We start from the raw sequence: 57,671 nt of genomic DNA, 5'->3' as shown, positions 1-57,671 counted from the left end.
GCAGCTTTTCCTGCGCCCGCTGCGCGAAGCGGTGCAGGCATTACCAGGGTTCCAGTTTGGTAATATTGCCGAAGAAAACCTTTCCCGCAGTCTCGATGAAGTGCAGTTGACGCTGGATGATCACGGTCGCGGCGAAGTGACGACCAACAGCCAATGGCAGGAGACACATTCTCCGTTACAGGTGATCCTGCAAGCCAGCCTGCTGGAATCAGGTGGCCGTCCGGTAACGCGTCGGGCTGAACAAGCCATCTGGCCTGCGGACACACTGCCGGGTATTCGTCCGCAGTTTGCGGCAAAAGCCGTTTATGATTACCGCACCGATACCACCGTGAATCAGCCTATTGTCGATGAAGACAGCAACGCTGCTTTCGATATTGTGTATGCCGATGCGCAAGGCGATAAAAAAGCGGTGTCCGGCTTGCAGGTGCGTTTGATCCGTGAACGTCGTGATTATTACTGGAACTGGTCTGAAGGCGAGGGCTGGCAATCACAGTTCGATCAAAAGGATCTTGTTGAGGGTGAGCAGACCCTGGATCTTAAAGCGGATGAGACCGGTAAAGTCAGCTTTCCGGTTGAGTGGGGTGCCTATCGTCTGGAAGTCAAAGCCCCGAATGATGCGGTGAGCAGCGTACGCTTCTGGGCGGGTTATAGCTGGCAGGATAACAGCGACGGCAGTGGGGCAGTGCGTCCCGATCGCGTGACCCTGAAACTTGATAAACCCAGCTATCGTCCTGGCGATACCATGAAGCTACACGTTGCCGCTCCCGCTGCTGGCAAAGGTTATGCAATGGTGGAATCCAGCGAAGGCCCGCTGTGGTGGCAAGAAATAGACGTACCGGCGGATGGTCTCGATATCTCCATCCCGGTCGATAAAGCCTGGAATCGCCACGATTTGTATCTCAGTGCGCTGGTGGTTCGTCCTGGCGACAAGTCCCGTTCGGCAACGCCAAAACGGGCGGTCGGCTTACTACATTTACCGTTAGGCGATGAAAACCGTCGTCTGGCGCTGGCCCTGGAAAGCCCGGCGAAAATACGGCCAAATCAGCCGTTGACCGTCAAGATTAAAGCCAGCGTTAAAAATGGCGAGGTGCCAAAGCAGGTTAATGTGCTGGTCTCAGCCGTCGACAGCGGGGTGTTGAACATTACCGACTACGCCACGCCGGATCCGTGGCAGGCGTTTTTCGGGCAAAAACGCTATGGTGCAGATATTTATGATATTTACGGCCAGGTGATCGAAGGGCAAGGGCGCCTGGCGGCGCTGCGCTTTGGTGGTGATGGCGATGAATTAAAACGCGGCGGTAAGCCACCGGTCAATCACGTCAATATTGTGGCGCAACAGGCGCTGCCGGTTACGCTTAACGAGCAGGGCGAAGGTACGGTGACGTTACCGATTGGTGATTTCAACGGCGAGCTGCGGGTAATGGCGCAAGCCTGGACGGCGGATGATTTTGGCAGCAGCGAAAGCAAAGTGATTGTCGCCGCGCCGATGATTGCTGAACTGAACATGCCGCGCTTTCTGGCAGGGGGCGATACCTCGCGTCTGACGCTGGATGTGATCAACCTGACTGACAAACCACAAACGCTGAATATTAAGCTCGCGGCCAGCGGTCTGCTGGAACTCATGGGGCAAGATCCCGCCCCGGTGAATCTGGCGCCAGGCGTACGGACTACGCTGTTTATTCCGGTGCGCGCGCAGGAGGGTTTTGGCGATGGCGAAATTCAGGCAGAAATTAGCGGTCTGACTTTACCGGGTGAAACGCTGCCTGTGCAGCATAAACAGTGGAAGATTGGCGTGCGACCGGCATTCCCGGCGCAAACCGTGAATAACGGCGTCGCACTTCAGCCGGGGGCAACCTGGCAGCTTCCGGTCGAAGAACTGACCAATTTCTCCCCAGCGACGATGCAGGGGCAATTGCTGTTTAGCGGTAAGCCGCCGCTGAATCTGGCGCGCTACATCCGCGAACTGAAAGCCTACCCTTACGGTTGCCTCGAGCAAACGGCGAGCGGGTTGTTCCCTTCTTTATATACCAACGCCGCACAGCTGAAGGCGTTAGGTATCGCGGGTGATAGCGATGAAAAACGCCGTGCGGCAGTAGACATTGGTATTTCTCGTTTACTGCAAATGCAGCGTGATAACGGCGGTTTTGCGCTGTGGGATAAAAACGGATCGGAAGAGTACTGGCTGACCGCGTATGTGATGGATTTCCTCGTGCGAGCGAATGAACAGGGCTACAGCGTCCCGGCGGAGGTGATTAACCGGGGTAACGAGCGGCTGCTGCGCTATTTGCAGGATCCGGGCATGATGTCGATTCGCTATACCGACGACGCATCAGCAAGCCGATTTGCCGTACAGGCCTACGCCGCGCTGGTGCTGGCTCGTCAGCAGAAAGCCCCGCTCGGCGCGCTGCGTGAGATCTGGGATCACCGTGCACAGGCCGCTTCCGGTTTACCGCTGTTGCAACTGGGGATCGCGCTGAAAAACATGGGCGATGCCAACCGCAGTGAACAGGCGTTGACCCTGGCGCTGAATACACCACGTCGCGACGCGCAGCAGTGGATGGCGGATTACGGCAGCCAGCTGCGCGACAACGCGCTGATGCTGGCCTTGCTGGAAGAGAACAAACTCAAACCTGACGTGCAGAATACCTTGCTGAGCACCTTGTCAGAACAGGCCTTTGGGCAGCGCTGGCTCTCTACTCAGGAAAATAATGCGCTGTTCCTTGCCGCGCGTACGTTACAGGACTTGCCAGGCACATGGCAGGCGCAAACGTCACTCTCTGAACAACCGTTAGCCGGGGAGAAATCACAGACGCGGAATCTGGATGCCGATGCGTTGTCTACGCTGAGCGTCACCAATACCGGTAATTTGCCACTGTGGCTGCGTCTGGATGTGAGCGGTTACCCGCAAACCTCACCGACGCCTGCCAGCAACGTTTTGCATATTGAGCGTCAAATCCTGGGGCTAGACGGAAACAGCAAATCGCTGGATTCTCTGCGCAGCGGCGAGCTGGTGCTGGTCTGGCTGGAGGTGAAAGCCAGCCAGAATGTACCGGATGCGCTGGTGGTCGATTTACTGCCAGCCGGCCTGGAGCTGGAAAACCAGAATCTGGCCAACGGCAGCGCCAGCCTGCAGGATAGCGGTAGCGAAGTAGCGAATCTGCTCAATCAGATGCAACAAGCGGATATCCAGCACGTTGAATTCCGTGACGATCGCTTTGTTGCCGCGGTGGCGGTCAATGAAGGACAACCGGTTACGCTGGTGTATCTGGCGCGGGCGGTAACGCCGGGGACCTACCAGGTTCCTGTCCCGCAGGTGGAATCAATGTATGTTCCGCAGTGGCGCGCGACCGGTGCGACAGAGGGACTTTTGATTGTCAGACCGTAAATGATGCGCGGGTTGGGTAAACGCGGCTGCTGGCTCTGGGTGGCAGCCGTTGCGCTATTGTTTCTGGCGGCGGTTTGGGCGGCAGATAAAATCTGGCCGCTGCCGCTGCACGAAGTCGATCCGGCACGGGTCGTGGTGGCGCATGATGGTACGCCGCTGTGGCGCTTCGCCGATGCGGACGGTATCTGGCGTTATCCGGTGGCTATTGATGAGGTATCGCCTCGCTACCTTGAGGCGTTAATTAACTACGAAGACCGCTGGTTCTGGAAACATCCCGGCGTCAATCCGTTTTCCGTGCTGCGCGCAGCGTGGCAGGACCTCTCCTCTGGGCGTGTGGTTTCGGGCGGCAGTACGCTCACCATGCAGGTAGCACGATTACTCGATCCCCATCCGCGAACCTTCGGCGGCAAGTTCCGCCAGCTCTGGCGCGCATTGCAGCTGGAATGGCACCTCTCCAAGCGCGACATCCTGACGCTGTATCTTAACCGTGCGCCATTTGGCGGTACGCTGCAGGGCGTGGGGGCGGCAAGCTGGGCCTATCTTGGCAAATCGCCCGCGCAATTGAGTTATTCCGATGCTGCGCTGCTGGCGGTGCTGCCCCAGGCGCCGAGTCGTCTGCGCCCGGATCGTTGGCCGGATCGCGCGCAAGCGGCGCGCAATAAAGTGCTCGAACGTATGGCGACGCAGGGCATTTGGCCTGCCAGACAGGTACAGGAGTCGCGCGAAGAACCGGTCTGGTTGGCGCCCAGACAAATGCCGCAGTTAGCGCCGTTATTCTCGCGCATGATGCTGGGAAAAAGCCGAAGCGATAAAATCGTGACCACCCTTGACGCCGGGTTGCAGCGCCAACTGGAAGAGCTGGCGCAAAACTGGAAGGGGCGCTTACCTGCGCGCAGTTCGCTGGCGATGATTGTGGTCGATCACACCGATATGAGCGTGCGTGGCTGGGTGGGGTCGGTAGATATGAATGACGACTCCCGCTTTGGTCATGTGGATATGGTGAATGCGATCCGTTCGCCGGGCTCGGTACTAAAGCCGTTTGTATATGGTCTGGCGCTGGATGACGGACTCATTCATCCTGCTTCGCTGTTGCAGGATGTACCTCGGCGAACCGGGGACTATCGACCAGGGAATTTTGACAGCGGTTTTCATGGACCGGTGAGTATGAGCGAAGCGCTGGTAAGGTCGTTGAATTTACCCGCCGTACAGGTACTCGAAGCCTATGGCCCGAAGCGTTTTGCCGCATCGTTACGTAACGTTGGCTTACCGCTGTATCTGCCCGCAGGGGCAGCGCCGAATCTGTCGCTGATTTTAGGCGGCGCGGGGGCAAGGCTGGAAGATATAGCCGCAGCCTACAGCGCCTTTGCTCGCCAGGGAAAAGCGGGAAAACTGCGTCTGCAGCCGGGCGACCCACTGCTTGAACGTCCGTTGATGTCGGCGGGCGCGGCGTGGATTATTCGCCGTATTATGGCCGATGAAGCGCAACCGCTACCGGATAACGCTTTGAGCAGAGTGGTCCCGCTGGCGTGGAAAACGGGCACCAGCTATGGCTATCGCGATGCGTGGGCGATTGGTGTTAACGCCCGTTATGTGATCGGTATCTGGACTGGCAGACCAGACGGAACGCCAGTTGTGGGCCAGTTTGGATTTGCCAGTGCCGTGCCGCTGCTTAATCAGGTCAATAATCTTCTGCTCTCTCGCGGGACAAATCAGCCGGAAGATCCGCGTCCGGTATCCGTTAGCCGTGGCGTGGTGTGCTGGCCTGGTGGGCAATCTCTTGCGCCCGGTGACAGCAACTGTCGACGTCGTCTGGCAACCTGGATACTGGACGGCAGCCAGCCGCCAACGTTGCTATTGCCCGAGCAGGAGGGGGTGAGCGGCATTCGTTTCCCCGTCTGGCTGGACGAAGAAGGCAAACGTGTGGCGGCAGATTGCCCGCAGGCGCGCGAACAAACATTAATCGTCTGGCCTTTACCGCTGGAGCCATGGCTGCCGGAGTCAGAACGCCGTAGGGCGAGATTACCACCGGTTTCTGCCACGTGTCCGCCGCTGGGGCAGGACGATTCGCTGCCGTTGCAGTTGACAGGGGTGCGTGATGGCGCGATTGTGAGGCGTTTACCCGGTTCTGCACAAGCCTCATTGCCGGTACGAACCACCGGCGGGTCAGGTGAGCGCTGGTGGTTTCTCAATGGCGAAAGGCTGGATGAACGCGGACAACATCTTACGCTACGGCTGGCGACGAAAGGGGATTATCAACTGCTGGTGATGGATGACGCCGGGCAGGTGGCGACGGTGAGATTTTCGATGCAGTAGATCAGTTGGTGACTGTTTGTTGCTAAAATTCATCTTATTTTAAAGAAATGTTACCTTCATCAATAGTCAATTGCCGGGATGCTCTTTATAATCCGCGCCAGGTAAACCACAACAAAACATCTTTTTCAGAGGTAATCATGGCTATTGAACGTACTTTTTCCATCATCAAACCAAACGCGGTGGCAAAAAACGTTATTGGCAGCATCTTTGCGCGCTTTGAAGCAGCAGGGTTCAAAATTGTCGGTACTAAAATGCTGCACCTGACCGTTGAGCAGGCGCGCGGCTTCTATGCTGAGCATGACGGCAAGCCATTCTTTGACGGTCTGGTTGAATTCATGACTTCCGGTCCGATCGTTGTTTCTGTTCTGGAAAGCGAAAATGCCGTACAGCGTCACCGCGACCTGCTCGGCGCAACCAACCCGGCAAATGCGCTGGCGGGTACTCTGCGTGCAGACTACGCTGACAGCTTCACCGAGAACGGTACTCACGGTTCTGATTCCGTTGAATCTGCAGCGCGCGAAATCGCCTATTTCTTTGGTGAAGGCGAGGTTTGCCCGCGCACTCGCTGATAAGCTCGTCCTGTAGGCCGGATAAGCGTTTGCGCATCCGGCTCTGCTTTGCCTGATGGCGCCGCTGATGCGTCTTATCAGGCCTACGATCTTCCTTTACATATTATTTTCGCTAATGCTTCGTGCAAACGTGGCATCCCTGCGCCAGACTTTGTACAATGCAACGCCCCGGAAGAGCAGATCGCTTGCCGGGGCGTTTCTTTTTAACCCTCCACGGGCCACAACGTGTAACAACGAGGCCGGAAAAAATTATGTCTGAATTAGTTAACACCTCTGAAGTCGTCATTCCTGCGGTTCCAAATAAAAATGGAAAAATTAACCTGCTGGATCTGAACCGTCAGCAAATGCGCGAATTCTTCAAAGAGATGGGCGAAAAACCGTTTCGTGCCGATCAGGTCATGAAGTGGATGTACCACTATTGCAGCGATAACTTTGATGACATGACTGACATCAATAAGGTGCTGCGTAACAAGCTGAAAGAAGTGGCTGAAATTCGCGCCCCGGAAGTGGTGGAAGAGCAGCGTTCTTCTGACGGTACGATCAAATGGGCCATTGCAGTTGGCGATCAGCGCGTTGAAACGGTGTATATCCCGGAAGACGATCGCGCGACCCTGTGTGTTTCTTCACAGGTCGGTTGTGCATTAGAGTGTAAATTCTGCTCTACGGCGCAACAGGGCTTCAACCGTAACCTGCGGGTATCGGAGATCATTGGTCAGGTCTGGCGCGCGGCGAAAATCGTCGGGGCGGTGAAGGCTACGGGCGTGCGTCCTATTACCAACGTGGTAATGATGGGGATGGGCGAGCCGCTGCTCAACCTGACTAACGTGGTGCCGGCGATGGAAATCATGCTGGATGACTTCGGTTTCGGGCTGTCCAAGCGCCGCGTCACGCTCTCCACGTCAGGCGTGGTCCCTGCGCTGGATAAGCTGGGCGATATGATTGACGTCGCGCTGGCAATTTCTCTGCATGCGCCGAACGATGAAATTCGTGACGAAATTGTACCTATCAATAAAAAGTACAATATCGAAACATTCCTTGGCGCGGTTCGTCGTTATCTGGAGAAATCCAACGCTAACCAGGGACGTGTGACCATTGAGTATGTGATGTTAGATCACATCAATGATGGCACTGAACACGCGCATCAGTTGGCCGAGCTGCTGAAAGATACGCCGTGTAAAATTAACCTGATCCCGTGGAACCCGTTCCCGGGCGCGCCGTATGGTCGTAGCTCTAACAGCCGTATCGATCGTTTCTCCAAAGTGTTAATGAGCTATGGTTTTACTACCATCGTGCGTAAAACACGTGGCGATGACATCGATGCTGCCTGCGGTCAGCTGGCGGGCGACGTTATCGACCGTACCAAGCGTACTCTGCGTAAGCGTATGCAGGGCGACGCTATCGACATTAAGACCGTTTGATGTTGAGTGCACTACGGTACAATTCATGTACCGTAGTGTAATGTAAGCCATATGAGGTTTTTTGTTGTCGTCGTCAGGTCAATAATAACGGTGCGTTTTTGTCGACTTTAAGGCAGTATGTAACGGCGCAACAAGCGTTTAGCCCTCAGGCTTACGCTGTTTTGTCATTGATAGTCTGACCGTTTTATACTGTCTGACGAAGGTTAACTGACCAGATGTTTCGCGGTGTGGGTGAGCATTGTGGCTCGCCGGCATCAGAACCCAAATTTACGCAGCTGTAGCGAATGAATACTGAAGCCACGCACGACAAAAATGAAGCACTATCCACCGGCGTTCGTCTGCGCAATGCCCGTGAACAACTCGGATTCAGCCAGCAGGCAGTCGCGGAGCGACTTTGCCTGAAGGTCTCCACGGTACGCGATATTGAAGAAGATAAGGCGCCAGCCGATCTCGCTTCAACATTCCTGCGCGGGTACATCCGTTCTTATGCGCGTCTGGTGCATATTCCTGAAGAAGAACTGTTGCCAGGGCTGGAAAAACAGGCTCCGATTCGTCCAGCCAAAGTCGCGCCGATGCAGAGCTTCTCGCTCGGTAAGCGTCGTAAGAAACGCGACGGCTGGTTAATGACCTTTACCTGGCTGGTACTGTTTGTCGTTGTCGGGCTGACAGGCGCCTGGTGGTGGCAAAACCATAAAGCGCAGCAGGAAGAGATCACCACCATGGCCGATCAATCCTCCGCTGAGCTGAATGCCGGTAAAGAGGGGGCGCAGAACGTACCGTTAGATACCAGCGCCGCAGCGGGCCAGGAGACGACTCCGGCACCGGACGATGGTGCAGTGGCGGACGCAGCGCCTACGGCAGATGCGGCAGCGACCCCGGCACCTGCCGCTGATGCGCAGCAGAATGCCGTTGTGGCGCCTTCTCAGGCTAACGTCGATACCGCAACCGCAGCGCCAACTACCGCAGCACCGCTGCCGACCGATCAGGCTGGCGTGACTACGCCAGCTGCCGATCCTAACGCGCTGGTGATGAACTTTACCGCCGATTGCTGGCTGGAAGTCACCGATGCGACCGGTAAAAAACTGTTCAGCGGGATGCAGCGTAAAGACGGCAATCTGAACCTGACCGGTCAGGCGCCGTACAAACTGAAAATTGGCGCTCCGGCGGCAGTGCAGATTCAGTTCCAGGGTAAACCTGTCGATCTGAGTCGTTTTATCAGAACTAACCAGGTTGCGCGTCTGACCGTTAATGCCGAACAATCACCGGCTCAGTAACAGACGGCAATGCGGGAGATTTTTTAATGCATAACCAGGCTCCAATTCAACGTAGAAAATCGACACGCATTTACGTTGGGAACGTGCCGATCGGCGATGGCGCGCCCATCGCTGTACAGTCGATGACCAATACGCGTACCACGGATGTGGAAGCGACGGTTAATCAGATCAAAGCGCTGGAACGCGTAGGCGCAGATATTGTTCGTGTCTCTGTACCGACAATGGATGCTGCAGAAGCGTTCAAGCTTATCAAACAGCAGGTTAACGTCCCGCTGGTTGCCGATATTCATTTCGACTATCGTATCGCGCTGAAGGTGGCGGAATACGGCGTTGATTGTCTGCGTATTAACCCTGGCAATATCGGTAATGAAGAGCGTATTCGCATGGTAGTGGACTGCGCTCGTGATAAAAATATTCCTATCCGCATCGGCGTCAACGCCGGATCGCTGGAAAAAGATCTGCAGGAAAAATACGGTGAACCTACGCCGCAGGCGCTGCTGGAATCCGCTATGCGCCACGTAGATCACCTCGATCGTCTGAACTTCGATCAATTCAAAGTCAGCGTTAAAGCGTCTGACGTTTTCCTCGCCGTTGAATCCTATCGCCTGCTGGCGAAACAGATCGATCAACCGCTGCATCTGGGGATCACCGAAGCCGGTGGCCTGCGTAGCGGTTCGGTGAAGTCCGCCATCGGCCTTGGCCTGCTGTTATCTGAAGGGATCGGCGACACGCTGCGTGTTTCTCTGGCGGCCGATCCGGTGGAAGAGATCAAAGTAGGCTTCGATATTCTGAAATCGTTGCGCATTCGCGCGCGCGGGATCAACTTCATCGCTTGCCCAACCTGTTCGCGACAGGAGTTTGACGTTATCGGTACGGTTAACGCGCTGGAGCAACGTCTGGAAGATATCATTACGCCAATGGACGTTTCGATCATCGGTTGCGTGGTAAACGGTCCTGGGGAAGCGCTGGTTTCTACGCTGGGCGTGACGGGCGGTAACAAGAAAAGCGGTCTGTATGAAGACGGCGTGCGTAAGGACAGAATCGATAACGACGACATGATTACGCAGCTTGAAACCCGCATTCGCGCTAAAGCAAGCATCCTGGACGAAGCGCGTCGTATCGACGTGCAGCAGCTTGAAAAATAACAACGTGATGGGAAGCGGCGTGCTTCCCGTGTATGATTGAACCCGCATGGCGCCCGTATTGTTCGGGTTAGCGCTGAGGGTTCATTTTTATATTCATAAAGAGAATAAACGTGGCAAAAAACATTCAAGCCATTCGCGGCATGAACGATTATCTGCCTGGCGAAACCGCCATCTGGCAGCGCATTGAAGGCACTCTCAAAAACGTGCTCGGTAGCTACGGTTACAGTGAAATCCGCTTGCCGATTGTAGAGCAGACCCCGTTATTCAAACGCGCGATCGGTGAAGTCACCGACGTGGTTGAAAAAGAGATGTATACCTTTGAGGACCGTAATGGCGATAGCCTGACGTTGCGTCCTGAAGGGACTGCGGGCTGCGTACGCGCCGGCATCGAACATGGTCTCCTGTACAATCAGGAACAGCGTCTGTGGTATATCGGGCCGATGTTCCGCCACGAACGTCCGCAGAAGGGACGCTATCGTCAATTCCATCAGCTGGGTGTCGAAGTGTTTGGCCTGCAAGGCCCGGATATCGATGCGGAACTGATCATGCTGACTGCTCGCTGGTGGCGCGCGCTGGGTATTTCTCAGCATGTCAGCCTGGAGCTGAACTCAATCGGTTCGCTTGAAGCCCGCGCAAACTACCGTGATGCGCTGGTCGCCTACCTGGAACTGCACAAAGAGAAACTGGACGAAGACTGCAAGCGTCGTATGTACACCAACCCGCTGCGCGTTCTCGACTCCAAAAACCCGGAAGTACAGGCTCTGCTCAACGACGCGCCAGCACTCGGCGACTATCTGGATGACGACTCTCGCGAGCACTTCGCGGGTCTGTGCAAACTGCTGGAGTCCGCAGGTATTGCCTATACCGTCAATCAGCGCCTGGTTCGTGGTCTTGATTACTACAACCGCACCGTATTTGAGTGGGTCACCAGTAGCCTGGGCTCTCAGGGTACCGTGTGCGCCGGTGGGCGTTACGACGGTCTGGTTGAGCAACTTGGCGGTCGTGCAACCCCGGCCGTGGGCTTTGCCATGGGTCTGGAACGTCTTGTTTTGTTAGTTCAGGCAGTTAATCCGGAATTTATTGCCTCCCCTGTTGTCGATATATACCTGGTCGCTTCGGGGACGGACACGCAGCCGGCGGCAATGCGGCTTGCAGAACGTCTGCGCGATGAAGTTCCTGGTGTGAAACTAATGACCAACCACGGCGGCGGCAACTTTAAGAAACAGTTTGCCCGCGCCGATAAGTGGGGCGCCCGCGTTGCACTGGTACTGGGCGAGTCCGAAGTGGCTGACGGTACTGTTGTAGTGAAGGATTTGCGCTCTGGTGAGCAAACGGCAGTAGCGCAGGATAGCGTTGCCGCGCATTTGCGCACTCTACTGGGCTAAGGAGAAGGACAGCGTGGAAATTTACGAGAACGAAAACGACCAGGTTGATGCGGTAAAACGCTTCTTTGCTGAAAATGGCAAAGCGCTGGCTGTTGGGATCATTTTAGGGGTTGGCGCGCTGGTTGGCTGGCGTTACTGGACCAGCCATCAGACGGAGTCCGCACGCTCTGCTTCCCTGGCGTATCAAAATACGGTGACTGCGGTTAGCGCGGGTAAACCGGACAGTCTTCCTGCTGCAGAGAAATTTGCCGCAGAAAACAAAAATACCTACGGCGCGTTAGCTTCTCTGGAACTGGCGCAGCAGTTTGTGGACCAAAATGAACTTGAGAAAGCCGCAAGCCAACTGCAACAAGGCTTAGCTGCAACCAGCGATGAAAACCTCAAAGCGGTGATCAACCTGCGTCTGGCTCGTGTTCAGGTTCAGCTTAAACAAGCCGATACCGCGCTGAAAACGCTCGACACCATTAAAGGTGAAGGCTGGACGGCCATTGTTGCCGATCTGCGCGGTGAAGCGTTGCTGAGCAAAGGCGACAAACAAGGTGCGCGTAGCGCATGGGAAGCGGGCGTGAAAAGCGATGCCTCTCCTGCTCTGAGCGAAATGATGCAGATGAAAATCAATAATTTGTCCATCTGAGAGGGACCCGATGCAATTGCGTAAATTACTTCTGCCAGGGCTGCTTTCCGTTACCCTATTGAGCGGCTGTTCACTGTTTAGTGGCGAAGAAGATGTCGTTAAGATGTCCCCATTACCGGTGGTTGAGAACCAGTTTACTCCGTCTACGGACTGGAGCACCTCCGTAGGCAACGGTATTGGTGATTTCTATTCCAATCTTCATCCTGCGCTGGCGGATAACGTTGTCTATGCAGCCGATCGCGCCGGTGTCGTTAAGGCGTTGAATGCGGACGACGGCAAAGAAGTCTGGTCTGTTAATCTGGGTGAGAAAGACGGCTGGTTCTCCCGCGCATCTGCACAGCTTTCTGGCGGTGTAACCGTGTCCGGCGGACATGTTTACATTGGCAGCGAAAAAGCACAGGTTTATGCGTTGAATACCAGCGACGGGACCACTGCGTGGCAGACGAAAGTTGCCGGTGAAGCGCTGTCTCGCCCTGTTGTGAGCGATGGCGTGGTATTAATCCACACCAGCAACGGTCAGTTGCAGGCCTTGAACGAAGCTGATGGTGCTATCAAATGGACCGTTAACCTCGACATGCCTTCTCTGTCACTGCGCGGCGAATCTGCCCCAGCGACCGCCTTTGGCGCAGCTATTGTCGGCGGTGATAACGGTCGCGTGAGCGCAGTGCTGATGCAGCAGGGCCAGATGATTTGGCAGCAACGTATTTCTCAGGCGACAGGTCCAACGGAAATCGATCGTCTCAGTGACGTTGATACCACGCCGGTTATCGTCAATGGCGTTGTTTATGCGCTGGCTTATAATGGTAACCTGACGGCGCTGGATCTGCGCAGCGGCCAGATTATGTGGAAACGTGAACTGGGCTCGGTGAATGATTTTATCGTCGACGGCAACCGTATCTACCTGGTTGACCAGAACGACCGCGTACTGGCACTGACCACCGACGGCGGCGTGACGCTGTGGACGCAAAGCGATCTGCTGCACCGTCTGCTGACGTCCCCGGTATTGTATAATGGCAATCTGGTCGTCGGTGATAGCGAAGGCTACCTGCACTGGATTAACGTTGACGATGGCCGTTTTGTTGCCCAGCAGAAAGTTGACAGCTCTGGTTTCCTGACCGAGCCGGTCTCTGCTGATGGTAAACTGCTGATCCAGGCGAAAGACGGTACGCTGTACTCTATTACGCGTTAATCGTCCCGGCCGCTCGCTTTGAAAAACGGCTCCTGGTGCAGGGGCCGTTTTACTGTTTTTAACAACGGCGCAAAAATGTGCCCGTTGTCTGATGATTTTTTAAATGAGGCTTTAAACATGGTACCTGTGGTCGCGCTTGTCGGGCGCCCTAACGTTGGCAAATCCACGTTATTTAACCGTCTAACTCGCACCCGAGATGCGCTGGTTGCGGATTTCCCGGGTCTGACTCGTGACCGTAAGTACGGTCGTGCGGAAATTGAAGGCCGCGAGTTTATCTGTATTGATACCGGCGGTATTGATGGCACCGAAGACGGTGTTGAAACTCGTATGGCGGAACAGTCGCTGTTGGCTATTGAAGAAGCGGACGTTGTGCTGTTCATGGTGGATGCGCGTGCTGGCCTGATGCCAGCGGATGAAGCTATTGCGAAACATCTGCGTTCTCGCCAGAAACCGACGTTCCTGGTTGCCAACAAAACTGACGGACTCGATCCTGACCAGGCGGTTGTCGATTTCTACTCGTTGGGTCTGGGTGAAATTTATCCGATCGCGGCATCCCATGGCCGTGGCGTCCTCAGCCTGCTGGAGCATGTTCTGCTGCCGTGGATGGATGACGTTGCCCCTCAGGAAGACGTGGATGAAGACGCAGAATATTGGGCGCAACTGGAAGCCGAAGAAAACGGCGAAGAAGAGCCTGAGGACGACTTTAACCCGCAGGATTTGCCGATTAAACTGGCGATTGTGGGTCGACCGAACGTAGGTAAGTCCACGCTTACTAACCGTATTCTCGGCGAAGACCGCGTAGTGGTTTACGACATGCCTGGGACGACGCGTGACAGTATTTATATTCCGATGCAGCGCGATGAGCGCGAATATGTGCTCATCGATACCGCGGGCGTGCGTAAGCGCGGCAAAATTACCGAAGCGGTAGAAAAATTCTCCGTTATCAAAACGCTGCAGGCGATTGAAGATGCCAACGTGGTGATGCTGGTGATTGACGCGCGCGAAGGTATTTCCGATCAGGACCTGTCACTGCTGGGCTTTATCCTCAATAGTGGGCGCTCACTTGTTATCGTGGTCAACAAGTGGGATGGCCTGACGCAGGAAGTGAAAGAGCAGGTCAAAGAGACGCTGGACTTCCGTCTGGGCTTTATTGATTTTGCGCGCGTACACTTTATCTCTGCGCTGCACGGCAGCGGTGTGGGGAATCTGTTTGAATCGGTCCGCGAAGCGTATGACAGCTCCACCCGTCGCGTCAGCACCGCGATGCTGACGCGCATCATGACTATGGCGGTAGAAGATCATCAGCCGCCGCTGGTCCGTGGTCGTCGTGTGAAGCTGAAATATGCTCACGCCGGTGGTTATAACCCGCCAATCGTGGTGATCCACGGCAACCAGGTCAAAGACCTGCCGGATTCCTACAAACGCTATCTGATGAACTATTTCCGTAAATCTTTGGACGTGATGGGGACGCCGATCCGTATTCAGTTCAAAGAGGGGGAAAACCCGTTTGCGAACAAACGCAATACGCTGACCCCGACTCAGATGCGTAAGCGTAAGCGTTTGATTAAGCACATTAAAAAAAGCAAGTAACCGTTGCTGATGCTGATAAAAACCCGCGCCTGTCGCGGGTTTTTTTTCGCTAATCCATCGCCTGCCTCAACCCGTGCGATGTCAATTACTATTCGTTTTTTACCAAGTTTAAATCTAAGAAAGTAGACATTTGTCGAGTTTTCATCTTAAAGTCCGGGGGCTGGTACTAGACAAAACTAGCCTCAGGTTATCAAATGGTTAAATAACTTTTCGCCGCATGTAAAAAATCGGTCAGATACGTAACTGGCTGGCGTACATCGCGGTGTTTATACGCACGACGACATAACTTTCGGGAGAATTATGCAATCCTCTGTTAATCAAAAAGAAAGCCGAACTTTCTTCGGCCATCCTTATCCGCTCGGCTCGCTGTTTTTCACAGAGATGTGGGAGCGTTTCTCGTTTTATGGCATTCGCCCGTTACTGATCCTGTTTATGGCGGCAACCGTCTATGACGGCGGCATGGGGCTGGCTCGTGAAAACGCCTCGGCGATTGTGGGTATCTTTGCCGGTACGATGTATCTTGCCGCACTGCCGGGTGGCTGGCTGGCGGATAACTGGCTCGGCCAACAGAAAGCGGTGTGGTACGGTTCCATTCTGATTGCGCTCGGCCACCTGTCGATTGCGCTCTCGGCCATTATGGGAAACAACCTGTTCTTTATCGGCCTGATGTTTATCGTGCTCGGTTCCGGTCTGTTCAAGACCTGTATTTCGGTCATGGTTGGCACGCTGTATAAAAAAGGCGATGCGCGTCGCGACGGCGGGTTCTCGCTGTTCTACATGGGCATCAACATGGGGTCGTTTATCGCGCCGCTGATCTCCGGTTGGCTGATTAAAACCCACGGCTGGCACTGGGGCTTTGGCATCGGTGGTATCGGGATGCTGGTGGCGCTGATCATTTTCCGCGTATTTGCCGTTCCATCGATGAAACGCTACGACAGCGAAGTGGGACTCGACTCCACCTGGAACAGCCCGGTTGTAAAACGTAACGGCGTGGGCGCGTGGCTGCTGGCGCTGGCCGTCGGTGTGGCAGTTATTGTTACGCTGATTGCGCAGGGCGTGATTGTCATTAATCCGGTCGCGGTTGCCAGCATGCTGGTATACGTGATTGCCGCCTCCGTTGCACTCTACTTTATCTACCTGTTCATCTTTGCCGGTCTGAACCGCAAAGAGCGCGCCAGACTGCTGGTCTGCTTTATCCTGCTGGTTTCCGCCGCGTTCTTCTGGTCCGCGTTTGAGCAGAAGCCGACCTCGTTCAACCTGTTTGCCAACGACTACACTAACCGTATGATCGGTGATTTTGAAATCCCGGCGGTGTGGTTCCAGTCGATAAACGCGCTGTTTATCATCCTGCTGGCGCCGGTATTTAGCTGGGCATGGCCGAAACTGGCGAGCATGAACATTCGCCCGAGCAGCATTACCAAATTCGTTATTGGTATTCTCTGCGCGGCGGCAGGCTTTGGCCTGATGATGCTGGCGGCGCAAAACGTTCTCAGTAACGGCGGTGCAGGCGTTTCTCCATTCTGGCTGGTGGGCAGCATCCTGATGCTGACGCTTGGTGAGCTGTGCCTGAGTCCGATCGGTCTGGCGACGATGACGCTGCTGGCTCCGGAAAGAATGCGTGGGCAGATGATGGGCCTGTGGTTCTGCGCCAGTGCACTGGGTAACCTGGCCGCAGGTTTGATTGGCGGCCATGTGAAGGCTGACCAACTGGATATGCTGCCGGATCTCTTCGCTCGCTGCTCGATTGCGCTGCTGATCTGCGCCGCGGTCCTGATCGTCCTCATTGTTCCGATTCGTCGCATGCTGGAGAATACGCAATCTAAACCGGCAACTAGCGCCTGATAACACCTCGATTGGGCCGGGGCAGACGTTATGTCCCGGCCATTCAATTTTTGAGGTGAGAACATGTTGTTAGGGTTTGTTGGGCTTGGCGCAGTTGTTGAAACGGCATACTTGCCCGCATTACGTCATATGTTCGGTGATTCACTCCGCTGCGTGGGTTTTGATGTCCAACCCGTAAAGCAGTTTGCAGACGTGGCACGCTGCGCGTCGCTCGCTGAACTTCTTGCCACACCGCTTGATACCCTGTTTATCACCACCGCATCCCTGCACCACCTTGATGTGCTTGAACAGGCGCTGGCCGCGCCCATTGCACGTATCGTGGTCGAAAAGCCTATTGTCGCCACGCTTTCCCAAATTGAAAAACTGAAAATGCTGCTGATTCAACCCGGTGCTGCCGAGCGCGTGCTGGCGCTCGACCACTGGATGGCGCGCAATGGCGCAATGCGGCTGGCGTTGGGTAAACTCAGCGCGCAGTGGCAGGGCGATAATCCACAACCGGCACTGGTCTCTCACTTTTCGGACGTTGTTAAAATCGAAGGCTTCTTACAGGAACCGAGCGGGTTTAACGCTGCTGGTGAACCCATCGCGCTCAACTTTGCCACCGGTGAGCCGGATACGCGTGAACTCCGTCATCCGGACGGTGTGATTCTGGACATTGGCACGCATGTACTGGCAATGCTGCGTGAAACAGCGCGTTATCTGGGCGGCAATGACAGCATGAGCTTGCAGGTGATGAGCGCTAAAGACCGTCTGGGACGCGATATCGTAGAAGGCGACCTGACCACGGCGGAAGGAGAGGCACATCTGCAGGGACAGATTAGCGGTATACCGCTGGATATCTGGCTGAATAAATACGCAGGGCCTGCTGGTGGACAAAAAGGCCTGCGCCTTTATCTGCGCGACGGCCGTATCATCAGCCATGACCGTCGAGGTGCCGAGGATGTGCTCGAACTGATTGACGGTAATGTTGTGCGATGCTGGCGCCTTCCCGGTAGCATTTATGCCCATTGTCTGGCGGAGCATATTCTGGGCGCGAGCAGTCTGTTTGAACGCAGCCCACAGGAAGTGAGTCGCACGACGCAGCGCAGGCTGGAGGAAGTGGAGTACCTGTTAACGTTACAGCAGCAGTTACGCGGGCGGCATTAAACGCAGCGTGATAAACTCTACGCAGTAATGGATCCCTGTACTGGAGTCGCTATGTCTATTATTTGCCCGGATTGTCATGCAGAACTGGAGCCGCAAAACGGTATGGCGCACTGTGATAACTGTAATAAAGATATTCAGTTAGAAGCGCACTGTCCGGAGTGTAATCAGCCGCTGCAGGTGCTCAAAGCCTGTGGCGCAGTCGATTATTTCTGCCAGCGCGGTCATGGCCTTATTTCAAAAAAACGTGTTATCTATTCTATTAGTAATTAATTATATTAGTTGTTCTATTTAGTTGAAATAAACATACGAAAGAGAATATTAATTCTCTTTCGATATCTATTAAACAAATAAGTAACGCGTAATTCAAATGAATACCTGTTTTTAGGAATATATTTAGGTGGCTAAATTATAGTTTGTTTTAGATCGTAGATATAATCTTTCTGTGTGAGGAAAGCTTTAACACAGGGATAATCTATGGTGTCAGGAGCACGCTTATTCTTTTTATTATTGGTGTCTGGCGTGGTAAGCGCTGAGGCCGATATAAGCGTCCCTGTCTCTGAAAATAATATTGCCCTCTCCACATTACCCGATCTGGCCAGTGATGCCGCAGAAAAAGAAGAACAAGAAAATAAGGGGCAATCATTTAAAGAAAAAGGCGCTGATTACATTACCAACTCAGCGACGCAGGGATTTGAAAACCTGACGCCGGAAGCGCTGGAATCCCAGGCGCGTAGCTATCTGCAAAACCAAATCACTTCATCAGCACAGTCATACCTTGAGGGCGCAATGTCGCCTTATGGCAAGGTGCGTACCAGTCTCTCCGTGGGCGAAGGGGGAGACCTTGAAGGTAGTTCGCTGGATTATTTTGTTCCCTGGTATGACAACGAAAGTACCGTACTCTTTAGTCAAGTATCCGCCCAACGTAAAGAAGAGCGTACTATTGGTAATTTAGGCTTCGGCGTACGCCAGAATATCGCGAGCTGGCTGCTGGGCGGTAACCTGTTTTATGACTATGACTTCACCCGTGGACACCGCCGCTTAGGTCTGGGGACCGAAGCCTGGACTGATTATTTAAAACTTTCCGGAAATTATTACCATCCTCTTTCCGACTGGAAAGATTCTGCAGATTTTGATTTTTACGAAGAGCGCCCGGCGCGCGGTTGGGATATTAGGGCAGAAAGCTGGCTGCCATTTTATCCGCAGTTGGGCGGCAAAGTCATTTATGAGCAGTACTATGGCGACGAGGTGGCGTTATTTGGCACCGATAATTTACAAAAAAATCCGCATGCCGTGACCGTAGGTCTCAACTATACGCCTGTACCGATGGTGACGTTGGGGGCGGACTATAAAGCCGGAACCGGGGACAACACCGATCTCAACGTCAATGCCACGGTCACATATCAGCTTGGTACCCCGCTGGCAGCACAGCTCGACCCGGAAAACGTCAAAGCACAGCATTCGCTGATGGGCAGTCGTCATGATTTTGTTGAGCGTAACAACTTCATCGTTCTGGAATACCGTGAGAAAGATCCGTTAGACGTCGCACTTTGGCTGAAGGCCGATTCAACCAATGAGCATCCTGAATGCGTGATTGAAGACACGCCTGAAGCCGCGGTTGGTCTGGAAAAATGCAAGTGGACCGTCAATGCGATGATTAATCACCATTACAAGATTATTTCTGCTTCCTGGCAGGCGAAAAATAATGCCAGCCGGACGTTAGTGATGCCGGTGATAAAAGCGGATGCCTTGACCGAGGGAAATAATAATCGCTGGAATTTAGTGCTGCCGGCGTGGGTGAATGCTGATACCGACGACCAGAGAACGGCAATGAACACCTGGAAGGTGCGCATGACGCTGGAGGATGAAAAGGGCAATAAGCAGAACTCCGGCGTGGTGGAAATTACCGTCCAGCAGGATCGTAAAATCGAGCTGATCGTCGATAACATCGCTGATGCCGATCGTAGCGATCACAGTCATGGCGCCAGCGCGCAGGCCGATGGTGTGGACGGTGTAGTAATGGACTTGCTGCTGACCGATTCCTGGGGCGACACCACCGATCGCAACGGTGATGAACTGGTCGATGAGGCCATGACGCCTGAGCTGTACGACAGCAATGATAAAAAAGTTACGCTAGCTGCGACGCCCTGTACCACGGAAACCCCCTGTGTATTCATTGCCAGCCGAGATAAAGCAGCGGGAACCGTTACGCTCTCCAGCACGCTTCCCGGCACTTTCCGCTGGAAGGCTAAAGAGGATGCTTACGGCGACAGCAACTATGTCGACATTACCTTTGTTGGTGAATCGCTTTCAGCGCTGAACCCCCTCATCTATCAATCGAAAACTTCCAGCCCAGTCAATCTGATCGACAAAGAAGATAAGCACCCTGTTGTGAATAACACCTATCGATTCCGGCTTTGGCGCGATGCTAACAGTGATGGCGTGTTCCAGATGTCGGAACAGCTTACAGAAGAAGAGATGGCCCAGTATGACTACCAATGGGAGTTTACCGGGCAGAGTACCAACGGGCATACCGGGGCGCAAACGAACACCAGCAATGAGGACCTGGTTCTGCCAGCCAGCAATAAAGAAGCGGCGCAGAAGTTTGGCGCCGACGAGCAGGATGGCGTGCAGGGGTATGGATTACGTGTGGCCTACAACCAGAAATAGCGTCGGCGCGAGTCGCTGAATTTTAAAGAAAAGGAGAGTCTTAATGCAGGCATTGTTAAAACGGCGGCTGAGTAAGGTCGCACTGGCGCTGGTGGTGGCAGGCTACTGCTCAATTCCATCGGCGATAGCAGCGAAAGAAGGAAAACTGCAAGGTGCCGGTTCCGATACGTGGCAGTTCAGCGGCAATACCGGCACGATTCAGGGGACGGTACCGTGGATCACCCGCTCAGCGGAAAAAGTCGCGGAAGCAGATAAAAACCACGTAACGGTTAGCATTGACCGGGGTGAGCGTGTCGTCAACGGCGAGGGGGATAAGCAGTTCCATATTGGCGATAAGGTCACGGTAAACTGGGCGATTGGCGATGAGCAGGGCGATCTCGATGTCAGCAATACCGCAACCAAAGCCACGGTGGTCTGGATTCGTTCGAAACAACAGGATGGTTCTGATGCTACCGTGATAAGCGGTAGTGCCGGGAAGGACTCCTATACCCTCCAGGAATCGGACGCAGACTATTACATTGGTATTCGCATCACGCCAACGACGACTACCGGTGACCCCAACGTTGCTGAACTCTTGACGTTAAACGATCTTTCTACCGGCTCGGGTGGCGGTGCGGATGACGATGACATCCCGGAAGGTCCGGTGGTGGATGATTCTATTGCCGTGGCTATCTACGACTCTGAGAATGCCTCTGTCAACCTGCTGAAAAACAGCAGTACCAAGCTGCATACCGGTCACACCTACGTTGCTCAGTTGTGGAAAGATGCCAACAAAAACGGCACTTACGACACGGGAGAACTGGTGGTTACCAATCAGTACGACTATCAGTGGGTCTTTACTGGCACGAGTTTGCAACTGGGAACGGCGGGAGGCGACTCTTCAGTTCAGAACGGCGATTTGCGTATTCCAGAGACCAATGCCGAAGCCAGAACCTCGATCTTCCCGAACGCAGGCGACGATGGCGTTCAGGGGTATGGCCTGTCGATCAAGTACAAGAACAAATAATTCGCACCGTACGTCGCTCTCCAGGGGAGCGGCGTTTTCCGTGCGCTTTTCTTAGCAGGACGCTAAGCAAAGCGTGTTGAAAATCCAATTATCAGACAGGCGTTAGGATGGGGATATGTCCGGTAACCTGAAATCACTGCATCGTTTCCTGCTGCCGCTGTTATTTATCAGCGGCTTGTCTGCAAATGCCACAAATTTGAGTCATACATGGCAGGAGCCTGTCGGCGTTACGTCGGCGATTAACGGTACGAAACCGCAGGCCGACAGTGTCGCCATTCCGGTGTATCAGGGAAGCGTGCAACTTAGTGTGGATCAAGCCAATGCCGTGGCGAATACCGCGAGGCCAAACCAGTTCAGTACCGATGACAGCGGCAGCGCACTGATCCTCAGTAACCCGCATGACACCGAAGGTGACATTTTTGCCGAGCCGCCGCTGGTCTGGCAAAGCGATCGTGCGCCGGGTGTCTCTCTGGTATGGGCTGATGCCGCCACGCCCGAAGTCCCGCTCAGCCCACAACCGTCCGCGAATCTCAGCTTCTGCGCGCAAAATATGGCGGGGCGTCATCTGGTGGTCTGGCCGCAGCTTGATACCACAACGGAGATACCACCACTCTGGCTGCTGACTCGTACCGGTGTCCCCTATAACAATGCGGTGACGTTGCTTGAGCAAAAATTTGCGGTAGATATCGCCGCGGCTGCGGGCAAACCGGTAGCGGTGAGCGCAGACCATTTCAATGAAACGCTAAAGGCGGCAAAAGGTAAAGCTGGCGATAGCATCACTTTGACGGTGAGCACCAGGACCTGTGATGGTGAACCTGCGGCGAATACGGCTTTTATCATTACCCGAAGTGATGCTTTCAACCGACAAAATGCGGTCAACAACACCAATCCTGTACATGTAGGAGATACTGAACTCACCACGATCGCCACCGAATTTCACGGCACAACCGATGCCAGCGGCAATGCTACGGTGACGGTCACCCAGGACAATAGCCCTGGCGTAAAAACCACGCTAACGGTAAAAGCCGTAGGAGCGACATCGCTTGCCGATAGCGTAGATGTTATTTTCACCACTCTCAGCAGCCCGGACAGCGATAAAGCGGCGATGTGGGGTCATATGGCGGAAAGCTCCAGCGCTGAGGTGGAAGGTGAAACCTACACCTTTACCCGACCCGCGCTCGCCGCTGAGGTGGAGGGTGAAAGTACGACGGTGAATGCCGATAATGAAAGCTGGGCGCTGTTTAACTGGAAAGGGGCGGATGAGCACTGTGACATTCTGCCGGATGCGCGCCAGCTTATCGGGTTAAAAACTGCACGAGGCGACCTGGCGACTACTCTTGGCTGGCCTGTCGCTGGGGATGATGAATACTGGTCCGCCACGGAAAGTTCGCTGAGCATGTACCATTATGGCGTCAATATGCGCTCCAGCAGCGTGGTGCAGGAAGCGGATACGGTGAACTCCCTGGTCAGTTGCGTAGATAAGGCCGCACCGGCGGTAAAGCCAAAGCTGGTGCTGAGTACAGACAGCTACGACAGTAGCCTGAGCGCCGCGAGGGTAAAGGTAGGGGAGGCGGTCATGATGCAAATCACGGTAACCGACGAACTCACCGGCAAGCCGCTGCCGTATCGCTATTTTAATCTGTACCTTGGCAACGCGCAGGCGCGCAATACCGCTTACTATTCCGCCAGTTGGGAGGAGCATCCGGTTACCATTGCAGGTGAAGGCCTGATGGCCGGTGATACCCATCACTATCAGGGCGTTACCGACGCGAACGGTCAGGCTTCGCTGGAGATCAAACATGATTCAGGTACTGGCGTCTTAACGCCGTTGCGCGTGGTGCTGTTTGACGGCAGCACGCAGGCAACGCAAAACGTGATCTTTACCGTTCTCACCAGTCCGGATGTCAGCGCGGCAAACATGTGGGGGCATATGCAGGGCGTAGTGGAGGCGGGCAATTTGTATAAACGTCCGCTGCTGGCAGCAGAAGCCACGCATAAAACGGGCTCCACGCAGGAAAACAATGAAAACTGGGCGACGTTCAACTCCGTTACGGCGGGTGAAAACCAGTGCGGTAGTGGACAAGTGCCAGGGCAACTGTCGCTGGACTCGCTCTATAATGCGCATCCTGATAACGAGATGCAAAGCGAGCACGGTTGGCCAACCGCCAGCCACAGCTATCTGGCGGCGGACACCAGCGGCGGGCAGACGGCGCACGTCAATCTGGCTACCGGTGCTGATGCTTTGTTCAGCGGCAGCGAGCCAAACTATCTCTCCTGCTCGGGCAATGAGTTAGTCACTCAGCTTGACGTGGCGATGAACGGCGATTTTGCCCTGCGCCAGACGACAGCCAAAGTGGGCGAGCAGATAACGCTGACGGTGCGCTCAATTAATGCGCTCAACGGTCTTACGGTCCCCAACGCGGCGTTTACAGTTACCATGGCTTATGGGCGCAATCGCGATAACGTCAGTACCGGCTTTACTGATGCCACCAACGGCGCGCTTGTTATAGCGGGTACGGCGTACGGTCCTTCTCAGGCGTCGATGACGTATCAGGGCACTACCGATAGTCAGGGGAGTGCCACCCTGACTATCGAACAACCGCAGGGCGTTGGACTGCAGACTCAGCTCTCTATTCTGCCGATGAACTCACTCATCTCCACGCCGCTCAGCCGCAGCGTGAAATTTACCGTCCCCACCAGCCCGGATACCGCTCAGGCATCGATGTGGGGACATATGCCCGATACCCTGACGGTGGGTGATGCGGTATTTGAGCGTCCAAAGCTTGCGGCAGAGGTTAGCGCTACCCGCACCCAGAAGGAAGCGAACGAAAGCTGGGCGCGCGTCACTCATAGCGATGCGGTGAGTAATACGGACGTCGGCGGCTGTGCGGTCAACCGATTGCCGCGTATCGATCAGCTTAAGGCGTTGTATGACGCCAACAGCGGTGGGGCGATTCACAACACCCACGGCTGGCCAACCCTGATTAACTATTGGTCTTCGACGTTTGCCACAGCGACGTCGTGGAAACTCATCGCGCTTTCCAGCGGCAGCGAGTTTTCCAGTAACAATGCGTCGGATTATGTCACCTGCCTTGCCAGCGACAATCCGGTAGCCGCTTCTATTACCATCGAACCGGTCGATTCGTCGCTGTGGTATGAGGGTAATAACGAACATGCGCTAAAGGTGAAAAAGGGCGATACGTTACAGCTGAAGGTCACGGTGAAAGATGCCAGCGGCAAGCCGATCCCTGATGCACCGTTTGTACTGTCGCGCGGTGATGGTTATACCCGGCAGAGCGATAAGCATATTGCGGGCAGCGGCGACGGTATCGTTTCTCCGGTCGTGATCGACGGAAACTCAATCAACGATACGGCAACCAAAGTGGGCGGCCTGACGGGAGCCGATGGCAGTAAAATCATCAACGTCACCCGCCCAGATACGCATGGCACCAAAGTGGCGGTTACCGCAGCGCTATATCAAAACGCCAGTGTCAGCGCCAGCGTTGACACGATATTCACCGTCGTCACCAGCCCCGACAGTAATAAAGCCAAAATGTGGGGCCATATGCCAGAAACGGTGTCAGCAGCTAATGGCAAAGTATTTAAGCGACCGCAACTGGTCACAGAAATTGCCAGCGGGATTGCCGTTGGCAACAACACAGAAAACAATGAAATCTGGGCCACTGTTGATTTTGAGGGGATACAGAACGCCTGCGGGGTGGGATTTGTGCCCGCGCTGGCCGACCTGCAGTCGTTGTACGCAGCCTTCCCTGGCGGAGCTATCAATACTCAGCAGGGCTGGCCTGTCGAAGGGAAAAACTACCAGAACAGCACTGCTGATATCAGCCGCTCAACGGAAAACCGTTATGTGAAATCGCTCGATCTGGGCGATGGCAACATAAGCTCAATGTTATGGAATGAAAAACTCTATTTCTCCTGCCTGCAAACAGCGCAGAAAGTGGCAACCAGGCTCACGCTGACATCCTCGCTATACCATGCCGACGACGGTTTTGTTAAAGCCAAAGTTGGCGAAACTATCCCGGTGGTGATTACCACTCTGGATGATGAGGGGAATCCGGTTGGCAATACGCCGGTTATCTTTAAACGCGGTGATAGCATCGGGCGTAAGTACCAGGTGGTAAACACCTCCGCTGCGGCTGCGATACAAATTAATCATAGCGAGAGTCGTAGCAGTGGCATTGAGTATTACTCCGCGACCAATGAGAACGGAACGCTGACGCTGGACATTAGCCAGGACAGTGGCGCAGGCTTTAAAACGCCGCTGCTGGCGTCGCTTGAGCATACCAGTTCTGCAACAGAGCAGACGCTGCCGGTCGTCTTTAGCGTAGTGACCAGTCCGGATACAGAGAAAGCGAACTACTGGGGGCACATGGCGGAAACGCTCACCGATCGTGATGGCGTCGTGTATAAGCGCCCGCTGTTATCCAGTGAGTTTAGCAACATGCCGGGGAAAACGGTGATTATCACCAACGGCAGCTACGATATGGGCGAAACCTGGGGCATGATCACCGTCAGCAATGCCTGGAATGGGGTTGGTGGTGGCTGTGGGCGTAACTTTCTGCCGACTGCCAGTAATCTTCAGGCGCTGTACGCCACCTGGCCCGACGGGGCGATGCACAGCCGCAATGGTTGGCCAATGAGCAGTACAGGGAACGTTAGCGCCAGCCAGTACTGGTGGGCGGGGGATTACGCTTTACCGTCCGCGGAGGGCGACCCAGTTGAATACGCGGTTGTTAACCTGTTGAGCAATGGTGATGTTACCTCAATAAGCAATGCGTCGATTTATCACATGCAGACGTGCCTCGTTTCACCCCGAGGTACGGCTGGTAACCTGACGCTTACGCTCGCGGGTCAGGATGAAACGACGGGGATCGTTAAGGTCAAAAAAGGCGAGCAAATCGCCGCCACCGTGACAGTCAAAAATACGGCAGGCCAGCCGATGGCCAACGCGTTGGTGAAACTGAGCCGCAGTGAATCAACGACGCGTTCAGGAAGTATCCATAGCGCTGGTTCTGAAGATGATATTACTCTACGTAACGTCATGCCGTCCGGCCCTGCGACGTTCCTGATGGATACCAGCGCGAAATTTTTGTATATACAAACCGATGAGCAGGGGGAGGGGACCTTTACGCTTTCACAGGATATGTCTGCGGGGCTGAAAACCACTCTCAACGCCACAGCGATGGATGGCAGCAATCTGACCGACAGCAAAGATGCCATCTTCACCGTCATTACCAGCCCCGACAGCGACAAAGCCAGTATGTGGGGCCATATGCCGGAAACCTTTGTCAACAGCAAAGGGGCCGAGTTTAATCGACCATTATTGCGCGCTGAGCTTTCTGCCACGACGAATACCTCGGGCTTTCTGGAAAATAGTGAAACCTGGTATACGTGGAATAGTTATCCGCAGCTTTATCAGCAGTCCGCCAGCCCGTGTGACAGGCTGGGGTTGCCGACGCTGGAGCAACTTCAGACGCTGTATAACGATTACCCAAATGGCACGCTCTCCTCGACCTTCGGCCTGCCGGTGACAACGGGGAAATACTGGGGAGCGGGTAATAGCGTGCCGGACAGCGCGCACGCGACAAACCTGTTTCAGTACCTCCGGCTCAGTGATAACTCAAAGCTTGCTACCAACATGAATACTGCCACGGCGCAGCTGTGCTTGAGTAAAAAAAGGGTATTGTCGATAGCGCTCACGTCGAGCGCCATGAATGCGGAAAAAGGCGCCGCGGTTGTGAGAAAGGGAGAAATCGTACCGTTGACCGTCACCGTGACCGACGGTTCAGGAAATCCTGCACCTGATACCACTATTCGTCTGAGGCGCACCTCGTCGTTAAACCGGGCTGGGTTCGCTCAGGATGGTAATGAAAGCAATATGTTGCTGACAGCGCTCACGCCTGAAGCGGGTTCAATGGCGTTTAACTGTACGACTACTCGCTGCAACTATTACTGGTATGGCGTGACGGATGAGAATGGCCAAGCCCAGTTTGAGATAGCCCAGGATAATAGCAGCGGCCTGAAAACCGCCATTGTGGCAGAACTTCCCGACGATCTGGTGACTTCCAGCAATTTGGATGTGATATACACTGTACTTACCAGCCCGGACAGCGATAAAGCGAATTTCTGGGGGCATATGCCGGAAACGGTCACCAACAGCGCTGGGGTTAGATTTAAACGTCCACTTCTGGCGACCGAAACGTCGTTTACGTACTCCTATACGTACAATAACGAAAGCTGGGCGCTGGTCACCATTTCAAATACCCAAAAAGCGGGCGCTACTGGTTGTGACGCAGAATATCAGCCGCTGTTTAGCGATCTGCAAACACTGTACGCTGACGACCCTATAGGCGCTATTGGTACGAATTATGGCTGGCCGGTGTCAGCAGGCAAGTTCTGGCTGGCTGTGGATCGCGTGTCAAAAACCGGGGCATACCAGTATATGCGGCTGGATACGGGCGGGAAAAGTTCGACCACTTCTGTCGGGACGACCGGCGCGCAGATATGCCTTGTGGATCCGCATGCCCCATTGCCTGCGACCATTGCGTTGACGTCGAGCCTTGCTGACAGCGAAACCCGCATTGCGAAGGTTAAAAAAGGCGAGGAAATTCCGTTCACTGTCACCGTGAAAGATGCCAATGGCAACCCCGCAGCGAATGCATCCTTTACGCTCTCTCGTAGTAATGGCATTTCGCGTAGCGGTTCGGTGAAAACGACGGATGGTAAAGGTGCGACGGACGATCTGGTTCTTCAGGGGATAGCCCCTGCGACAGCCGAGACGGTGTTGAGCAGCAATACCAGCACCTGGAGTGGGGTGACCGGAGCGGACGGCATGGCAACCTTAAGCCTGCGCCAGGACGACGCGATGGGGCTGAAAACGACGATTACGGCAACGCTGGACACATACCCTAACCCGGCCTCTACTGTGGAGGCGATATTCACCGTGGTGACCAGCCCTGATACCGACAAAGCGCAATACTGGGGGCATATGCCCGAGACCGTTACCGACAGCAGCGGCGTGAGCTTTCAGCGACCATTACTGGCGGCGGAAGTTTCCGCAGAAGACACCACGTTTAGCTCCACGGTAGGTAACGAACTGTGGCCGCTGTATGACCATAACGGCGCAGGGCTGGCAAGCAAATCCACCTGCGGCGAAGCCTGGCAGCCGACGTTGAGTGAACTGAAATCACTCTACGATGAGCATCCCGGCGGCGAAATCGAAACGCTGTACGGCTGGCCGGTATCTCATGCAAGTTATGGCTGGTGGGTGACGGATAAAGCCGGAACCTCCTGGCAGAGCATGCAACTGAAAACCGGTGCGGTTTCCACCAGGAGTACAAGCGACAAACAGGCGCTGGTTTGCCTGGTCGATCCGCATCCTATGCCTGGGGCAATTACGCTGACGTCGACGGCTCTCAACGCTGAGAGGCTGGCAGCGCAGGTGAAAAAAGGAGAGACAATCCCGCTGACCGTAACGGTGACAGACACCGACGGCAATGTGATGCCGGACGTATATTTCACGATTTCACGCAGCAATGCGTTGTCGCGCGTTGGCAACGTCATTACCAGCGGCGGGGCGGATGATTTAACGCTGGACGAGCTAACGCCTTCTGCGCAGACCGCTAAGTTGGCTACCAACACCGCGATCTTTAGCGGTCTGACGGGCGCTAACGGTACCGCAACGTTTAACCTGCGACAGGATCTCAGTTCGGGGCTGAAAACTACGCTCACGGCGACGGTGACGAATAACACCACGCTTAAAGCCTCTCTGGATGCTATTTTTACCGTAATTACCAGCCCCAACTCTGCTAAGGCGAATTACTGGGGCCATATGCCCGAAACGGCCACCACCAGCGACGGCGTCATATTTAGCCGCCCATTGTTGGCGGCGGAAGTATCTTCCAGTAATACCAGCTATGGTGCGAATGGAGAACTCTGGTCATCGGTAAGCGCCTCGAATCTGGATAAAACCGGGATTACCGGATGTGACGCACAGCGTCAACCGCTGTATAGCCAGTTGCTGACGTTGTACAACGATAACCAAAATGGCGCGGTGGGGACGCTGTACGGTTGGCCGATTACCGGGGTGGATAACTACTGGTGGGCGGTCGATCAGGATGAGGCGACTCATGCTCGACAGGCGCTTAACTTGAGTAACGGGCAGAAACGTACGACAACCTCTACGTCATCCATTTATCGACAGGTGTGCCTGGTAAATGCGCGTGAGTGAAAGTTGTTAAGACGCTGCGAAGCGAATCAGCCCATATTCAGTCGGGCTGACTCGTTTTGCGGGAGCGTGTTTTTTTCTGCGGGGTTACGGTCGTGACCTCGCTCTCAACCCAGCCATCGGCAAGCCGGGTAGTGATAACGTCACCGGCACTGACCTGTTTGACCTTTTTCAATACGCCGCCGCCCGTGGTGGTGGAGACGCTGTAGCCACGCGCCAGGGTCGCCAGTGGGCTGACTGCTTCAAGATGGGTAACTGCGTTGCCAAACCGCTCGCGCTGTTCACTTAAACGTGCGCGGATATTCTCTGCTAAACGGTATTCCAGTTGCTGAATACGCGTTTGCGCACGATAAATACGTGGCTGCGGATTTTGTTGATTCAGACGCTGCAGCATGCGCTGCTGGCGTTGATTGGCCTGCTTAATCTTGTTCTCAAGCGCAAATCCCATCCGCTGACGCAGCCGTTCTAGCGCCGTTTGCTGGCGCGCCAGACGCAGCTGCGGATGCTGCTGTTGCAGGCGATGGAACATCTGCGTGAAACGACGGCTGCGGTTGGCGAGGTAGTAGTCCATCGCCATGCCCAGACGCTGCTGAGCGGACTGGATCTGACGCAACAACTCCTGCTGGTTGCGGCTGACAATTTCTGCCGCTGCTGATGGCGTAGGCGCTCGTAAATCTGCAATAAAATCGGCAATGGTAACGTCGGTTTCGTGGCCGACGGCGCTAACTACCGGAATGCCGCTGGCAAAAATCGCCCGTGCCACGCGTTCGTCGTTGAAACTCCATAAATCCTCCAGCGAGCCGCCGCCGCGCCCAACGATCAGCACGTCACACTCACGCCGCGCGTTCGCCAGTTCAATGGCGCGAACGATCTGCCCTGGCGCATCGTCGCCCTGTACCGCAGTCGGGTAGATAATAACGGGCAAGGATGGATCACGACGCTTCAGCACATGAAGAATATCGTGTAGCGCAGCGCCGGTTTTCGAAGTAATCACCCCAACGCAGTGGGCTGGGGAAGGTAGAGGTTGCTTGTATTGCTGATCGAATAGTCCTTCAGCCTGCAGTTTAGCCTTCAGTTGCTCATATTTTTGTTGCAGCAAACCTTCGCCCGCGGGCTGCATGCTCTCAACAATTATCTGGTAGTCGCCGCGCGGTTCGTACAACGTTATATTGGCGCGTACCAGCACCTGCTGCCCGTGCTGTGGGCGGAACGTTACCCGGCGGTTGCTGTTGCGAAACATCGCGCAGCGTACCTGAGCGGTGTCATCTTTGAGGGTGAAATACCAGTGACCGGAGGACGGCTGGGTGAAATTCGAGATTTCACCGCTGATCCACACTTGTCCCATTTCCTGCTCAAGCAGCAAACGAACCGTCTGGTTCAGGCGGCTTACGGTAAAAATTGAGGTGGTCTGAGAGGATAACATGTGAGCGGGATCAAATTCTAAATCAGCAAGTTATTCAGTCGAAAGTAACATGCTCACAGAGGAGCGCAAGGTTTTTTTGCAAAAAAGTGTGGATGCAATCGGTTACGCTCTGTATAATGCCGCGGCAATATTTAATAACCTCCCAGGTGAGATATTGCCCATGCTACGTATCGCAAAAGAAGCCCTGACGTTTGACGACGTCCTCCTCGTTCCCGCTCATTCTACCGTTCTGCCGAATACTGCTGACCTCAGCACCCAGTTGACGAAAACCATTCGCCTGAACATTCCTATGCTCTCCGCAGCAATGGACACCGTGACGGAAGCGCGCCTGGCAATTGCCCTGGCCCAGGAAGGCGGCATCGGTTTTATCCACAAAAACATGTCTATCGAGCGCCAGGCTGAAGAAGTCCGTCGCGTGAAGAAACACGAATCTGGCGTGGTAACTGACCCACAGACCGTACTGCCAACCACTACCCTGCGCGAAGTGAAAGAACTGACCGAGCGTAATGGTTTTGCAGGCTATCCGGTTGTGACTGAAGATAACGAACTGGTTGGCATTATCACCGGTCGTGACGTGCGTTTTGTGACTGACCTGAACCAGCCGGTTAGCGTTTATATGACGCCGAAAGAGCGTCTGGTGACCGTTCGTGAAGGCGAAGCGCGCGATGTTGTCTTTGCCAAAATGCACGAAAAACGCGTTGAGAAAGCGCTGGTAGTTGATGACAGCTTCCACCTGCTTGGCATGATCACCGTTAAAGATTTCCAGAAAGCAGAACGTAAACCTAACGCCTGTAAAGACGAGCATGGTCGTCTGCGCGTTGGCGCTGCTGTAGGTGCGGGCGCAGGTAATGAAGAGCGCGTTGACGCGCTGGTTGCCGCTGGCGTTGACGTACTGCTGATTGACTCCTCTCACGGTCATTCTGAAGGCGTGCTGCAGCGTATCCGTGAAACCCGTGCTAAATACCCGGATCTGCAGATTATCGGCGGCAACGTTGCAACCGGCGCAGGCGCACGCGCGCTGGCGGAAGCCGGCTGCAGCGCAGTTAAAGTCGGTATCGGCCCAGGCTCTATTTGTACTACCCGTATTGTTACCGGCGTAGGTGTACCGCAGATCACCGCCGTTTCTGACGCCGTTGAAGCGCTGGAAGGTACTGGTATTCCGGTTATCGCCGATGGCGGTATTCGTTTCTCCGGCGACATCGCGAAAGCGATTGCCGCAGGCGCTGCCGCAGTGATGGTTGGCTCCATGCTGGCGGGCACCGAAGAATCTCCGGGCGAAATCGAACTGTATCAGGGCCGTTCTTACAAATCATACCGTGGGATGGGCTCTCTGGGCGCGATGTCCAAAGGTTCTTCCGACCGTTACTTCCAGAGCGACAACGCTGCTGACAAACTGGTTCCGGAAGGCATCGAAGGTCGCGTTGCCTATAAAGGTCGCCTGAAAGAGATCATTCACCAGCAGATGGGGGGCCTGCGCTCCTGTATGGGTCTGACCGGCTGTGGTACTATCGACGCGCTGCGAACGAAAGCAGAGTTTGTACGCATCAGCGGTGCGGGTATCCAGGAAAGTCACGTTCACGATGTGACCATCACCAAAGAGTCCCCTAACTACCGCATGGGCTCCTGATAAGTTTCCGCGCCCGGCTTTATGCCGGGCGAATTTGTTTCACTTGCCTCGGAATTAGCGTCAATGACAGACAATATTCATAAACATCGCATTCTCATTCTTGATTTTGGATCGCAGTACACTCAGTTGGTTGCTCGTCGCGTACGTGAACTGGGCGTCTACTGTGAACTGTGGGCATGGGATGTTACGGAAGCACAAATTCGCGAATTCAACCCAAGCGGTATCATTCTTTCCGGTGGTCCGGAAAGCACCACCGAAGAAAACAGCCCGCGTGCGCCGGAATACGTTTTCAATGCGGGCGTGCCGGTGTTCGGCGTGTGCTATGGCATGCAGACTATGGCAATGCAGCTCGGTGGTCATGTTGAAGGTTCTAACGAACGTGAATTCGGCTATGCGCAGGTTGAAGTTCAGACCGACAGCGCGCTTGTCCGCGGTATTGAAGACTCTCTGACTGCAGATGGCAAACCGCTGCTGGACGTGTGGATGAGCCACGGCGACAAAGTAACCGCCATTCCGGAAGGTTTCGTGACCGTTGCCAGCACCGACAACTGCCCGTTCGCCATCATGGCGCACGAGGAAAAACGTTTCTACGGCGTGCAGTTCCACCCGGAAGTGACCCACACCCGTCAGGGCATGCGCATGCTGGAGCGTTTTGTGCGTGACATCTGCCAGTGTGAAGCGCTGTGGACGCCGGCAAAAATTATCGATGATGCCGTTGCCCGCATTCGCGAGCAGGTTGGCAATGATAAAGTGATCCTCGGTCTGTCCGGCGGCGTAGACTCCTCCGTTACCGCGATGCTGCTGCACCGTGCGATTGGCAAAAACCTGACCTGCGTATTCGTTGACAACGGTCTGCTGCGTTTGAATGAAGCACAGCAAGTTATGGATATGTTCGGCGACCACTTCGGCCTGAACATTGTTCACGTTGAAGGCGAAAAGCGTTTCCTGGATGCGCTGAAAGGCGAGAACGATCCAGAAGCTAAACGTAAAATCATCGGCCGCGTATTCGTGGAAGTATTCGACGAAGAAGCGCTGAAGCTGGAAGACGTTAAGTGGCTGGCGCAGGGCACCATCTACCCGGACGTGATCGAATCCGCAGCTTCCGCGACCGGTAAAGCGCACGTCATCAAATCTCACCACAACGTGGGCGGTTTGCCGAAAGAGATGAAGATGGGTCTGGTAGAGCCGCTGCGTGAGCTGTTCAAAGACGAAGTGCGTAAGATTGGCCTGGAGCTGGGCCTGCCGTATGACATGCTCTACCGTCACCCGTTCCCGGGGCCAGGTCTGGGCGTACGCGTGCTGGGCGAAGTGAAGAAAGAGTACTGCGACCTGCTGCGTCGCGCGGATGCTATCTTCATTGAAGAGCTGCACAAAGCTGACCTGTACAACAAAGTAAGCCAGGCGTTCACCGTATTCCTGCCGGTACGTTCCGTTGGCGTTATGGGCGATGGCCGTAAGTACGACTGGGTTGTTTCCCTGCGTGCTGTTGAAACCATCGACTTTATGACCGCGCACTGGGCGCACCTGCCGTATGACTTCTTAGGCCGCGTATCTAACCGCATCATCAACGAAGTGAATGGTATTTCCCGCGTGGTGTATGACATCAGCGGTAAGCCGCCAGCGACGATTGAGTGGGAATAATATCCCTCTCTGTTCGCGGTTTCTGAACCGGTAGTATGCAAAAACCCTCTGTTTACAGAGGGTTTTTTATTGCCCGTATGCCAGCAAGCGCGTCTGGCGAATGTTATAGCGTGGGATACTAATCGACCAACTGTAGCTGGGGCTGAGATTAGGGTGCCACGTTCTCCACGCGTATATCCATCTGCGGATACGGCAGGGCAATGTGGTTGTCGTCCAGGGCCTCTTTAATGTTTTCCAGCAGATCGTAATAGGTATTCCAGTATTCGATGTTGGGTACCCAAACGCGGACGTAAAAATTCAACGCTGAAGCGCCCAGTTCGCCCAGACGAACGGTTACCCCACGTTGCTTATCGATGCGGCTGTCCTGCTCAATGATATGGTTAATCACGCGCTTAACATCTGCGATCCGGCTCTGATATCCCACGCCAATCACCAGGTCGATACGGCGAAACGGGTGGCGGGAATAGTTAATGATGTTATCCGCAATGATCTTACCGTTTGGAATCACCACTTCTTTGCTGTCAGCGGTGAGCAGGGTAGTGGAGAAAATGTGCACCTTTTCTACCGTTCCGGTGACTGCGCCAATCTGCACGACTTCTCCGGCGCGGAAAGGACGCAAAGAGACCAATAATACGCCTGCGGCAAAGTTGGAAAGCGATCCTTGTAGCGCGAGACCAATAGCCAGTCCGGCGGCCCCAATGACGGCAATAATGGAAGAGGTTTCAATACCGACGCGGCCCAACGCGGCGACAACGGAAAAAGCGAGGGTGATGTAACGTACCAGCGCGGTGAAAAACTGGATAATGGTCCGGTCAACTTTACGTTTTAACAGTAACTTTTCCAGGCCACGGGAAAGCAGACGAGAGACAAATTTACCGATAAACAGTAAAATCACGGCGGCAACGATATTCCAGCCGAATTGAATAACCGCATCGCTGTGCCCGGCAATCCATTCAACACCGCTTCTTATTTTCGGAAATAATGAAAAACCACTCATGGTATTACCCTGTACAATTTAATAATGGTAACAATTCAAATAAGCATTTAATTTCATGCAAAATATTAATGTTTTCGCCCGTGATATTTTCTGGCGATATTAATTAGCGTCTATTTGAGCACTGTGTGTCTTTTTTATATCCAGTAAACCGGAACGTAAAAAATCAGCGCGAATGGTGCTGTGAAGTGGGATGAAAAGATTGTGTATTTGTGCGAAAAATACGGTCGATTATCCGATAATACAGCGAGGGTGGTGGGGGAAGTGTATGAAGTTTCATCACGCAAATCCCTTACCGGATGGTTAAATGTCAGGCGATTAGCCATCCGGTAAGGAATCTTAATGCTGGGGATATCACAGGTGCGAGCGATCAGCGCACGTCGGTTTGAGCAGGAGATGCCTGTTGCGGCTGAGTTATCTGCTGAGATTCTTTTTTGTTCTGGTGGTGGTGCCACGCACCTATAGCGGAGTAGACGAAGCGTCCGAAGAAGAAGAGAAAGCTGATAAGCAGTACGATCCGGATCATGCGACTGTTAAATCGGTGTCGTTTGCGTAGGCTGGTAACCTGGCTCACAAAAGGTTCCTTGTAGTGTACCCAACTGAGGGCGATACTTACATTAAGGCATACTGTGAGGGAATGGTCAATTCTTCGTTATGTAAAATTGCCTCAGTGGTTTTATCCATTTATGTTATGGAAATTAATATTATTATTTGCATGAATAATGAGATAACGATAAAAAACCATGAAAAGAGTAATAATTGATTAATGAGAGACTTTTTTTTTGATGTGTATCAAGCATCCCCCTTTGCTGCCAACTAAAATTGATGAATCATTGTGATGTATTTTACTTTATCGTTTTAACGTCAGGTGGGATGCCTGTCTGAATACCCCCTGCAGGATGTGCGGGATTCTACTGAGCATCTATGAAACTGAATAAAAATTATATTGGTATTAGAGATAAATGGTGGGCGTTACCTCTCATCTTGCCTTCATTACTGTTGCCTGTATTGAGCACTGCCAACACCTATGCCCATATTAGTACCGGGACCGTAATTCTTTTCTATCTGCCTTTAGCGCTGATGATTAGCCTGATGTTGTTTTTTGGTTGGGCTGCATTACCCGGAATTATCATTTCCATTATTTGGTACAAATATCCGCAGGTTGGGCTATTTGAAACACTCTCAATAATTTCGCACTTTATTGTTACCATCGTGCTTAGTTGGGGAGGGTATAAGGTATTTTCTCCCCGACGAAACAATGTTTCCCACGGCGATTCCCACCTGATGTTCCAGCGCATGTTTTGGCAGGTCTTCTGCCCGGCGACGCTGTTTTTGATACTCTTCCAGTTTGCCGCGTTTGTGGGCGTCTATGAGAGCAAATCGGGTATGGTAGGCGTTATGCCCTTTAATACTGGTACGTTGATCAACTATCAGGCCATGCTGGTCGGGAATCTGGTTGGGGTTCCACTGTGCTATTTTATTATTCGAACGATTCGTAACCCTTTGCATGTGAGAGGCTATTTTTCTCAGTTAAAGCAGCAGTTTGATACCAAAGTCACCAAAACTGAGTTTGCTGTCTGGTTGATTATATTGACCGTGCTGATGGCAATGTTGTGCATGCCGTTAAATGAGCAAAGCTCAATATTTAGTACGAATTATACCCTGTCATTGTTGCTGCCTGTGATGCTATGGGGAGCTATGCGTTACGGTTATAGATTTATTTCGTTGATATGGGCGGTCGTACTTATTACCGCGATACATTATTATCAACGCTATATGCCCTGGTATTCGGGCTACGATACCCAGCTTGCCATTACCTCATCAAGTTACCTGGTTTTCTCCTTCATCGTAAATTTCATTGCCGTACTGGCAACGCGTCAACGGTTTGTTACCCGGCGCAATCATCGTCTGGCCTTCTTTGACCCCATGGTGCATATTCCGAATTTGCGCGCGTTGAACCGGGATTTGAAAAAAGCGCCATGGTCAGTGCTCTGCTTTTTGAGTGTTCCGGGCATGGAACTGCTGGTGAAAAATTACGGCATTATGCTGCGTATCCAGTACAAGCAAAAACTCGCCCAGTGGGTAACGCCGTTGCTGGAACAAGATGAGCATGTCTATCAGTTATCGGGTAATGATTTAGTTTTGCGTTTTAACACCGAATCGCATCAGGAGCGCATTGAAGCGCTGGACAGGCATATCAAGCAGTTTCGTTTTATCTGGGATGGCATGCCGTTACAGCCGCAGGTGGGCATCAGTTTTTGCTATGTCCGTTCTCCAGTTAACCACATCTATTTGTTACTGGGAGAGCTAAGCACCATCGCCGAGCTTTCTCTGGCGACCAATGCGCCAGAGAATTTGCAGCGACGGGGCGTGATGCACCTGCAACGTGACCTGAAAGATAAGGTTGCGATGATGAATCGCCTGCAGCAGGCGCTGGAGCACAATCGCTTTTTCCTGATGGCGCAGCCGATTTCTGGCGTACGCGGCGATGTTTATCATGAAATCCTGCTGCGTCTTGAGGGGGACGACGGGGAGACTATCGCCCCTGATAACTTCTTGCCGGTAGCGCATGAGTTTGGTTTGTCCTCCAGCATCGATCTGTGGGTGATTGAAAATACGCTGAAATTTATGGCGCAGAATCGGGAAAAAATGCCCGCCCGTCGATTTGCGATTAACTTATCACCTACGTCGGTATGCCGCGCCCGACTTCCGCATGACATCAACCAGCTACTGGCTAAGTACAAAGTCGAGGCGTGGCAGCTGATTTTTGAGGTCACGGAAAGCAATGCCTTAACCAATGCGGAACAGGCGCAGGCAACGTTGCTGCAGTTGCAATCATTGGGATGTCAGATTGCGATTGATGATTTTGGTACCGGTTATGCCAGCTATGCGCGGCTGAAGAATGTGAATGCCGATATTCTAAAAATTGACGGCAGCTTTATTCGCAATATCGTTTCGAACAGCCTCGACTACCAAATTGTGGCGTCCATTTGCCACCTGGCGCGAATGAAAAGAATGCTGGTGGTTGCGGAGTACGTCGAAAGCGAGGAAATACGCAGTGCGGTGATTTCGCTGGGGATTGACTACATGCAGGGGTATCTGATTGGTAAACCGCAACCGCTGCACGAAACGCTGGAAGAAAAGGTGCCAGAAGAACTGGCACCTGCTGAGAGCTTATGCGGCGATATCGGGTGAGCTTTCTTCTTCAATTTTGAGACGCCAGCCGGTTACGGCTTCCCAGTATTGTTGCTCTTTTTCCAGATCGAGCAGCACCAGCGCATTCTGGCTAAACCAGTCATGCGGGAAGCGTAAAGTCCAGTGGTTGTCGTCGGTAATCAGGGTCAGCGTCGGTGGCGTGGTGGTTGCCTGACGCTGATTATTCAGCAGCACGCCCAGGCGTAACAGCTGAATTAACGGTAGAAACTGTTTTTTCTTGAACAGCGTAAAGCGGGGCAAATCATCCAGCTTCACCGCTTTGCGATGATAACGAACTAAGGTTGCCATCATTAGCTGTTGTTCCTGATTAAAGCCCGGCAAATCACTGTTTTGCAGGATATAAGCAGAGTGGCGATGTAAACCGCTGTGGTTGATGTTCAGCCCAACCTCATGCAGCATCGCCGCCCAGCGCAGTAATGCTTCCAGTTGCGGATTGGCCAGTTTTGGCTGCTGCGTATGCCACTGATCGTACATTTGCATCGTCGTTTCCAGTACGCGCCGGGCCTGTTCACTGTCGATGTTGTACTGGTTCGCCAGACTGCTGGCGGTACGGCTGCGAACGTCCTGGTGGCGAAAACGTCCTTCCATCTCGTACAGTACGCCTTCACGTAGCGCGCCATCAGAAAGGCGAAGTTCGCGGATAGCCAGCGCGTCAAAAACGCCGCACAGAATCGCGAGCCCGGGCACAAACACCGCTTTTCGCTCTTCTGACAGCCCTGGCAGGCTGAGGGCTTCGTATGACGCATGTTTCAGTACTTCGGATGTCAGTTTGTCCAGGCGTTCGGGAGTGATGAAACCATCTTTTTCGCCCATCTCCAGCAGCACTTCATGTGCAGCTTTAATCGTACCCGATGCGCCCATCGCAACGTTCCAGCCCTGAATGCGAAACTGCCAGGTTAAGGTTTCGAGCTTTTGCGCTGCCGCCATGCGGGCACGCTGGAAGTTTTCCCGACTGATAACGCCGCCCGGGAAATACATCTGGGCAAAACTGACGCAGCCCATACGACGGCTTTCGACCAGTTTGGGTTCGAAATCTTCGCCGATCACCAGTTCTGTTGAGCCACCGCCAATATCGATAACCAGCTTGCGACCTTTTTCCGGCTGGGTGTGCTCTACACCCATAAAAATCAGTCGGGCTTCTTCATTACCGGAAATAATCTCAATCGGGTAGGGGATGACTTTTTCTGCGCGCTTGAGAAAATCGGTCGCATTCAGCGCCTGACGAAAAGTATGGGTACCCACGATGCATACGCTTGATGGGGGAAAGCCCTGCAGGCGTTCGGCGAACAGCGACAGACAGCTTAATCCGCGCTCCATTGCCTCTTCGCTCAGCTTGTTGTCTTCGCCGAGACCATCAGCCAGATGAACGCGTTGTTTCAGGCGTCCGATAATTTGCATAGCGCCATCAACCACACGGGCAATGACCATATGGAAACTGTTTGAACCAAGGTCGACCGCAGCAAATTCCTGCGGTCGCGGAGTCTTGTCGTGTATTGGCATATCTTTAGTCAGGTTGCTCGAGTGATTTGATGTAGTCGTAAATCGCCAATTGTGACTGAACCTTACGGCGATTTCCGCGCGGTACGTAGCGATTACTGAGTTCTTTATCGATGAAGCGAGCCTTCACCGTGTCGCTGAACAGGATATCGATAATATCCAGCACACGCTGCTTAAGACGCGGGTCCAGCAGCGGCGTGGCGACTTCGATGCGATAGTCGATATTCCTGGTCATCCAGTCTGCGGAGGAGAGATATACCTGCTTGTCGCCGCCGTTTTCGAAGATATAAACCCGGTCGTGTTCAAGGTAGCGGTCAACGATGCTTATCACGCGAATATTATCACTGATGCCTTCCAGATTCGGGATCAGGGAGCACATACCGCGGATCAGCAAATTAACCGGCACGCCCGAGCAGGACGCCGCATACAGGCGGTCAACGAGGCCTTTATCGACCAGATTGTTAAGTTTTAGCGTAATACCGGAAGGCCGCCCTTGCTGTGCGTTGGCGATTTCTTTGTCGATCATCGCGTACAGCAGACGGCGTGAGTTCTGTGGAGAAACCAGCAGATAATCGAACGTCACCGGACGATACGGGTTCTCGATAAAGTTGAACACCCGACGCACTTCGTTGGTAATGCGCGAATCGGCGGTCAGCAAAGAATAGTCAGTATACAGTCGCGCCGTTTTTTCGTTGAAGTTCCCGGTACCGATGTGGGCGTAGCGCACCACCTCGTCACCTTCTTTACGCGAGATAAGGAACAGCTTGGCGTGAATTTTCAGGCCCGGCGCGGAGAAAATGACGTGAACACCCGCTTCGGTCAGACGCTTGGCCCAATGAATGTTGGCTTCTTCATCAAAGCGCGCCTGCAATTCCACCACTACGGTGACTTTTTTACTGTTATGCGCTGCATGGATCATCGCGTCGATGATGCGCGAGTCTTTTGCCACACGGTAGATGTTGATCTTTATCGCCAACACGCTCGGGTCGAAAGAGGCCTGACGCAACAGCTCAAGAACATGTTCAAAGGTGTGATACGGGTAATACAGCAGCACATCGCGCTCGCGGATTGCATCAAATCCGTTGCGAAACTTCTCGTTGTCGAACCAGATATGGCGTAAACGAGGAAGTGGTTTGTTCACCAGGTTAGCTTTGCCAACGTTGGGGAAGTTAATAAAGTCTTTGAAGTTATGGTAGCGCCCGCCGGGAACAATTGAGTCGTAGCGAGAAATCGTCAGTTTTTCACGCAGCACCTCGACCAGCGCATTGGGCATGTCGCGCTGATAGACAAAACGTACAGGCTCTGCGGTCAGACGCTGTTTCAGGCTGGATGACATCAGCTCCATCAGGCTCGATTCCATCTCGTGCACCAAATCGTATTCGGCGTCGCGGGTCATTTTCATCGAATAAGCGTTTAGCGCATCGTAATCAAAGAACCCTTTGAAAATGTCGTCCAGGCAGTAGCGTAAGATGTTGTCCAGCAGGATCATCGGTTTGCGACGCCGCGGGGTTTCCGGCGGCAGATTCACAAAGCGTGGAACCTTGTCGGAAGGGATTTCCAGCAGCGCGTAGCGGATCGAATCACCGCGAATAATTTCTACCGCCAGATAGGTGTAGTCATCTTTCAGAAACTGAACTAAATCCGTCTCGCGGTTAATCAGGATCGGCGTAATATGCTGGCGAAGATATTGCTTAAAGTAATGGCGTAACCAGCTCTGTTGATTAACCGATAGCTGACGTTCGTTGATTAAGAAAATCTGGTTGCGCGCCATCTCCAGCAGCAACTCGTTGTACAGGCCGTCGAATTCCTGATCGGCTTTTAATACGCGGGCCTGGATTTTGCCTAACAGATGGCGGGAGTGAGAGTTGGAACCCTGTTCTTCGCTAATAATGATTCGGCGCTTCAGTTCGGCAAAACGAACCTTGTAAAACTCGTCGAGGTTATTGGAATAGATGCCTAAGAAACGCATCCGTTCGATCAACGGGTTTGACTTATCAGCAGCTTCCTGGAGTACACGTTCATTGAACGCTAACCAACTGAGTTCTTTCTCGATGTATAGCTTTTCCTGACCCATTACCACTTTTACTCCGTTTCATTCACGGGACACTACCGATTTATTATGGCGAGCATTGCTCTCAGATGTCCAACTGTGCCAGAAAAATATGACAATAAACCGTCTGATAGCAAAGAGAAAGGGGGGAGCGTAGATGAATACCGGAGATGTTAACCGGAAAAGGTAATCATGCCTGTAGACCGGATGGTGAGATCCGGCTTACAGGCTGGTTTTTATTATTCGTCGGCGGCGTAGCCTTGTGGCGGCAGACAAACGCCGTCCAGCCATGCTGCGTTATCACGCATCTTCAGGCGACCATCGGTAAACCAGCTTACCACCAGTGGGTAAATGGTATGTTCCTGGGCCTGGACCCGGGCCGTGACATCATCTTCGCTGTCGCCTTCAAATACCGGAACCTTGGCCTGGAGAATAACCGGTCCGCCGTCCAGTTCATCGGTGACAAAATGGACGGAAGTTCCATGCTCTTCATCACCGTTTTCCAGAACCTGACGGTGCGTGTGCAGGCCGGGATATTTCGGCAATAAAGACGGATGGATATTCAGCAATCGCTCAGAATAGTGAGCGACAAACGCCGGGCTGAGAATGCGCATATAACCGGCCAACACGACGACATCGGGCGCATAGGCGTCAATCTCTTGAATCAACTGGCGGTCGAATGCTTCGCGACTGGCAAACTGGGCGGCTTCCAGCGAGTGCGCCGGAATATTCGCTTCGCGTGCGCGCTCAAGGCCGAACGCATCGGCCTTGTTACTGAATACTGCACGTATGGTGCCATTGATTTTTTTCTGTTCGCAGGCGTCTATTATCGCCTGCAAATTGCTTCCGTTGCCGGAAATGAGCACCACAATGTTTTTCATTCAATGACCACACGCTGTTCGGAATCAGAAGCTTTGATGATACCGATTTTCCATGCGTTTTCACCTTTCTCATTGAGCAAAGCAAGGGCTTTGTCCACTTCCGGAGCTGGCAGGGCGATTACCATACCTACGCCGCAGTTAAAGGTGCGATACATCTCATGCTGGCTGACGTTACCCGCCGTTTGCAGCCAGTTGAAAACAGCTGGCCACTGCCATGACGATTCGTCGATCACCGCCTGCGTGTTGTCCGGCAGAACGCGTGGAATATTTTCCCAGAAGCCGCCGCCGGTCAGGTGGGCGATGGCATGCACATCAACCTTCTCAATCAGTTCCAGAATGGATTTTACGTAAATGCGGGTCGGGGCCAGCAAGTGATCGGCCAGCGACTTGCCTTCAAGCTCGGTGGTTTCCGGGTCACAACCGCTGACTTCAACAATTTTACGCACCAGAGAGTAACCGTTGGAGTGCGGGCCGCTGGAGCCGAGCGCAATCAATACGTCGCCGTCAGCCACTTTTGAACCGTCGATAATCTCTGATTTCTCGACGACGCCAACGCAGAAGCCTGCCACGTCGTAATCTTCGCCGTGGTACATCCCCGGCATTTCAGCCGTTTCCCCGCCAACCAGCGCGCAGCCAGACTGCAGACAACCTTCGGCAATACCGTTAATGACGCTGGCTGCGGTATCCACATCCAGTTTGCCGGTCGCATAGTAGTCGAGGAAAAACAGCGGCTCAGCGCCCTGAACGACGAGGTCGTTGACGCACATTGCGACGAGGTCAATACCGATAGTGTCGTGGCGTTTCAGATCCATCGCCAGACGCAGTTTTGTGCCAACGCCATCAGTGCCGGAAACCAGTACCGGTTCACGATATTTTTGCGGCAATGCGCACAGCGCACCGAAGCCACCCAGACCACCCATAACTTCCGGACGACGAGTTTTCTTTACTACGCCTTTGATTCGATCAACCAGAGCATTACCTGCATCAATATCAACACCGGCATCTTTGTAGCTAAGAGAGGTTTTATCGGTCACTGCCTGCTTCCCCACATGTTTACTTGCAGTAAAAGTTAAATTCGGCGCAATTCTAACAGGGAAAGCAAACGTTTGCGAGCCTGCTCTGCATCAAGTTTTATCTGCTGATTTTTTCAGCATTTTACAATCATTTATCTATTTGTTTGAACTGCGCCACGAAAATGAAACCGGGTACAGTCTTGTGCTTGAAACCTGCCAGCCGAATGCACAGTATCGTACTGAAACCGGTTTCTGTTTTCTGTTGCGGACCTCATCTACAGCGTTTTGCGCAGAGTCATCACGATAGGGGAAGGGTATGTCAGGATTTAAAGCAGATTTCATGTGGGGTGGTGCCGTAGCCGCTCATCAACTGGAAGGTGGCTGGCAGGCGGGCGGAAAAGGCGTCAGCGTTGCCGATGTCATGACGGCGGGGGCGCACGGCGTGGCGCGTGAAATCACCGACGGTGTGATCGCCGGTAAAAACTACCCTAACCATGACGCCATCGATTTTTATCATCGCTATAAAGACGACATTAAGCTGTTTGCCGAAATGGGATTTAAATGTTTTCGCACCTCTATCGCCTGGACGCGTATTTTTCCCTTAGGCGACGAAGCGCAACCCAATGAAGCTGGCCTGCAGTTCTATGATGACCTGTTTGACGAATGCCTGAAATATGGCATTGAGCCGGTGATTACGTTGTCGCATTTCGAGATGCCTTACCATCTGGTGACGGAATATGGCGGCTGGCGCAACCGTAAGCTTATCGATTTCTTTGTCCGTTTTGCCAGGGTGGTTTTCACTCGTTACCAGCACAAAGTAAAGTACTGGATGACGTTTAATGAGATTAACAACCAGGCAAATTATCACGAAGATTTCGCGCCCTTTACTAACTCTGGTCTGAAATACCAGCCCGGTGAAGACCGCGAGCCGGTCATGTACCAGGCGGCGCACTATGAACTGGTGGCAAGCGCGTTGGCGGTAAAGGTCGCACGTGAGATTAACCCGGAATTGCAGATAGGGTGCATGATCGCCATGTGTCCTATCTATCCGCTGACCTGCGCGCCGGACGATATGATGATGGCGATGAACGCCATGCACCGCCGTTACTGGTTTACCGACGTCCATGTGCGCGGCAAATACCCGCAGCATCTTCTCAACTACTTTGTCCGACGCGGTTTTGAGCTGGATATCACCGAGGAAGACCGTCAGGCGTTGACCGAGGGTTGCGTGGATTACATCGGCTTTAGCTACTATATGTCCTTCGCGACGCAGGCAACGGCGGACAACCCTGAGCTGGATTACGACGAGTCGAAAAGCCTGGTTTCCAACCCGTACGTACAGAAATCGGACTGGGGATGGCAGATTGATCCCGTCGGTCTGCGCTATTCGCTGAACTGGTTCTGGGATCATTATCAGTTGCCGCTATTTATTGTGGAGAATGGATTTGGCGCCATCGACGTGCGTGAGAATGATGGTGCGGTGAACGACCAGTACCGTATCGACTACCTTGCCGCTCACATACGTGAGATGAAAAAAGCGGTGGTGGAAGATGGCGTGGATTTGATGGGATATACCCCGTGGGGCTGTATTGATTTAGTCTCGGCCGGGACGGGGGAAATGAAAAAACGCTACGGGTTTATCTACGTTGATAAAAATAATGACGGTAGCGGGACATTAACTCGCTCTCCGAAAAAATCTTTTTCATGGTATCAAAACGTCATCCAGACCAATGCTGAATACCTTTAAAATTCATAGCATTGATAACAAGCCCCGCCATGAGTGCGGGGCTTGTTTTATACTCATCATCCAGACGTAAATGACTTTGGTTGATCCATATCAAGCGCATGCAGTGTTGCGACAGAGACTAAAAGCGGTATAATCCGGCGATTTTTTTTGTGGTTGCCACTCGTCTGAGGAAAGGAGAAGAGTATGAAGATCGTGGAAGTCAAACACCCACTCGTCAAACACAAGCTGGGACTGATGCGTGAAAACGACATCAGCACTAAACGCTTTCGTGAACTCGCCTCGGAAGTTGGCAGCCTGCTGACTTATGAAGCAACCGCTGGTCTGGAAACCGAAAAGGTGACCATTGAAGGCTGGAATGGCCCGGTTGAAGTTGACCAAATTAAAGGTAAGAAAATCACCGTTGTGCCAATCCTGCGTGCGGGCCTGGGCATGATGGAAGGCGTTCTGGAAAACGTTCCAAGCGCGCGTATCAGCGTGGTCGGTATGTACCGCAATGAAGAGACGCTGGAGCCGGTTCCGTATTTCCAGAAGCTGGTTTCTAACATCGATGAGCGTATGGCGCTGATCGTTGACCCGATGCTGGCGACCGGCGGTTCCGTTATCGCTACCATCGACCTGCTGAAAAACGCAGGCTGCACCAGCATTAAAGTGCTGGTCCTGGTTGCGGCACCAGAAGGTATCGCGGCACTGGAAAAAGCGCACCCGGATGTTGAGCTGTACACAGCCTCCATCGATCAGGGACTGAACGAGCACGGATACATTATTCCGGGGCTTGGTGATGCCGGCGATAAGATTTTTGGTACCAAGTAAACGAATAAGTGAAAAGAAGCCGACTTTAAGAGTCGGCTTTTTTTTGAATATAACAACCCAATGCGAATAACAAACAACACTCAGAGGAAAACACTATGACGCGCCGTGCTATCGGGGTGAGTGAAAGACCGCCGCTTTTACAGACAATCCCGCTTAGTTTGCAGCACCTGTTCGCCATGTTTGGCGCAACGGTACTGGTGCCAGTCCTGTTCCACATCAACCCGGCTACCGTTTTGCTGTTTAATGGCATTGGTACGTTGCTGTATCTCTTTATTTGTAAAGGAAAAATCCCAGCCTATCTGGGGTCCAGCTTTGCATTTATTTCTCCGGTACTGCTGCTGCTGCCGTTAGGATATGAAGTGGCACTGGGTGGTTTCATTATGTGCGGCGTCCTGTTCTGCCTGGTTTCTTTCATCGTTAAGAAAGCAGGTACCGGCTGGCTGGATGTGATGTTCCCGCCTGCGGCGATGGGCGCAATCGTTGCCGTTATCGGTCTGGAGCTGGCTGGCGTCGCTGCGGGCATGGCGGGGTTACTGCCTGCTGAGGGGCAATTACCGGATTCAAAAACCATCATCATCTCGATGGTGACGCTGGCGGTTACGGTATTTGGCTCCGTACTGTTCCGCGGTTTTATGGCGATTATCCCGATTCTGATTGGGGTGCTGGCCGGTTATGCGCTCTCTTTCGTGATGGGCGTCGTGGACACTACGCCGATTGCGCAGGCCCACTGGTTCGCGCTGCCAACGTTCTATACGCCGCGCTTTGAATGGGTTGCCATTCTGACCATCCTGCCAGCAGCGCTGGTGGTCATCGCTGAACACGTCGGGCACCTGGTGGTAACGGCGAATATCGTGAAAAAAGATTTGATTCGCGACCCAGGCCTGCATCGTTCTATGTTTGCTAACGGTCTGTCTACGGTTATCTCCGGTTTCTTCGGCTCAACGCCGAACACCACGTACGGCGAAAATATTGGCGTAATGGCGATTACCCGCGTTTACAGTACCTGGGTTATCGGCGGCGCGGCGATTTTTGCCATTCTGCTCTCCTGCGTGGGTAAACTGGCGGCGGCGATCCAAATCATCCCACTGCCTGTAATGGGGGGCGTATCACTGCTGCTGTACGGCGTGATTGGCGCTTCCGGTATTCGCGTATTGATCGAGTCGAAAGTTGACTACAACAAAGCGCAAAACCTGATCCTGACTTCGGTTATTTTGATCATCGGCGTAAGTGGCGCGAAAGTTCACATTGGTGCCGCAGAGCTGAAAGGCATGGCGCTGGCGACCATTGTTGGCGTCTGCCTGAGCCTGATTTTCAAAGTTATCAGCCTGCTGCGCCCGGAAGAAGTCGTGCTTGACGCAGAAGATGCCGACAGTCCGCAACAGTAAATCTCTGACCGGGCGGCGGTGCTGCCCGGTTCTATCACGACGTATTTCTGTGTTAAACTCAACGCGATTTTATGAAATCCTGGGTTGAGGTATCTCTGAACACACCGGCACAGCTCTCTTTGCCACTTTATCTTCCTGACGACGAAACTTTTGCAAGTTTCTGGCCGGGGGATAACTCCTCTTTACTGGCTGCACTGCAAAACGTGCTGCGTCAGGAACATAGCGGGTATATTTATCTCTGGTCGCGCGAAGGCGCTGGCCGTAGTCATTTGCTGCATGCAGCCTGTGCGGAACTGTCCGCGCGCGGCGATGCAGTAGGTTACGTGCCGCTCGATAAACGCACCTGGTTTGTCCCTGAAGTGCTCGACGGGATGGAGCATTTATCGCTGGTATGCATCGATAACATCGAATGTGTGGCCGGGGATTCGCTGTGGGAAATGGCGATCTTTGATCTCTATAACCGTATCCTGGAGTCGGGGAAAACGCGCCTGCTGATCACCGGCGATCGCCCGCCAAGACAGCTGAATCTGGGGTTGCCGGATCTCGCTTCGCGCCTGGACTGGGGACAAATCTACAAGCTGCAGCCGCTTTCCGATGAAGATAAGCTGCAGGCGTTGCAATTACGCGCCAGACTTCGTGGATTTGAACTGCCGGAAGATGTGGGACGCTTTCTGCTTAAGCGTCTGGATCGGGAAATGCGTACGCTGTTTATGACGTTGGATCAGTTAGATCACGCATCGATCACCGCCCAGCGCAAGCTCACCATTCCGTTCGTAAAAGAGATACTGAAGCTGTAAGCGCCGCAGCCGAAAAGACTGCGGCAGGTTGCAGGTTAACCGATGATTTCCAGTACCTGCTCCGGCGGACGACCAATCCGCGCCTGGCCTTTGGCGACCACAATTGGGCGCTCCATCAGTTTCGGGTTTTCCACCATTGCCTGAATTAGCGCATCTTCACTCAGATTTTTGTCCGCCAGGTTAAGCGATTTATAGAGATCCTCTTTCTGGCGCATCAGTTCACGTGCGCTGGACATGCTGAGCATCTGCAGCAGTTCACGCAGGGTTGCGGCATCAGCCGGCGTTTCCAGATACAACACCACCTCTGGGTCCACGCCGTTGGACTTCAGTAATTCCAGCGTTTCGCGGCTCTTGGAGCAGCGTGGGTTATGGTAGATTTTGATCGCGTCTGACATTTTTCTTCCTGTTACATTTTCGTGTACGGTTTAAAGCGCTCTTGCAACTGGCGTAGCTGGTCAATACGGGCATCGTATCTGGCCTGCTGCTGGCTACCCAGTTTCACCTGAGAGCTTGCGCTGCTGAGCATCGAAATCGCCTGATCCAGACGCCCTGCAAGGGCATACCCTTCGGCGCGCGCCGCCAGTTCCTGATCGCGGTTGTTCAGGTTGGCTTCCGTTTGCGCTAACAGATCCCAGCCGTTGGGATCGTCCTTATGGTTAAACGTATAGCGATTCAGGATGGTTGCCGCCTCTTTGGCTTGTCCTCCTTGTAAATACGCATTCGCCAGGTTGAGCTGCAGTACCGGGTTAGTGCGCAGGTCGCGGGCGTTTTTCAACCGATTAATAGCGTCGCTGGTTTTCTTCTGACCGAGATCGATATCCGTAGCCAGGTCGAGATACCAGGCATTGTTAGGATCTGCCGCCAGCAGCGGTTGCAGCGCTTTACGCGCCTCGTCATATTTACTGGCTTCCATCGCCTGCAATGCCCGACCATACTGCGCCGCACGTTGCTCACGCACGTTGCCTTTCGACCAGTTACTCAGCAGGTCGTCGGTCAGTTGGTTGCGACCAGAATTGTACATGCCCAGGGTACGCGCCTTAGCCAGATAAAAATCTTCTGATGACTGGACGACCACCGGGCGCATTTGGTTGGCGCGGTTACGGGCATCCGACAGACGGCTCTCAGGCAGGGGGTGAGTCAGCAAAATTTCTGGTGGACGCGAAGAGTAACGGGCCTGATCGAGCAGTTTTTCCAGAAACGTCGGCATGGCCTGGGGATCGAAACCCGAGCGTTGCAGCACCTGAATACCGATGCGGTCGGCTTCCTGTTCGTTTTGCTGCGTAAAGCTAATCATCCCCTGACGTGTACCTGCCAGCGTACCGGTCAGCGCCGCCATACCCGCCTGCGGACTGGCCATCGCCAATAAAATTGAGCCTAACGCACCAACCCACGTTAGCGGCGCGCTGCGTTTCTGATCTTCCATAGCACGCGCCAGGTGACGCTGCGTAACGTGGGAAATTTCGTGCGCCATAACCGATGCCAGCTGGCTTTCGTTATCGGAATAGCGGAATAACGCGGAGTGCAGGACAACGTTGCCGCCAAAGAAAGCAAAGGCGTTGATTTCATCGTTGTTAATCAAAAAGAAGGTGAAGGGCGTTTTTACCGAGTCGGCGTGCGAGACCAGACGCATCCCCAGCGCATTAATGTATTGGGTGAGCAACGGATCGTTAATTAATGGCGCACTGCCGCGCAGCTGGCGTACGTAATAATCGCCCATCTGCATTTCCTGTCCTATGGAAAGCGTGCTCCCTGCCGAGGTTCCCATATCAGGCAGGGTGTCCGCAGTATCAGCAAATGCGGGCGCGACCTGACCGATGGTCAGTGCGGCAATGAGGGTAGCAACCAGGTTTTTTTTCAACTGCCTGAACATAACCTCTGTCCTGTATTCTTTTTTGAGATAGCCATTTGACCAATGCCGTGAAGTATCGTTCACACTCCGCAAGCTTAGGGAGTGTAACTGCGAAACCTGACGATGAACACCCAGGAAAAATGTCTTTTCACTTTGCGTAATCAGCCATAAAAAGCGAAGTCTTTTTTGTGACATTTCGATACAATTCGGGATCGCAATCCCGCTATTGGGTTCATGGAAGGGTTTTATGCTCGAAATGTTGATGCAATGGTATCGCCGCCGCTTTAGCGACCCCGAAGCCATCGCCTTGCTGATTATTCTGGTTGCTGGTTTTGGCATCCTGTTCTTCTTTAGCGGTCTTCTGGCGCCGCTGTTGGTCGCCATTGTGCTGGCTTACCTGCTTGAATGGCCGACCGTACGGCTGGAACATATAGGTTGTTCACGGCGTTGGGCAACATCGATCGTGCTGGTGGTGTTTGTCGGTATTTTGCTGCTGATGGCGTTTGTGGTGATGCCCGTTGCATGGCAGCAGGGGATCTACCTGATCCGCGATATGCCCGGCATGCTCAATAAATTGTCTGATTTTGCCGCCACCTTGCCACGACGTTATCCGGCGCTGATGGATGCGGGCATTATTGATGCGATGGCGGAGAATATGCGCTCGCGAATGCTCACCATGGGTGATTCGGTGGTGAAATATTCGCTGGCCTCACTGGTCGGTTTGCTGACGCTGGCGGTTTACCTGGTTCTCGTCCCATTGATGGTGTTCTTTCTGATCAAAGATAAAGGACAGATGCTGAACGCCGTGCGCCGGGTGCTGCCGCGTAATCGCGGGCTGGCGGGGCAGGTATGGAAAGAGATGAATCAGCAAATCACCAACTATATTCGCGGAAAGGTGCTGGAAATGGTGGTGGTCGGCGTGGCGACCTGGCTAGGCTTTCTGCTGTTTGGTCTCAACTATTCGCTGCTACTGGCGGTGCTGGTAGGGTTCTCTGTGCTGATCCCGTATATCGGCGCTTTTGTCGTGACGATTCCGGTAGTCGGTGTGGCGCTGTTCCAGTTTGGCCTTGGCACCGAGTTCTGGAGCTGTTTTGCCGTGTACCTGATTATCCAGGCGTTAGACGGGAATCTGTTGGTGCCGGTGCTGTTCTCCGAGGCGGTAAATCTGCATCCGCTGGTGATTATTCTGTCGGTGGTGATCTTCGGCGGCCTGTGGGGATTCTGGGGCGTATTCTTTGCGATTCCTCTGGCAACGTTAATCAAAGCGGTAATGCATGCCTGGCCGGATGGTCAGGCCGTTGATGAACCCTAATCCGCATGCTCCGGCGATGCAATGTCGCCGGAGCTAAACTTGTCGGACCTCTATCCACACTTTCTGAATATTCTCCTCGACTGTCGTTTTTCTCCACATTTGTCTTTAACTTGACCTGCGTGATGTCTTTTAGTCACACAAGGAATAAGGCCAACTGGAGAACAAAATGGGTCACAACACACACACGCAGCAAAAGGTGGGATGGGGCGGTTATCTCGCTTTTTTTATTACGATTATTCTTTTTTCCGGCATGTTTGCGAAAAGTACCGAATGGTGGCGGGTCTTTGACTTCACCGTCCTCAACGGCGCATTTGGGCAGATTAATGCGGCGGGCGACACGGCAGTCTCTTTTCGCGGCGCGGGCGGTATGGGCGCCAAAGATGGCTTCTTATTCGCGCTTGAGCTGGCGCCTTCCGTCATTCTTTCGCTCGGGATAATTTCCGTCACTGAAGGGCTGGGAGGTTTACGTGCGGCGCAACAGCTGATGACGCCTGTCTTGCACCCGTTACTCGGTATTCCAGGGATTTGTTCGCTGGCGTTGATTGCGAATTTGCAAAATACCGATGCCGCGGCCGGGATGACCAAAGAAATGGCGGAAGAGGGCATTATCACTGAACAGGAACGTGCCATTTTTGCCTGCTGGCAAACCAGCGGCAGCGCGTGTATTACCAACTATTTTTCCTCTGGCGCTGCGCTGTTTACGGTGGTTACCGTTCCGGTAATTACGCCGCTTGCGGTGATCCTTGTCTTCAAATTTGTGGGTGCGAACCTGCTGCGTTTGTGGATTGCGCAGCTGGAAAATCGCCGTATGCAGCAGGAGGCGTGAGATGACAACGCAGGTACGTAAAAACGTCATGGATATGTTTATCGATGGCGCACGGCGCGGATTTACTATTGCAACGACCAGCCTGTTGCCTAACGTGGTGATGGCGTTTGTAATTATTCAGGCGCTGAAGGTGACGGGGCTGCTCGAGATTGTCGGGCGGGTATGTGAGCCGGTTATGGCGCTGTGGGGCTTGCCGGGGGAATCTGCCACCGTGCTGCTGGCGGCGGTGATGAGTATGGGAGGCGGCGTCGGCGTTTGCGCCAGCCTGGTTGTCGCCGGTACGCTTTCGGGACATGATGCCACGGTATTGTTACCGGCTATCTACCTGATGGGCAATCCGGTGCAAAATGTGGGACGCTGTCTGGGGACCGCGGGGGTTCATCCCCGTTACTACCCGCTGATTATTGCGGTATGCGTAATTAATGCGCTGCTCTCTATTTGGGTTATGCAGGTTATTGCCTGACAAGGAAGGTTATGAACTGTTCCATTCTTAATTTGACGTTGTTCCAGCAGGGACACGTGTACGCGCCGGAAGATTTAGGGCGCCAGGACATACTGGTGTCCGGCAGCAAAATTGTTGCCATCGCGCCGTTGATTTCCCCTGAAGATTTTCCCGGCTGCACGTGCATCAATCTTGACGGCGCGATTGTGTGTCCGGGGTTTATCGATCAACACGTCCATCTGATTGGCGGCGGTGGAGAAGCGGGGCCGCACACCCGCACGCCGGAAGTGCGCTTGTCGCGGCTGGTTGAAGCTGGCGTCACCTCGGTGGTGGGATTACTGGGTACTGATGGTATTACCCGTCACCCGGAATCGCTGCTGGCGAAAACCCGCGCGCTGGAATTTGAAGGCATTAGCGCGTGGATGCTGACCGGGGCGTATTCTCTACCTTCCCCGACTATTACCGGCAGCATCGATCGCGACGTGGCGCTGATCGATAAAATTATTGGCGTGAAATGTGCGGTTTCGGACCACCGTTCTTCCGCTCCGGATTCTTCGGCGCTGGCAAACATGGCGGCGCAAGCTCGCGTGGGTGGATTGTTAGGACGAAAACCGGGAATCAGCGTCTTCCATATGGGCGACAGCCCGCGCATGCTGGAGCCGTTGTACCAGATCCTCGACTGTTGCGATGTGCCGATTACCAAACTGCTGCCGACCCACGTTAATCGTGCACAACCGTTGTTCCAGGCGGCGTTGGAGTATGCCCGCAAAGGCGGTTATATCGACATTACCAGCAGTATTGATGAGCCCGTCGACCCGGCCACGGCAATCGCCACGGCGCTTAGCCAGAACGTGCCGCTGTCGCGTATTACGCTGAGCTCAGACGGCAACGGCAGCCAGCCGGAATTTGATGAGTACGGTAACCTCACCGGCATCGGTGTCGCAGGGTTTGAATCGCTGGCAGAAACGGTGCGCCAGTTGGTGAAAGTTCATGCCATACCGCTGGAGCAGGCGCTGTGTCCGCTGACGCGTACGGTCGCAGAGTTTTTGGGACTGGAGCATAAGGGGCGTCTGGCGGTGGGATGTGATGCAGACATTCTGGTGCTCAACGACGCGCTGGAGGTTCATCACCTGTGGGCGAAGGGAAAAGCCTTGGTCAGGGAGAAAAAAGCCTGCGTAAAAGGGACGTTTGAATAAACGAGGTTGATGCCGGATAGCGGCGTAAATGCCTTATCCGGCCTGCGGGGTTGCGGGGAAACAGGCCTGATAAGACGCGTAGCGTCGCCATCAGGCTTTATCCGGCAAAACGTAAATCAAGCGTTCTCTTTCAGCCAGTTCATTACCACATCGTGGTGGTTACTGGTTTTGAAGTCATCAAACACATGCTCAATTTTCCCTTCAGCATCAATCAGGAAGCTGATGCGGTGGATGCCATCGTAGGTTTTGCCCATAAACGATTTCTCACCCCAGACGCCGAACTGCTCGCAAACCTGATGATCTTCGTCAGACAGAAGCGTGAAGTTCAGCACTTCTTTCTCTGCGAATCGGGAAAGCTTCTCTGGTTTATCGGTGCTGATTCCCAGCACTTCAACACCTGCTTTTTTTAACTCATCCATGTTATCGCGCAGGCCGCAGGCCTGAACGGTACAGCCGGGTGTCATGGCTTTTGGGTAAAAATAAACCAGAACACGCTGTCCCTGGAAGTCGGTTAAATTTACTTGTTCTCCGTCTTGATCCGGCAAGCTAAATTTCGGTGCGATATCACCGGCTTTCAGTGGGTTCATTACTTAACTCCATCCTGTTCATCATGCTGTGAGTAATTGACGACGTTAATACTGCCTTGCGCATTGAGTTCTGTACAGAGTGCTTTAAACGCATCTTCAATATTTGCCGCATCATGTGACGCAGGACTATGTGCGGTGATTTGAATAAACAGCTGTGCCGCCTTTCCGTTCTCAGCCGGTTGCGTGCGTGACACCAGTTCCGCAATATTCATTTGGTGGCTGTCAAACAGGGCGGTAAAGCGTTCAATCAAATGTGGAGAATCAGGGACATCGACTTGAACCCATACCGTCGCGGGCATCGCCGGACGGGGGCGCGCGGTCGTGCGCTTCATCACGATCAGTAAATCCAGCTCTGCACCTTTCAATGGTAAGGTTGATTCAATCAGGGTGATGGCATTCCAGGTGCCCGACAGCAACATGATAAACGTGAACTCGTCACCCAGCATGGCCAACCGGCTGTCTTCGATATTACAGCCGCAACTGCTGACATGACGCGTGATGGTGTTCACAATTCCTGGGCGGTCAGCACCCAGCGCAGTAATGACCAGATAGTGTTGCGATGACGATGTCAAACCTGTTCTTCCTTTGAGCGGTGAGGTAATCATAAGGAAAGCATAAAAAAAACATGCATACAACAATCAGAACGGCTCTGGTCGCTTGCTTTTATTGTCGTACCAAACGTACCATTGAGACACTTGTTTGCACAGAGGATGGCCCATGTTCACGGGAAGTATTGTCGCGCTTGTTACGCCGATGGATGAGAAAGGTAAAGTCTGCCGGTCGAGCCTGAAAAAACTGATTGATTATCATGTCGCCAGCGGCACCTCGGCGATCGTTTCGGTTGGCACCACCGGTGAGTCTGCCACCCTGAGTCATGATGAGCATGGCGATGTGGTGATGATGACCCTGGAGTTGGCCGACGGGCGTATTCCGGTAATAGCCGGAACCGGCGCCAATGCGACCGCGGAAGCCATTAGTCTGACGCAGCGTTTCAACGACAGTGGTGTTGTCGGCTGCCTGACGGTGACGCCTTACTACAACCGCCCAACCCAGGAAGGTTTGTTCCAGCATTTCAAAGCCATCGCTGAACATACTGACCTGCCGCAAATTCTGTATAATGTGCCGTCCCGTACCGGCTGCGATATGCTGCCGGAAACCGTTGGTCGCCTGGCGAAAGTAAAAAATATTATCGCTATTAAAGAGGCCACGGGGAACTTAAGTCGCGTTCACCAGATCAAAGAGCTGGTTTCAGACGACTTCATTCTGCTCAGCGGTGATGACGCAACCGGACTGGATTTTATGCAGCTCGGTGGTCATGGCGTGATTTCCGTAACGTCTAACGTTGCGGCGCGTGACATGGCTGAAATGTGCAAACTGGCGGCAGCCGGGCACTTTGCCGAGGCGCGGGTGATTAACCAACGTCTGATGCCGTTACACAACAAACTATTTGTCGAACCCAATCCTATCCCAGTGAAATGGGCGTGTAAGGAGTTGGGACTTGTGGCGACCGATACGCTACGTCTGCCGATGACGCCAATCACGGACAATGCTCGTGAAATCGTCAAAGCGGCGCTTAAGCATGCCGGTTTGCTGTAAAGTTTAGGGAGATTTGATGGCTTACTCAGTACAAAAGTCGCGCCTGGCCAAGGTTGCGGGTGTTTCGCTTGTTATGTTGCTCGCGGCCTGTAGTTCTGACTCGCGTTATAAGCGCCAGGTGAGCGGTGATGAATCCTATCTGGAGGCCGCACCGCTTGCTGAGCTTCACGCTCCAGCCGGAATGATTCTGCCGGTTATGTCGGGTGACTATAACATCCCGGTAACCAACGGCAGCGGTGCCGTGGGTAAAGCGCTGGACATTCGCCCACCGGCTCAGCCGTTAGCACTGGTCACCGGCGCTCGCACTCAGATCGCGGGTGATACGTCGACGTTGCTGGTGGAAAATGGTCGTGGCAACACGTTGTGGCCACAGGTCGTTAGCGTCATTCAGTCTAAAAACTACACGATCACCAAACGTGATGATGCCAGTCAGACTTTGACCACCGATTGGGTTAACTGGAACCGTCTGGATGAAGACGAGCAGTACCGTGGACGTTATCAAATCTCGGTTAAACCGCAGGGCTATCAGCAAGCGGTAACGGTGAAACTGATTAACCTCGAGCAGGCGGGTAAACCCGTAGCCGATGCGGCATCAATGCAGCGTTACAGCGCTGAGATGATGAACGTTATCTCTGCCGGTCTGGATAAGAACGCCACCGACGCCGCGAATGCCGCGCAAAACCGCTCGGCAGCCACTATGGATGTTCAGAGCGCCGCCGATGACACCGGTTTACCGATGCTGGTGGTACGTGGACCGTTCAACGTGGTATGGCAGCGTCTGCCGGCAGCGCTTGAGAAAGTGGGGATGAAAGTGACCGACAGCACCCGCTCTCAGGGCAGCATCGCCGTCACCTACAAACCACTGTCCGATAGCAACTGGCAGGAGTTGGGCGCAAGCGATCCGGGTCTGGTATCCGGCGACTACAAACTGCAGGTCGGTGATTTAGACAACCGCAGTAGTTTGCAGTTTA

At 53.5% G+C, this 57,671-nt stretch carries 40 protein-coding genes (2 of these 40 running past the window's edge); 29 read left to right on the top strand and 11 right to left on the bottom strand.

Annotated elements, in window-relative coordinates:
- The 16 genes from LA337_16845 to LA337_16770 form a co-directional block, all read left to right on the top strand.
- Positions 1-3,385 carry the 3' portion of an alpha-2-macroglobulin family protein gene (locus tag LA337_16845; protein ID UBI14834.1) on the top strand. It extends 1,550 nt beyond the left edge of the window, so only the last 3,385 of its 4,935 coding nucleotides appear in the window; its start codon lies beyond the left edge, outside the window; it ends in the stop codon at positions 3,383-3,385.
- Complete coding sequence (gene pbpC / locus LA337_16840; GenBank protein ID UBI14833.1) at positions 3,386-5,698, top strand: peptidoglycan glycosyltransferase PbpC; 2,313 nt, start codon at positions 3,386-3,388, stop codon at positions 5,696-5,698. It abuts the gene before it with no gap.
- Between the two features lie 137 nt (positions 5,699-5,835).
- Positions 5,836-6,267 carry a nucleoside-diphosphate kinase gene (ndk, locus tag LA337_16835; GenBank protein ID UBI14832.1) on the top strand — a complete coding sequence of 144 codons (432 nt, stop codon included), beginning with the start codon at positions 5,836-5,838 and terminating at the stop codon, positions 6,265-6,267.
- A gap of 251 nt (positions 6,268-6,518) precedes the next feature.
- Entirely contained in the window at positions 6,519-7,685 is a 1,167-nt protein-coding gene (locus LA337_16830; GenBank protein UBI14831.1) for a bifunctional tRNA (adenosine(37)-C2)-methyltransferase TrmG/ribosomal RNA large subunit methyltransferase RlmN, read from the top strand.
- Positions 7,686-7,969: 284 nt separating this feature from the next.
- Positions 7,970-8,959 (top strand): cytoskeleton protein RodZ, encoded by a 990-nt coding sequence (gene rodZ, locus LA337_16825; protein UBI14830.1) that lies wholly within the window; start codon positions 7,970-7,972, stop codon positions 8,957-8,959.
- Positions 8,960-8,985: 26 nt separating this feature from the next.
- Positions 8,986-10,104 (top strand): flavodoxin-dependent (E)-4-hydroxy-3-methylbut-2-enyl-diphosphate synthase, encoded by a 1,119-nt coding sequence (gene ispG, locus LA337_16820; protein UBI14829.1) that lies wholly within the window; start codon positions 8,986-8,988, stop codon positions 10,102-10,104.
- A gap of 110 nt (positions 10,105-10,214) precedes the next feature.
- The gene (gene hisS, locus LA337_16815) at positions 10,215-11,489 is read left to right on the top strand and encodes a histidine--tRNA ligase (GenBank protein UBI14828.1); all 1,275 of its coding nucleotides are present in this window, start codon (positions 10,215-10,217) and stop codon (positions 11,487-11,489) included.
- 13 nt (positions 11,490-11,502) lie between these two features.
- The gene (locus LA337_16810; protein UBI14827.1) at positions 11,503-12,123 is read left to right on the top strand and encodes a YfgM family protein; all 621 of its coding nucleotides are present in this window, start codon (positions 11,503-11,505) and stop codon (positions 12,121-12,123) included.
- Positions 12,124-12,133: 10 nt separating this feature from the next.
- Positions 12,134-13,312 (top strand): outer membrane protein assembly factor BamB, encoded by a 1,179-nt coding sequence (gene bamB, locus LA337_16805; GenBank protein ID UBI14826.1) that lies wholly within the window; start codon positions 12,134-12,136, stop codon positions 13,310-13,312.
- 117 nt (positions 13,313-13,429) lie between these two features.
- On the top strand, positions 13,430-14,902 hold the full coding sequence (der, locus tag LA337_16800; GenBank protein UBI14825.1) for a ribosome biogenesis GTPase Der: 1,473 nt from the start codon (positions 13,430-13,432) through the stop codon (positions 14,900-14,902).
- 300 nt (positions 14,903-15,202) lie between these two features.
- Positions 15,203-16,744: a peptide MFS transporter gene (locus LA337_16795; protein ID UBI14824.1), complete on the top strand. Its 1,542-nt coding sequence runs from the start codon at positions 15,203-15,205 to the stop codon at positions 16,742-16,744.
- A gap of 63 nt (positions 16,745-16,807) precedes the next feature.
- The gene (locus tag LA337_16790) at positions 16,808-17,890 is read left to right on the top strand and encodes a Gfo/Idh/MocA family oxidoreductase (GenBank protein UBI14823.1); all 1,083 of its coding nucleotides are present in this window, start codon (positions 16,808-16,810) and stop codon (positions 17,888-17,890) included.
- Positions 17,891-17,941: 51 nt separating this feature from the next.
- Positions 17,942-18,160 carry a zinc ribbon domain-containing protein gene (locus LA337_16785; protein ID UBI14822.1) on the top strand — a complete coding sequence of 73 codons (219 nt, stop codon included), beginning with the start codon at positions 17,942-17,944 and terminating at the stop codon, positions 18,158-18,160.
- Positions 18,161-18,364: 204 nt separating this feature from the next.
- Positions 18,365-20,557, top strand: coding sequence for an intimin-like inverse autotransporter SinH (sinH, locus tag LA337_16780; GenBank protein UBI14821.1), 2,193 nt, complete (start codon positions 18,365-18,367; stop codon positions 20,555-20,557).
- A 43-nt stretch (positions 20,558-20,600) separates the two neighbouring features.
- The gene (locus LA337_16775; GenBank protein ID UBI14820.1) at positions 20,601-21,563 is read left to right on the top strand and encodes a hypothetical protein; all 963 of its coding nucleotides are present in this window, start codon (positions 20,601-20,603) and stop codon (positions 21,561-21,563) included.
- A 115-nt stretch (positions 21,564-21,678) separates the two neighbouring features.
- On the top strand, positions 21,679-29,814 hold the full coding sequence (locus LA337_16770) for a DUF823 domain-containing adhesin (GenBank protein ID UBI14819.1): 8,136 nt from the start codon (positions 21,679-21,681) through the stop codon (positions 29,812-29,814).
- 37 nt (positions 29,815-29,851) lie between these two features.
- Here LA337_16770 and xseA read toward each other — a convergent pair whose 3' ends face one another.
- Complete coding sequence (gene xseA, locus LA337_16765; GenBank protein UBI14818.1) at positions 29,852-31,234, bottom strand: exodeoxyribonuclease VII large subunit; 1,383 nt, start codon at positions 31,232-31,234, stop codon at positions 29,852-29,854.
- A gap of 160 nt (positions 31,235-31,394) precedes the next feature.
- On the opposite strand from xseA, the gene guaB reads away from it, so the two are divergent.
- Positions 31,395-32,861, top strand: a complete 1,467-nt coding sequence (gene guaB, locus LA337_16760) for an IMP dehydrogenase (protein ID UBI14817.1) — start codon at positions 31,395-31,397, stop codon at positions 32,859-32,861.
- 63 nt (positions 32,862-32,924) lie between these two features.
- Positions 32,925-34,502 carry a glutamine-hydrolyzing GMP synthase gene (gene guaA / locus LA337_16755; GenBank protein UBI14816.1) on the top strand — a complete coding sequence of 526 codons (1,578 nt, stop codon included), beginning with the start codon at positions 32,925-32,927 and terminating at the stop codon, positions 34,500-34,502.
- A gap of 148 nt (positions 34,503-34,650) precedes the next feature.
- On the opposite strand, the gene mscS is transcribed toward guaA, so the two are convergent.
- Both mscS and LA337_16745 read right to left on the bottom strand, forming a co-directional pair.
- Complete coding sequence (gene mscS / locus LA337_16750) at positions 34,651-35,499, bottom strand: small-conductance mechanosensitive channel MscS (GenBank protein UBI14815.1); 849 nt, start codon at positions 35,497-35,499, stop codon at positions 34,651-34,653.
- 367 nt (positions 35,500-35,866) lie between these two features.
- The gene (locus LA337_16745; GenBank protein ID UBI14814.1) at positions 35,867-36,070 is read right to left on the bottom strand and encodes a YfgG family protein; all 204 of its coding nucleotides are present in this window, start codon (positions 36,068-36,070) and stop codon (positions 35,867-35,869) included.
- Between the two features lie 350 nt (positions 36,071-36,420).
- Here LA337_16745 and LA337_16740 point away from each other — a divergent pair, with 350 nt between their 5' ends.
- Positions 36,421-38,691, top strand: a complete 2,271-nt coding sequence (locus LA337_16740) for a sensor domain-containing phosphodiesterase (GenBank protein ID UBI14813.1) — start codon at positions 36,421-36,423, stop codon at positions 38,689-38,691.
- Here the strand turns inward: LA337_16740 and ppx are convergent.
- The 4 genes from ppx to purM all read right to left on the bottom strand — a co-directional run bounded on the left by ppx (position 38,671) and on the right by purM (position 44,174).
- Complete coding sequence (gene ppx / locus LA337_16735) at positions 38,671-40,212, bottom strand: exopolyphosphatase (GenBank protein UBI14812.1); 1,542 nt, start codon at positions 40,210-40,212, stop codon at positions 38,671-38,673. The two genes, LA337_16740 and ppx, sit on opposite strands and share 21 nt — an antisense overlap.
- A 4-nt stretch (positions 40,213-40,216) precedes the next feature.
- Positions 40,217-42,283 carry a polyphosphate kinase 1 gene (gene ppk1 / locus LA337_16730; GenBank protein UBI14811.1) on the bottom strand — a complete coding sequence of 689 codons (2,067 nt, stop codon included), beginning with the start codon at positions 42,281-42,283 and terminating at the stop codon, positions 40,217-40,219.
- Positions 42,284-42,498: 215 nt separating this feature from the next.
- Positions 42,499-43,140 (bottom strand): phosphoribosylglycinamide formyltransferase, encoded by a 642-nt coding sequence (gene purN, locus LA337_16725; protein UBI14810.1) that lies wholly within the window; start codon positions 43,138-43,140, stop codon positions 42,499-42,501.
- On the bottom strand, positions 43,137-44,174 hold the full coding sequence (gene purM / locus LA337_16720) for a phosphoribosylformylglycinamidine cyclo-ligase (GenBank protein UBI14809.1): 1,038 nt from the start codon (positions 44,172-44,174) through the stop codon (positions 43,137-43,139). The genes purN and purM overlap by 4 nt, the downstream gene beginning before the upstream one ends.
- A 295-nt stretch (positions 44,175-44,469) precedes the next feature.
- On the opposite strand from purM, the gene LA337_16715 reads away from it, so the two are divergent.
- The 4 genes from LA337_16715 to LA337_16700 all read left to right on the top strand — a co-directional run bounded on the left by LA337_16715 (position 44,470) and on the right by LA337_16700 (position 48,892).
- Positions 44,470-45,900: a 6-phospho-beta-glucosidase gene (locus LA337_16715; protein ID UBI14808.1), complete on the top strand. Its 1,431-nt coding sequence runs from the start codon at positions 44,470-44,472 to the stop codon at positions 45,898-45,900.
- Between the two features lie 183 nt (positions 45,901-46,083).
- Positions 46,084-46,710, top strand: a complete 627-nt coding sequence (upp, locus tag LA337_16710; GenBank protein UBI14807.1) for a uracil phosphoribosyltransferase — start codon at positions 46,084-46,086, stop codon at positions 46,708-46,710.
- A gap of 95 nt (positions 46,711-46,805) precedes the next feature.
- Positions 46,806-48,095 (top strand): uracil permease, encoded by a 1,290-nt coding sequence (uraA, locus tag LA337_16705; GenBank protein ID UBI14806.1) that lies wholly within the window; start codon positions 46,806-46,808, stop codon positions 48,093-48,095.
- Between the two features lie 95 nt (positions 48,096-48,190).
- Positions 48,191-48,892, top strand: coding sequence for a DnaA inactivator Hda (locus tag LA337_16700; protein UBI18496.1), 702 nt, complete (start codon positions 48,191-48,193; stop codon positions 48,890-48,892).
- Positions 48,893-48,927: 35 nt separating this feature from the next.
- Here the strand turns inward: LA337_16700 and arsC are convergent, their stop codons facing one another.
- Complete coding sequence (arsC, locus tag LA337_16695) at positions 48,928-49,287, bottom strand: arsenate reductase (glutaredoxin) (GenBank protein ID UBI14805.1); 360 nt, start codon at positions 49,285-49,287, stop codon at positions 48,928-48,930.
- An 11-nt stretch (positions 49,288-49,298) separates the two neighbouring features.
- Positions 49,299-50,762 (bottom strand): beta-barrel assembly-enhancing protease, encoded by a 1,464-nt coding sequence (gene bepA, locus LA337_16690; GenBank protein ID UBI14804.1) that lies wholly within the window; start codon positions 50,760-50,762, stop codon positions 49,299-49,301.
- A gap of 226 nt (positions 50,763-50,988) precedes the next feature.
- Here bepA and LA337_16685 point away from each other — a divergent pair, with 226 nt between their 5' ends.
- From LA337_16685 to iadA, 4 genes are all read left to right on the top strand, one after another.
- A complete protein-coding gene (locus LA337_16685) occupies positions 50,989-52,053 on the top strand; it encodes an AI-2E family transporter (protein ID UBI14803.1) in 1,065 nt (354 codons plus the stop codon).
- A 166-nt stretch (positions 52,054-52,219) separates the two neighbouring features.
- Positions 52,220-52,879 (top strand): hypothetical protein, encoded by a 660-nt coding sequence (locus LA337_16680; protein UBI14802.1) that lies wholly within the window; start codon positions 52,220-52,222, stop codon positions 52,877-52,879.
- A gap of 1 nt (position 52,880) precedes the next feature.
- A complete protein-coding gene (locus tag LA337_16675) occupies positions 52,881-53,342 on the top strand; it encodes a YjiG family protein (protein UBI14801.1) in 462 nt (153 codons plus the stop codon).
- A gap of 11 nt (positions 53,343-53,353) precedes the next feature.
- Positions 53,354-54,517, top strand: coding sequence for a beta-aspartyl-peptidase (iadA, locus tag LA337_16670; protein ID UBI14800.1), 1,164 nt, complete (start codon positions 53,354-53,356; stop codon positions 54,515-54,517).
- 116 nt (positions 54,518-54,633) lie between these two features.
- Here the strand turns inward: iadA and bcp are convergent, their stop codons facing one another.
- Together bcp and LA337_16660 are read right to left on the bottom strand one after the other, a co-directional pair.
- The gene (gene bcp, locus LA337_16665; protein ID UBI14799.1) at positions 54,634-55,104 is read right to left on the bottom strand and encodes a thioredoxin-dependent thiol peroxidase; all 471 of its coding nucleotides are present in this window, start codon (positions 55,102-55,104) and stop codon (positions 54,634-54,636) included.
- Positions 55,104-55,676, bottom strand: a complete 573-nt coding sequence (locus LA337_16660; protein UBI14798.1) for a glycine cleavage system transcriptional repressor — start codon at positions 55,674-55,676, stop codon at positions 55,104-55,106. The genes bcp and LA337_16660 overlap by 1 nt, the downstream gene beginning before the upstream one ends.
- Before the next feature lie 145 nt (positions 55,677-55,821).
- Here LA337_16660 and dapA point away from each other — a divergent pair, with 145 nt between their 5' ends.
- Both dapA and bamC read left to right on the top strand, forming a co-directional pair.
- On the top strand, positions 55,822-56,700 hold the full coding sequence (gene dapA / locus LA337_16655; GenBank protein UBI14797.1) for a 4-hydroxy-tetrahydrodipicolinate synthase: 879 nt from the start codon (positions 55,822-55,824) through the stop codon (positions 56,698-56,700).
- Positions 56,701-56,716: 16 nt separating this feature from the next.
- Positions 56,717-57,671 carry the 5' portion of an outer membrane protein assembly factor BamC gene (bamC, locus tag LA337_16650; protein UBI14796.1) on the top strand. Its footprint extends 80 nt past the window's final position, so only the first 955 of its 1,035 coding nucleotides appear in the window; its start codon is at positions 56,717-56,719; the stop codon falls past the right edge of the window.

The sequence above is a fragment of the Citrobacter europaeus genome (genome assembly GCA_020099315.1).
In the GTDB taxonomy this organism is placed as follows: domain Bacteria; phylum Pseudomonadota; class Gammaproteobacteria; order Enterobacterales; family Enterobacteriaceae; genus Citrobacter; species Citrobacter europaeus.
The sequence above is the reverse complement of the archived record's forward strand: the minus strand, read 5'-3'. Positions and strand labels throughout refer to the sequence as shown.

Bases quoted from the DNA above. Each gene is read 5' to 3' on its own strand.
- pbpC (UBI14833.1), top strand. From the start codon at position 3,386: ATGATGCGCGGGTTGGGTAAACGCGGCTGCTGGCTCTGGGTGGCAGCC.
- ndk (UBI14832.1), top strand. From the start codon at position 5,836: ATGGCTATTGAACGTACTTTTTCCATCATCAAACCAAACGCGGTGGCA.
- LA337_16830 (UBI14831.1), top strand. From the start codon at position 6,519: ATGTCTGAATTAGTTAACACCTCTGAAGTCGTCATTCCTGCGGTTCCA.
- rodZ (UBI14830.1), top strand. From the start codon at position 7,970: ATGAATACTGAAGCCACGCACGACAAAAATGAAGCACTATCCACCGGC.
- ispG (UBI14829.1), top strand. From the start codon at position 8,986: ATGCATAACCAGGCTCCAATTCAACGTAGAAAATCGACACGCATTTAC.
- bamB (UBI14826.1), top strand. From the start codon at position 12,134: ATGCAATTGCGTAAATTACTTCTGCCAGGGCTGCTTTCCGTTACCCTA.
- der (UBI14825.1), top strand. From the start codon at position 13,430: ATGGTACCTGTGGTCGCGCTTGTCGGGCGCCCTAACGTTGGCAAATCC.
- LA337_16795 (UBI14824.1), top strand. From the start codon at position 15,203: ATGCAATCCTCTGTTAATCAAAAAGAAAGCCGAACTTTCTTCGGCCAT.
- LA337_16790 (UBI14823.1), top strand. From the start codon at position 16,808: ATGTTGTTAGGGTTTGTTGGGCTTGGCGCAGTTGTTGAAACGGCATAC.
- LA337_16785 (UBI14822.1), top strand. From the start codon at position 17,942: ATGTCTATTATTTGCCCGGATTGTCATGCAGAACTGGAGCCGCAAAAC.
- sinH (UBI14821.1), top strand. From the start codon at position 18,365: ATGGTGTCAGGAGCACGCTTATTCTTTTTATTATTGGTGTCTGGCGTG.
- LA337_16775 (UBI14820.1), top strand. From the start codon at position 20,601: ATGCAGGCATTGTTAAAACGGCGGCTGAGTAAGGTCGCACTGGCGCTG.
- LA337_16770 (UBI14819.1), top strand. From the start codon at position 21,679: ATGTCCGGTAACCTGAAATCACTGCATCGTTTCCTGCTGCCGCTGTTA.
- xseA (UBI14818.1), bottom strand. From the start codon at position 31,234: ATGTTATCCTCTCAGACCACCTCAATTTTTACCGTAAGCCGCCTGAAC.
- guaB (UBI14817.1), top strand. From the start codon at position 31,395: ATGCTACGTATCGCAAAAGAAGCCCTGACGTTTGACGACGTCCTCCTC.
- guaA (UBI14816.1), top strand. From the start codon at position 32,925: ATGACAGACAATATTCATAAACATCGCATTCTCATTCTTGATTTTGGA.
- mscS (UBI14815.1), bottom strand. From the start codon at position 35,499: ATGAGTGGTTTTTCATTATTTCCGAAAATAAGAAGCGGTGTTGAATGG.
- LA337_16740 (UBI14813.1), top strand. From the start codon at position 36,421: ATGAAACTGAATAAAAATTATATTGGTATTAGAGATAAATGGTGGGCG.
- ppx (UBI14812.1), bottom strand. From the start codon at position 40,212: ATGCCAATACACGACAAGACTCCGCGACCGCAGGAATTTGCTGCGGTC.
- ppk1 (UBI14811.1), bottom strand. From the start codon at position 42,283: ATGGGTCAGGAAAAGCTATACATCGAGAAAGAACTCAGTTGGTTAGCG.
- purN (UBI14810.1), bottom strand. From the start codon at position 43,140: ATGAAAAACATTGTGGTGCTCATTTCCGGCAACGGAAGCAATTTGCAG.
- LA337_16715 (UBI14808.1), top strand. From the start codon at position 44,470: ATGTCAGGATTTAAAGCAGATTTCATGTGGGGTGGTGCCGTAGCCGCT.
- upp (UBI14807.1), top strand. From the start codon at position 46,084: ATGAAGATCGTGGAAGTCAAACACCCACTCGTCAAACACAAGCTGGGA.
- uraA (UBI14806.1), top strand. From the start codon at position 46,806: ATGACGCGCCGTGCTATCGGGGTGAGTGAAAGACCGCCGCTTTTACAG.
- arsC (UBI14805.1), bottom strand. From the start codon at position 49,287: ATGTCAGACGCGATCAAAATCTACCATAACCCACGCTGCTCCAAGAGC.
- bepA (UBI14804.1), bottom strand. From the start codon at position 50,762: ATGTTCAGGCAGTTGAAAAAAAACCTGGTTGCTACCCTCATTGCCGCA.
- LA337_16685 (UBI14803.1), top strand. From the start codon at position 50,989: ATGCTCGAAATGTTGATGCAATGGTATCGCCGCCGCTTTAGCGACCCC.
- LA337_16680 (UBI14802.1), top strand. From the start codon at position 52,220: ATGGGTCACAACACACACACGCAGCAAAAGGTGGGATGGGGCGGTTAT.
- LA337_16675 (UBI14801.1), top strand. From the start codon at position 52,881: ATGACAACGCAGGTACGTAAAAACGTCATGGATATGTTTATCGATGGC.
- iadA (UBI14800.1), top strand. From the start codon at position 53,354: ATGAACTGTTCCATTCTTAATTTGACGTTGTTCCAGCAGGGACACGTG.
- bcp (UBI14799.1), bottom strand. From the start codon at position 55,104: ATGAACCCACTGAAAGCCGGTGATATCGCACCGAAATTTAGCTTGCCG.
- dapA (UBI14797.1), top strand. From the start codon at position 55,822: ATGTTCACGGGAAGTATTGTCGCGCTTGTTACGCCGATGGATGAGAAA.